The sequence below is a fragment of the Rhizobium sp. USDA 4016 genome (assembly GCF_056279705.1).
This window is the reverse complement of record NZ_JBWCCY010000002.1, coordinates 738,184-793,140: the sequence shown is the minus strand read 5'-3', so window position 1 is coordinate 793,140 and position 54,957 is coordinate 738,184. Positions and strand designations below refer to the sequence as shown.

The 54,957-nt window shown below is 58.5% G+C and carries 54 protein-coding genes, 5 pseudogenes and 1 riboswitch (2 of these 60 cut by a window edge); of the genes and pseudogenes, 30 read left to right on the top strand and 29 right to left on the bottom strand.

Annotation, left to right across the window (positions count from 1 at the left end; all coding sequences use genetic code 11):
* Positions 1 to 1,363 carry the 3' portion of an FAD-dependent oxidoreductase gene (locus ACZ9DP_RS04780; protein ID WP_476200510.1) on the top strand. It extends 155 nt beyond the left edge of the window, so 1,363 of the gene's 1,518 nt are visible here — the last part of the coding sequence; its start codon lies off the left edge, out of view; its stop codon occupies positions 1,361 to 1,363.
* Positions 1,364 to 1,843: 480 nt separating this feature from the next.
* Here the strand turns inward: ACZ9DP_RS04780 and greA are convergent, their stop codons facing one another.
* On the bottom strand, positions 1,844 to 2,326 hold the full coding sequence (greA, locus tag ACZ9DP_RS04775; protein WP_476200508.1) for a transcription elongation factor GreA: 483 nt from the start codon (positions 2,324 to 2,326) through the stop codon (positions 1,844 to 1,846).
* Positions 2,327 to 3,247: 921 nt separating this feature from the next.
* Here greA and ACZ9DP_RS04770 point away from each other — a divergent pair.
* Positions 3,248 to 3,505, top strand: coding sequence for a YMGG-like glycine zipper-containing protein (locus tag ACZ9DP_RS04770; protein ID WP_022718096.1), 258 nt, complete (start codon positions 3,248 to 3,250; stop codon positions 3,503 to 3,505).
* 723 nt (positions 3,506 to 4,228) lie between these two features.
* Here ACZ9DP_RS04770 and ACZ9DP_RS04765 read toward each other — a convergent pair.
* On the bottom strand, positions 4,229 to 4,645 hold the full coding sequence (locus ACZ9DP_RS04765; RefSeq protein WP_194731897.1) for a cupin domain-containing protein: 417 nt from the start codon (positions 4,643 to 4,645) through the stop codon (positions 4,229 to 4,231).
* Between the two features lie 86 nt (positions 4,646 to 4,731).
* Positions 4,732 to 5,484 (bottom strand): SDR family oxidoreductase, encoded by a 753-nt coding sequence (locus ACZ9DP_RS04760; protein ID WP_476200507.1) that lies wholly within the window; start codon positions 5,482 to 5,484, stop codon positions 4,732 to 4,734.
* A gap of 682 nt (positions 5,485 to 6,166) precedes the next feature.
* Between ACZ9DP_RS04760 and dinB the strand changes: the two genes are divergently transcribed.
* Positions 6,167 to 7,270, top strand: coding sequence for a DNA polymerase IV (dinB, locus tag ACZ9DP_RS04755; RefSeq protein WP_476200505.1), 1,104 nt, complete (start codon positions 6,167 to 6,169; stop codon positions 7,268 to 7,270).
* Positions 7,271 to 7,370: 100 nt separating this feature from the next.
* On the opposite strand, the gene ACZ9DP_RS04750 is transcribed toward dinB, so the two are convergent.
* Positions 7,371 to 7,559, bottom strand: coding sequence for a hypothetical protein (locus ACZ9DP_RS04750; protein WP_194730705.1), 189 nt, complete (start codon positions 7,557 to 7,559; stop codon positions 7,371 to 7,373).
* Between the two features lie 178 nt (positions 7,560 to 7,737).
* A complete protein-coding gene (locus tag ACZ9DP_RS04745; protein ID WP_476200503.1) occupies positions 7,738 to 8,286 on the bottom strand; it encodes a YybH family protein in 549 nt (182 codons plus the stop codon).
* 108 nt (positions 8,287 to 8,394) lie between these two features.
* On the opposite strand from ACZ9DP_RS04745, the gene ACZ9DP_RS04740 reads away from it, so the two are divergent.
* Positions 8,395 to 9,354: a LysR family transcriptional regulator gene (locus tag ACZ9DP_RS04740; RefSeq protein WP_476200501.1), complete on the top strand. Its 960-nt coding sequence runs from the start codon at positions 8,395 to 8,397 to the stop codon at positions 9,352 to 9,354.
* Between the two features lie 1,275 nt (positions 9,355 to 10,629).
* Here ACZ9DP_RS04740 and ACZ9DP_RS04735 read toward each other — a convergent pair.
* The gene (locus ACZ9DP_RS04735; protein WP_476200500.1) at positions 10,630 to 11,424 is read right to left on the bottom strand and encodes a hypothetical protein; all 795 of its coding nucleotides are present in this window, start codon (positions 11,422 to 11,424) and stop codon (positions 10,630 to 10,632) included.
* 692 nt (positions 11,425 to 12,116) lie between these two features.
* Between ACZ9DP_RS04735 and ACZ9DP_RS04730 the strand changes: the two genes are divergently transcribed.
* The 6 genes from ACZ9DP_RS04730 to ACZ9DP_RS04705 all read left to right on the top strand — a co-directional run bounded on the left by ACZ9DP_RS04730 (position 12,117) and on the right by ACZ9DP_RS04705 (position 18,385).
* Positions 12,117 to 13,001, top strand: a complete 885-nt coding sequence (locus ACZ9DP_RS04730; protein WP_476200498.1) for a peptidyl-prolyl cis-trans isomerase — start codon at positions 12,117 to 12,119, stop codon at positions 12,999 to 13,001.
* Positions 12,998 to 14,005, top strand: coding sequence for a HupE/UreJ family protein (locus tag ACZ9DP_RS04725; protein WP_476200496.1), 1,008 nt, complete (start codon positions 12,998 to 13,000; stop codon positions 14,003 to 14,005). The genes ACZ9DP_RS04730 and ACZ9DP_RS04725 overlap by 4 nt, the downstream gene beginning before the upstream one ends.
* A gap of 20 nt (positions 14,006 to 14,025) precedes the next feature.
* Entirely contained in the window at positions 14,026 to 14,709 is a 684-nt protein-coding gene (locus ACZ9DP_RS04720) for a hypothetical protein (protein WP_476200495.1), read from the top strand.
* Positions 14,694 to 15,143, top strand: coding sequence for a hypothetical protein (locus ACZ9DP_RS04715; protein ID WP_476200493.1), 450 nt, complete (start codon positions 14,694 to 14,696; stop codon positions 15,141 to 15,143). The genes ACZ9DP_RS04720 and ACZ9DP_RS04715 overlap by 16 nt, the downstream gene beginning before the upstream one ends.
* 58 nt (positions 15,144 to 15,201) lie before the next feature.
* Positions 15,202 to 17,163: a DUF3604 domain-containing protein gene (locus tag ACZ9DP_RS04710; protein WP_476200492.1), complete on the top strand. Its 1,962-nt coding sequence runs from the start codon at positions 15,202 to 15,204 to the stop codon at positions 17,161 to 17,163.
* Between the two features lie 505 nt (positions 17,164 to 17,668).
* Complete coding sequence (locus ACZ9DP_RS04705; RefSeq protein ID WP_476200490.1) at positions 17,669 to 18,385, top strand: eCIS core domain-containing protein; 717 nt, start codon at positions 17,669 to 17,671, stop codon at positions 18,383 to 18,385.
* Between the two features lie 996 nt (positions 18,386 to 19,381).
* Here ACZ9DP_RS04705 and ACZ9DP_RS04700 read toward each other — a convergent pair.
* Positions 19,382 to 19,780, bottom strand: coding sequence for a RidA family protein (locus ACZ9DP_RS04700; RefSeq protein WP_074072470.1), 399 nt, complete (start codon positions 19,778 to 19,780; stop codon positions 19,382 to 19,384).
* A 169-nt stretch (positions 19,781 to 19,949) separates the two neighbouring features.
* Here ACZ9DP_RS04700 and ACZ9DP_RS04695 point away from each other — a divergent pair, with 169 nt between their 5' ends.
* On the top strand, positions 19,950 to 20,537 hold the full coding sequence (locus ACZ9DP_RS04695; protein ID WP_083636005.1) for a TetR/AcrR family transcriptional regulator: 588 nt from the start codon (positions 19,950 to 19,952) through the stop codon (positions 20,535 to 20,537).
* A 734-nt stretch (positions 20,538 to 21,271) separates the two neighbouring features.
* Positions 21,272 to 21,904 (top strand): glutathione S-transferase family protein, encoded by a 633-nt coding sequence (locus tag ACZ9DP_RS04690; RefSeq protein ID WP_083636006.1) that lies wholly within the window; start codon positions 21,272 to 21,274, stop codon positions 21,902 to 21,904.
* Positions 21,905 to 22,156: 252 nt separating this feature from the next.
* Here ACZ9DP_RS04690 and ACZ9DP_RS04685 read toward each other — a convergent pair whose 3' ends face one another.
* From ACZ9DP_RS04685 to ACZ9DP_RS04675, 3 genes are all read right to left on the bottom strand, one after another.
* Positions 22,157 to 22,381 (bottom strand): hypothetical protein, encoded by a 225-nt coding sequence (locus ACZ9DP_RS04685; protein ID WP_476200489.1) that lies wholly within the window; start codon positions 22,379 to 22,381, stop codon positions 22,157 to 22,159.
* Complete coding sequence (locus ACZ9DP_RS04680) at positions 22,378 to 22,650, bottom strand: hypothetical protein (RefSeq protein WP_246763403.1); 273 nt, start codon at positions 22,648 to 22,650, stop codon at positions 22,378 to 22,380. Before ACZ9DP_RS04680 ends, ACZ9DP_RS04685 begins: the two co-directional genes overlap by 4 nt.
* A 339-nt stretch (positions 22,651 to 22,989) precedes the next feature.
* On the bottom strand, positions 22,990 to 23,898 hold the full coding sequence (locus ACZ9DP_RS04675; RefSeq protein ID WP_476200488.1) for a LysR family transcriptional regulator: 909 nt from the start codon (positions 23,896 to 23,898) through the stop codon (positions 22,990 to 22,992).
* A 105-nt stretch (positions 23,899 to 24,003) separates the two neighbouring features.
* Here ACZ9DP_RS04675 and ACZ9DP_RS04670 point away from each other — a divergent pair, with 105 nt between their 5' ends.
* A complete protein-coding gene (locus ACZ9DP_RS04670; protein WP_476200487.1) occupies positions 24,004 to 24,876 on the top strand; it encodes an SDR family NAD(P)-dependent oxidoreductase in 873 nt (290 codons plus the stop codon).
* A 79-nt stretch (positions 24,877 to 24,955) separates the two neighbouring features.
* Positions 24,956 to 25,777 (top strand): alpha/beta fold hydrolase, encoded by an 822-nt coding sequence (locus tag ACZ9DP_RS04665; protein ID WP_476200485.1) that lies wholly within the window; start codon positions 24,956 to 24,958, stop codon positions 25,775 to 25,777.
* A 317-nt stretch (positions 25,778 to 26,094) separates the two neighbouring features.
* Here the strand turns inward: ACZ9DP_RS04665 and ACZ9DP_RS04660 are convergent, their stop codons facing one another.
* Positions 26,095 to 26,862 (bottom strand): alpha/beta fold hydrolase, encoded by a 768-nt coding sequence (locus tag ACZ9DP_RS04660; RefSeq protein ID WP_476200483.1) that lies wholly within the window; start codon positions 26,860 to 26,862, stop codon positions 26,095 to 26,097.
* A 282-nt stretch (positions 26,863 to 27,144) separates the two neighbouring features.
* Between ACZ9DP_RS04660 and ACZ9DP_RS04655 the strand changes: the two are divergent.
* Together ACZ9DP_RS04655 and ACZ9DP_RS04650 are read left to right on the top strand one after the other, a co-directional pair.
* Positions 27,145 to 27,550 (top strand): annotated as a pseudogene (locus ACZ9DP_RS04655) (MarR family winged helix-turn-helix transcriptional regulator).
* A 319-nt stretch (positions 27,551 to 27,869) separates the two neighbouring features.
* Positions 27,870 to 29,519, top strand: coding sequence for a putative bifunctional diguanylate cyclase/phosphodiesterase (locus ACZ9DP_RS04650; protein WP_476200482.1), 1,650 nt, complete (start codon positions 27,870 to 27,872; stop codon positions 29,517 to 29,519).
* A gap of 240 nt (positions 29,520 to 29,759) precedes the next feature.
* Here ACZ9DP_RS04650 and xth read toward each other — a convergent pair whose 3' ends face one another.
* The 5 genes and pseudogenes from xth to ACZ9DP_RS04625 form a co-directional block, all read right to left on the bottom strand.
* The gene (xth, locus tag ACZ9DP_RS04645; RefSeq protein ID WP_476202199.1) at positions 29,760 to 30,533 is read right to left on the bottom strand and encodes an exodeoxyribonuclease III; all 774 of its coding nucleotides are present in this window, start codon (positions 30,531 to 30,533) and stop codon (positions 29,760 to 29,762) included.
* Complete coding sequence (locus ACZ9DP_RS04640) at positions 30,530 to 30,718, bottom strand: hypothetical protein (RefSeq protein ID WP_476200481.1); 189 nt, start codon at positions 30,716 to 30,718, stop codon at positions 30,530 to 30,532. Before ACZ9DP_RS04640 ends, xth begins: the two co-directional genes overlap by 4 nt.
* Positions 30,719 to 32,042: 1,324 nt before the next feature.
* Positions 32,043 to 32,138: pseudogene (locus tag ACZ9DP_RS04635) on the bottom strand (exonuclease); the annotation flags it as partial.
* A gap of 139 nt (positions 32,139 to 32,277) precedes the next feature.
* The gene (locus ACZ9DP_RS04630) at positions 32,278 to 32,544 is read right to left on the bottom strand and encodes a BON domain-containing protein (protein WP_194730686.1); all 267 of its coding nucleotides are present in this window, start codon (positions 32,542 to 32,544) and stop codon (positions 32,278 to 32,280) included.
* Between the two features lie 79 nt (positions 32,545 to 32,623).
* Positions 32,624 to 32,890, bottom strand: a complete 267-nt coding sequence (locus ACZ9DP_RS04625) for a DUF1488 family protein (protein ID WP_074072487.1) — start codon at positions 32,888 to 32,890, stop codon at positions 32,624 to 32,626.
* Positions 32,891 to 33,554: 664 nt separating this feature from the next.
* Here ACZ9DP_RS04625 and ACZ9DP_RS04620 point away from each other — a divergent pair.
* From ACZ9DP_RS04620 to ACZ9DP_RS04610, 3 genes and pseudogenes are all read left to right on the top strand, one after another.
* Positions 33,555 to 33,773, top strand: coding sequence for a DUF3072 domain-containing protein (locus ACZ9DP_RS04620; RefSeq protein ID WP_476200480.1), 219 nt, complete (start codon positions 33,555 to 33,557; stop codon positions 33,771 to 33,773).
* Between the two features lie 50 nt (positions 33,774 to 33,823).
* Positions 33,824 to 34,395: pseudogene (locus tag ACZ9DP_RS04615) on the top strand (substrate-binding domain-containing protein); the annotation flags it as partial.
* Between the two features lie 133 nt (positions 34,396 to 34,528).
* The gene (locus tag ACZ9DP_RS04610) at positions 34,529 to 35,245 is read left to right on the top strand and encodes an SOS response-associated peptidase (RefSeq protein ID WP_074072491.1); all 717 of its coding nucleotides are present in this window, start codon (positions 34,529 to 34,531) and stop codon (positions 35,243 to 35,245) included.
* Here ACZ9DP_RS04610 and ACZ9DP_RS04605 read toward each other — a convergent pair.
* Positions 35,214 to 35,507 (bottom strand): hypothetical protein, encoded by a 294-nt coding sequence (locus tag ACZ9DP_RS04605; RefSeq protein ID WP_476200478.1) that lies wholly within the window; start codon positions 35,505 to 35,507, stop codon positions 35,214 to 35,216. The two genes, ACZ9DP_RS04610 and ACZ9DP_RS04605, sit on opposite strands and share 32 nt — an antisense overlap.
* A gap of 115 nt (positions 35,508 to 35,622) precedes the next feature.
* On the opposite strand from ACZ9DP_RS04605, the gene ACZ9DP_RS04600 reads away from it, so the two are divergent.
* From ACZ9DP_RS04600 to ACZ9DP_RS04585, 4 genes are all read left to right on the top strand, one after another.
* Positions 35,623 to 35,907, top strand: coding sequence for a hypothetical protein (locus ACZ9DP_RS04600; RefSeq protein ID WP_194732003.1), 285 nt, complete (start codon positions 35,623 to 35,625; stop codon positions 35,905 to 35,907).
* A 352-nt stretch (positions 35,908 to 36,259) separates the two neighbouring features.
* Complete coding sequence (locus tag ACZ9DP_RS04595) at positions 36,260 to 36,517, top strand: DUF982 domain-containing protein (protein ID WP_239603154.1); 258 nt, start codon at positions 36,260 to 36,262, stop codon at positions 36,515 to 36,517.
* A 1,453-nt stretch (positions 36,518 to 37,970) separates the two neighbouring features.
* A complete protein-coding gene (locus ACZ9DP_RS04590) occupies positions 37,971 to 38,417 on the top strand; it encodes a hypothetical protein (RefSeq protein WP_283072862.1) in 447 nt (148 codons plus the stop codon).
* A gap of 1,075 nt (positions 38,418 to 39,492) precedes the next feature.
* Positions 39,493 to 41,346, top strand: coding sequence for an ABC transporter ATP-binding protein (locus tag ACZ9DP_RS04585; RefSeq protein WP_476200476.1), 1,854 nt, complete (start codon positions 39,493 to 39,495; stop codon positions 41,344 to 41,346).
* 125 nt (positions 41,347 to 41,471) lie between these two features.
* Here ACZ9DP_RS04585 and ACZ9DP_RS04580 read toward each other — a convergent pair whose 3' ends face one another.
* Entirely contained in the window at positions 41,472 to 42,425 is a 954-nt protein-coding gene (locus ACZ9DP_RS04580) for a sugar-binding transcriptional regulator (protein WP_022712627.1), read from the bottom strand.
* Between the two features lie 9 nt (positions 42,426 to 42,434).
* Between ACZ9DP_RS04580 and ACZ9DP_RS04575 the strand changes: the two are divergent.
* The 5 genes and pseudogenes from ACZ9DP_RS04575 to ribB form a co-directional block, all read left to right on the top strand.
* Positions 42,435 to 43,286, top strand: a pseudogene (locus ACZ9DP_RS04575) (ATP-binding cassette domain-containing protein); the annotation flags it as partial.
* 22 nt (positions 43,287 to 43,308) lie between these two features.
* Complete coding sequence (locus tag ACZ9DP_RS04570) at positions 43,309 to 44,097, top strand: SDR family oxidoreductase (protein ID WP_476200474.1); 789 nt, start codon at positions 43,309 to 43,311, stop codon at positions 44,095 to 44,097.
* A gap of 4 nt (positions 44,098 to 44,101) precedes the next feature.
* Positions 44,102 to 44,470 (top strand): triose-phosphate isomerase, encoded by a 369-nt coding sequence (locus ACZ9DP_RS04565; RefSeq protein WP_476200472.1) that lies wholly within the window; start codon positions 44,102 to 44,104, stop codon positions 44,468 to 44,470.
* 78 nt (positions 44,471 to 44,548) lie between these two features.
* Positions 44,549 to 45,331 (top strand): glucose 1-dehydrogenase, encoded by a 783-nt coding sequence (locus ACZ9DP_RS04560; RefSeq protein WP_476200470.1) that lies wholly within the window; start codon positions 44,549 to 44,551, stop codon positions 45,329 to 45,331.
* A gap of 106 nt (positions 45,332 to 45,437) precedes the next feature.
* Positions 45,438 to 45,582, top strand: a riboswitch (FMN riboswitch).
* Between the two features lie 115 nt (positions 45,583 to 45,697).
* The gene (gene ribB, locus ACZ9DP_RS04555) at positions 45,698 to 46,324 is read left to right on the top strand and encodes a 3,4-dihydroxy-2-butanone-4-phosphate synthase (protein ID WP_476200468.1); all 627 of its coding nucleotides are present in this window, start codon (positions 45,698 to 45,700) and stop codon (positions 46,322 to 46,324) included.
* 157 nt (positions 46,325 to 46,481) lie between these two features.
* On the opposite strand, the gene ACZ9DP_RS04550 is transcribed toward ribB, so the two are convergent.
* From ACZ9DP_RS04550 to ACZ9DP_RS04520, 7 genes are all read right to left on the bottom strand, one after another.
* The gene (locus tag ACZ9DP_RS04550) at positions 46,482 to 46,766 is read right to left on the bottom strand and encodes a hypothetical protein (RefSeq protein ID WP_194730670.1); all 285 of its coding nucleotides are present in this window, start codon (positions 46,764 to 46,766) and stop codon (positions 46,482 to 46,484) included.
* Positions 46,767 to 46,891: 125 nt separating this feature from the next.
* Complete coding sequence (locus ACZ9DP_RS04545; RefSeq protein WP_074072512.1) at positions 46,892 to 47,107, bottom strand: hypothetical protein; 216 nt, start codon at positions 47,105 to 47,107, stop codon at positions 46,892 to 46,894.
* A 75-nt stretch (positions 47,108 to 47,182) separates the two neighbouring features.
* The gene (locus tag ACZ9DP_RS04540) at positions 47,183 to 47,485 is read right to left on the bottom strand and encodes a hypothetical protein (RefSeq protein WP_476200467.1); all 303 of its coding nucleotides are present in this window, start codon (positions 47,483 to 47,485) and stop codon (positions 47,183 to 47,185) included.
* Positions 47,486 to 47,779: 294 nt separating this feature from the next.
* A complete protein-coding gene (locus ACZ9DP_RS04535; RefSeq protein WP_476200466.1) occupies positions 47,780 to 48,022 on the bottom strand; it encodes a hypothetical protein in 243 nt (80 codons plus the stop codon).
* A gap of 175 nt (positions 48,023 to 48,197) precedes the next feature.
* Positions 48,198 to 49,931, bottom strand: a complete 1,734-nt coding sequence (locus ACZ9DP_RS04530; protein WP_476200465.1) for a sensor histidine kinase — start codon at positions 49,929 to 49,931, stop codon at positions 48,198 to 48,200.
* Between the two features lie 336 nt (positions 49,932 to 50,267).
* Positions 50,268 to 50,600: a gamma-glutamylcyclotransferase family protein gene (locus ACZ9DP_RS04525; RefSeq protein ID WP_194731891.1), complete on the bottom strand. Its 333-nt coding sequence runs from the start codon at positions 50,598 to 50,600 to the stop codon at positions 50,268 to 50,270.
* A 135-nt stretch (positions 50,601 to 50,735) separates the two neighbouring features.
* Positions 50,736 to 51,605: a hypothetical protein gene (locus tag ACZ9DP_RS04520; RefSeq protein WP_476200464.1), complete on the bottom strand. Its 870-nt coding sequence runs from the start codon at positions 51,603 to 51,605 to the stop codon at positions 50,736 to 50,738.
* 372 nt (positions 51,606 to 51,977) lie between these two features.
* On the opposite strand from ACZ9DP_RS04520, the gene ACZ9DP_RS04515 reads away from it, so the two are divergent.
* Together ACZ9DP_RS04515 and ACZ9DP_RS04510 are read left to right on the top strand one after the other, a co-directional pair.
* Positions 51,978 to 52,322, top strand: coding sequence for a hypothetical protein (locus ACZ9DP_RS04515; protein WP_476200463.1), 345 nt, complete (start codon positions 51,978 to 51,980; stop codon positions 52,320 to 52,322).
* 286 nt (positions 52,323 to 52,608) lie between these two features.
* Complete coding sequence (locus ACZ9DP_RS04510; RefSeq protein ID WP_022712647.1) at positions 52,609 to 53,058, top strand: DoxX family protein; 450 nt, start codon at positions 52,609 to 52,611, stop codon at positions 53,056 to 53,058.
* 157 nt (positions 53,059 to 53,215) lie between these two features.
* On the opposite strand, the pseudogene ACZ9DP_RS04505 reads toward ACZ9DP_RS04510, so the two are convergent.
* The 4 genes and pseudogenes from ACZ9DP_RS04505 to ACZ9DP_RS04490 all read right to left on the bottom strand — a co-directional run.
* Positions 53,216 to 53,520 (bottom strand): annotated as a pseudogene (locus ACZ9DP_RS04505) (DUF736 domain-containing protein).
* Between the two features lie 106 nt (positions 53,521 to 53,626).
* Positions 53,627 to 54,022: a hypothetical protein gene (locus ACZ9DP_RS04500; protein WP_476200462.1), complete on the bottom strand. Its 396-nt coding sequence runs from the start codon at positions 54,020 to 54,022 to the stop codon at positions 53,627 to 53,629.
* Complete coding sequence (locus ACZ9DP_RS04495; protein ID WP_194730664.1) at positions 54,015 to 54,260, bottom strand: type II toxin-antitoxin system prevent-host-death family antitoxin; 246 nt, start codon at positions 54,258 to 54,260, stop codon at positions 54,015 to 54,017. The genes ACZ9DP_RS04500 and ACZ9DP_RS04495 overlap by 8 nt, the downstream gene beginning before the upstream one ends.
* Positions 54,261 to 54,664: 404 nt before the next feature.
* Positions 54,665 to 54,957, bottom strand: the 3' portion of a protein-coding gene (locus ACZ9DP_RS04490) for a ribonuclease activity regulator RraA (protein ID WP_476200460.1). 433 nt of this gene lie beyond the right edge of the window; only the last 293 of its 726 coding nucleotides appear in the window; the start codon falls outside the window, past its right edge — the gene reads right to left on this strand; it ends in the stop codon at positions 54,665 to 54,667.

Genomic DNA, 54,957 nt, shown 5'->3' with positions numbered 1-54,957 from the left:
GAAGAAAGTGGCCGTCATCGATCGCGGCCAGATCGGAAGCGGCATGACTGCCCGCACGACCGCGCATCTGACATCGGTATGCGACGACTATTTTTCCGAACTCATTGGTCTGCGGGGGCGTGAGCTGGCGCGGCTCTTCCACGAGAGCCAATCTGCCGCGATCGATCGCATCGAAGCGTTTCAGGAGACAGAGGCTATCGCGTGCGATTTCAGACGCGTCGATGGGTTTCTGTTTCCGTCGTCAGCGCAGGAAGCTGATCTCGAGCGCGAACTCGATGCCGCACTGCAAATCGGCGTCGCGGTCGAAAGAACCATCGGCTTGCCGTTTGCGGGGTTCTCCGCGGCACCCGCCCTTCGCTATGCCCGTCAGGCGACATTCCACCCGCTCAAATATCTCCGCGGGCTGGCCGTCGGCGTCCGCGCCCGCGGCAGCGTCCTTTACCGGGACACAGTGGTCGAAAAGGTCGAGGAAACAGACGACGGTGTCCGCGTCGCGACAGCCTCGGGCTTTGTCGTCACTGGAAAATGGGCTGTCGTGGCGACCAATTCGCCGATCAATGACCGTGTCGCCCTCCACACCAAACAAGCGCCCTACCGAACCTATGCGATGTCCTTCGAGATCAGGCGCGGTGTTATCCCGGATGGGCTCTACTGGGATACTGAAGACCCTTACCACTACGTGCGTCTGCAGCCGGGCGACGGCGAAACGGACTTTCTCGTCGTCGGCGGCGAAGACCATAAGACTGGCGCGGCCGACGACGGCCACGAGCGGTTCGCAGCCTTGACGTCGTGGACCAGACGTCTAGTGCCCGATCTTGGCGTCGAGACCCATCGATGGTCCGGGCAGGTGATGGAGACCATCGATTACGCCGGTTTCATTGGTCGCAATCCGGGCAACGAGCGGGTGTTCGTGGTGACTGGTGATTCCGGCGAAGGCATGACCCATGGAGTGGTGGCTGCTCTGCTGATCCGAGATCTCATTCTCAATGGCAACAGCCATTGGCGGGAACTTTACGAGCCATCCCGCAAGACCCCAAAGGCGATCGGTGACTACCTCGTGGAGAACGCGACAGCGATCAAGAATTTCGTCGAGTATATCGCGCCTGGAGAAATTGATTCCCTTGACAAGCTGCGGCCGGGAGAAGGTGCCATCGTCCGCGCGGGCCTCACCAAGATCGCCGCATTCCGGGACGAAGACGGCACGCTCCACAAACGTTCGGCGTCTTGCACGCATATAGGCTGCCACGTGCACTGGAACTCCCTCGAGCGCTGCTGGGATTGCCCCTGCCACGGTTCGCAATTTGCCGTCGATGGTACCGCCCTGAACGGACCGGCTGTGTCTCCCTTGGCTGATCTCCAATAGGTCATTACGGCGCGGACGGATTTCATCCTTGAGATGCGGGACGCCGCGTCGTTGGTCTGCGTAGGCTTGAAATTGATGTGCAATAGGACCTGCATTCCGGTGAATGCCATCCCACCCCATTTGTAGCGATAGTGCAAATGCCAAAACTGGCTCAGGATCGGCCACTCCCCGTGGTCGCCGCAGCCATGCGTGAAGGTATGATCAACAATCTCACCGATCCCAGGCGGCCACCGACTTCATGCACGCTTTCCTGCGCAGCGCCGTTCTGCGACTTGGGCAATTCAGAAATTTTCCGTTCTTTGGTCTATGAGCGAGGGCCTTCGGCGCGTTTTCCCGTCGCCCGGCCTCATTGCTTGGCAGGAAGGTTCGGGGTATCGGAATGGTGCTTCTTGGCCTTAGGCTCGCTTCTTAGAAGAAACTGTCGCTCCAGCCAGTAGCTAGCTGTCCCTTGCGATTGGACATTGGGAGGGCGTAACTTCTCTAGGAGATGGCAAGGATCTCAAGCTCTTGATCACCTACATTGACTATGTCTCCAATAGCTTTGCCCATTAGAGACGTTCCTACAGGGGATGCGAAGGAAATCGACCCGGTCTTCGGATCAGCTTCATCTTCTCCAACGAGGCGATATTTCTGCACGCGCCCGTCGTCGCGACGGAAGGTTACCGTGCTCCCGAACGCAACAATGTCAAATGAAGCAGGGTCAGGGACCACCTGCGCCGTGCGAATTCTTTCGCTAAAGTAACGCATGTCACGCAAGGGGATTGCTGCCTGCCGCCGCCGTTCATTCACGTCTTCGATTGCACTTGCGCCATCGTAGGCTTCACGAGCTTTTTGGCGCTGCAAATCCAGGGCCTTCAATCCCGCTTCAGTAACCAGGTTCGGGTGAGGCGAAATCGGACGGTCGGGCAGCAGAGTTTCCGAAGCCGTTTCGGCACTTTCTTCCTTGGTGAACGCGGTGCTCAATCTCAGCCTCCATTTAGACTGGCCAACGACATCGGCGATCCGTCACATGCGCAGATCGATTTTATTTCGATTTTTCGATGGTCGCGAGCAGATAAGATACCCCTATCCTGGTCCGACGACGAGAAGATTTTTGCCGGATTGTCATATTCCGCATTACGCCGCCCGGAACGGACATCGCGCGGCCCGTGAATAGCAACGCTTTCTGAATAGCAGGAGCCTCATTACCGGGTCGCTGCTCCGGCTCGCGCTGTCACGATCCCGATTGAAGCCAAAAGCTGCGCCCTGGAGGGGTCGCCCAAGGCAGCCAGCGCCTCACGCAACAAAGGCTCGGCCGCCACTTGCAGGACGGGGTTCTCGCGAATGAGCTTTCCGAGCGGCCCAACTTTCAGGAGCACCCAGGTCATTGCGTCGAGATCGCGGCTCGACACCTTTTCATCGTGCGACTGGATGGTAATCTCCCGAAATCCGGCCGCCTCAAGAATGCGGCGTACGTGTTCGGGGTATGTCCGTCGCCGGATCTTTGTCCCGCACCATTCCGTAACGCAGCGATGAGATTAGGAATTTCCCCTCGGCCAACCACTCCCCAACAGGGCGAGAGACAATTATCGGGGCGCCGGAACGCGTACTGCGCTCCATTCTGATGAACTTGAATGATAAACTAAGACCAAAGTCCAGCCACTTTCAGGCTTCGGTCCAATGTTCTTTGCCGCAAGCTTGATCCATGTTGTGGGCGGCCTGACGCGCACGGATTCGGTAAGCCGCGCGAAAGGTTAAGGGCTTTCCCGGTCCGCCGCTGGGAAGGCCCCTTTTTTTGCAGGGACGCCGGCATCTCCTAGCTCGGCCTTGGATTCTGGACTTCCATGGATGCTCGGGCTATCTGCTTTCTGTCGTTCGAAAAATTGAATTTAGGAAGCAACCAAAATGATGAAAAAAATCGTTCTTGCCAGTGCATTGGTAGGTACCTTGGCATCCTGTACAGCGACCGAACAAGGGACCGCGATCGGCGCCGGATCCGGCGCCATCATCGGTGGTGTCGTCACCAACAGTTGGGGCGGTGCTGCTGTTGGTGCTGTGGCAGGCGGGCTGGTCGGCGCTTTGATCGGACGCTCGACGGAGCACCGTGGCTACTGCATCTATCGTGATCGCTATGGTCGCCGCTATGAGGCCCGTTGCCGTTAAAGCGGAACATCCGCCGAGAAACTTCCTGGTCTGATAAGAAAATAGCCGTCTCCTTTCTAATAAGGGGACGGTTTTCCACTCGGCGTGACGCTCCCGGCCCGCGATGTCGGGCAAGGAGGGTGGTCTTCGGTATGATCCGGCCTGGCTCCCCTCAGGGACAGCTTCGGCTATTGAGTTCGGCAGCCGGCACGGCGTCTCGATCAGGCCAAGCAGGGGGAACGCGACGATGAAGAAGGCGAAATAACAAAGCCTCGCGGAGCCGCTACCGGCCATTGATTGGTAAAGCCAATCGGAAAACGTCTGGGTGGCCACGCGTGTACCAGCGCTCTGAAGCAGCGTGTCGTAAGTCAACAGAGCACCGAAATAAGATCCGGTTTCGTCGGTGATCATATGACAACATCCTCTGTGGTTCTGGGTCTCGGGCCGCTCACCTTGGGTTTCCAAGACACCCCGCGCCTAGGCAGTCGTGAGGGATGCCTCGAGTGTTTCGCTGAATGTCAGGCGAGCCCACCTGTGCCTGGTGTGCAAACCATTTGAGCAAACAACTCTTATGGTGTCGGTAAGGCATCACTGGAGTGATCGCGGCGGATGTTACGCTCCCCTCCGGTTTGCTTGCCGTACTGAGAAAAACGACAGCGACCCCCGTCTTACAATTGCCAGCCCCTAAACAGTCGATCCGACCGCCGAAGAAGTGGCGATCGGTGTATCCTCGCCCTCTCACATTTATTGGTGATACGGAAGAACGAGCTCCTTTGCGTCCGTATCCACGACGAACACTGCGAGGAGACGCATAGGTTCAGTTTTGCTGGCGTTTTCACTCACTCCGTGACGGTCTCCCGGAAATTCCGAAAAACTCTCGCCGGCCCGGTAGGTTTTGATCGGGCCGTCGTTAACCTGACTTTTCATGGCCCCTTCGAGGACCGTTGCATAGATAAATGCCGAATTGGGATGCGTATGTGCAGCCGATGACCCACCAGGGCCGTATTCGACCAAGACACCTTTGATGCTTTTACCAGGAACATTCGGTAACTCGTGTTCGTACACCAGAGTGACCTTCGCCTCGTTGTGAGCGTCACCCGCAAAGGAGGCCATCGTTGATGAAAGGGCAAAGGCTGCAGTGAGTAATAATCTTCTGATCATCTTGGTGTTTCCTTCGGTTTTATCTACATCAAGCAGGGTTGTGGCTAGATCGCCTATCCACTGCCGACGGATCATGCGCTGACTTGTCATGCCTGCTGGGATTGACGGAACCAATCTTCGAAGCCGATCTTGCCGAGACGAGCCTCACCCAAAGGCACAAGCGACTGGTCATTCAGCTCGGCGCCGAAGTAACGGGCATGGACATCCGCCTCAATCGTTCGCGGGTCGTTCATTGCTTTTAGGTAGCGGCCGACGAACTCGCTCAAACGAACACGCTCCGGACCTGCGATTTCGAGTGTCCCGTTCACAGGCCGACCGAGCGCGACGTCCGTCATCGCATCGGCCACGTCGTCAGATGCGATCGGCTGAACGTAAGCCGGGGAGAGATGAACGATCATACCGACGGTGCTGGAATCGGCGATACCCTTCAGGAATTCCATGAACTGGGTGGAGTGCACGATCGAGTAAGGGATCGGCGAGGCCTTGATGAGCTTTTCTTGAGCCAGTTTGCCACGGAAGTAGCCGCTCTCCTGGAGACGCTCTGTACCTACGACCGAAAGCGCGATGTGGTGCTTCACACCAGCCTTGGCTTCCGCTGCGAGCAGGTTTTTGCCGGCCGTCTCGAAGAACTCGAGTACGGCCTTGTCTTCAAACGAGGGCGAATTGGCCAGGTCAACGACCACTTCGGCTCCAGCGAGCGCCTCCAGTAGGCCTTCTCCCGTCAGCGTGTTGACGCCTGAATTCGGCGAAGCTGCGCGCACTTCGTGGCCTCTGGCACGCAAGCGTGTGACGGTCTTTGATCCAATGAGGCCGGTACCGCCAATGACGACTATTTTCATAGCATTCCTCCCTTTCTGGGACCCTACGGTCTGTGTTTCACTTGATTTCGAACCAAGGCCGCGATCATTCATAGACTAAGGCTTGGACGGCTATGATCAGGTCGCGGCCGAGCTTGGGGCTGGGATCAATTGGATCGCTGCCGACAATGGGCGGAAAGCTCGGACCTTTCTATCATGCGTGAGGTTTAACCCCCTTAATCATCGGGTATAGTGGAGCAGACCCGAAGTTTAGAATGAACCATTCAGAAGGCTCTGCAATCCTCCGGTTCTTCATTTCGCCGAAAATTCCGACGAGATTGCCAACGCATCGATGTCCGGCGCGGTCGCATGATCGGCTCGCCCGGGCGTGAAGAATGCGCCTTGTCTACAAATATGCCAATGAGCTCGGCCGGTCCGATCGCGCAAACGGGTGATCTCAGGACATGGGGTCAGCGAAACACTCCGGCGCCGGCGTCACTGACAGCGCGCAGTTATTCGTCCTACACTTAGCTGATATCGTCCTTCTCTTAACGAGCAGACTTGAATGTGAACGCCAGATGCTGGAAGTTTCGTCCGAGGAATTCTGAGTCGATGACCAACGCATGTCCAATGCCTGCAACATCGCAATGAGCCGGCGGGCCGGCCCTGCTTTCGCACCGGTCATCTATCACATCATCGTCAATACGGAGCCGGCGATCGACCCATGATGACTGCCGCTGACGATAACCTGCGGCCGGAGCGTCCGCGCAAGATTATCCATATCGACATGGATGCCTTCTACGCCTCCGTGGAGCAACGGGACAATCCGGACCTTCGCGGCATGCCCGTCGCCGTCGGCGGTTCGGCGGCGCGAGGCGTCGTCGCAGCCGCTAGCTACGAAGCCCGCAAATTCGGCGTCCACTCCGCAATGCCCTCGATCACGGCCAAACGGAAATGCCCGGGCCTGATTTTCGTGAAGCCGCGCTTCGACGTTTACAAGGCGGTCTCGCTGCAAATCCGTGAAATCTTCGCCGAATACACCCCTATCATCGAGCCCCTGTCGCTCGACGAGGCCTACCTCGATGTGACTGAGAATTTGAAGGGCATGGAGATCGCGACGGAGATCGCGGAAGCAATTCGCGCGAAGATCAAGGCAGTGACCAGCCTGACGGCCTCGGCCGGCGTCAGCTACAACAAGTTCCTTGCGAAGATGGCATCCGACCAGCGCAAACCCGACGGACTGTTCGTGATCACCCCGAAGAACGGTCCCTCGTTTGTCGAGGGGCTGCCGGTTAAGAAGTTCCATGGGGTTGGACCGGCAACGGCCGAGAAGATGCGCCGTCTCGGCATTGAAACAGGCGCTGACCTCCGCAGCAAAGACGTAGAGTTCCTGCTCGAACATTTCGGAAAGTCAGGACCATACTTTTACGGCATCGCGCGGGGCATCGACCAAAGACAAGTTAAACCGGACCGGGTCCGCAAATCGGTCGGGGCGGAAGATACTTTTCCTGAGGACATTCGTGCCTATGAGCTTGCTCGCAACGGCGTCCAACCGCTGATCGAAAAGATCTGGGGTTACTGTGAGGCAAACGGAATCGCCGCAAAAACGGTGACTTTAAAAGTGAAATACTCCGACTTCACGCAAATTACCCGCGGCAAGACAGGGCCCGCCCCGCTTGCATCAATTGCCGAACTCGAGCGAACAATGGAACTGTTGCTTCCATCGATCTTTCCCGTACGGAAGGGCATTCGGCTTCTCGGCGTTACGCTGGCTTCGCTCGTACTCAAGACACCGGCGGAGCAGCCACAGCTTTCCCTTGCCTTTTAGGCAATGCAATCGCTCGAACACACCGGCTTTCCCGCACCATGAGGGCGCAGGCTAAAGCCTGTTTTTGCAAAGAGCATACTGATCGAAAAAGCCGATCTGCTCAGAGGCGCTGTTTTTTCCCCGCGCTCTTGCCGTCGGAGCTTTTCGAGCGTTCCTCAAAGCGTTCTGCCCCCTTTGCAAGATCAGAACCCTTTTGAGCTTCGACTTTCTTTTCCTCTTTTGCGGTGCTTTTTCTCAGTCCGCGTGCGGCTTGCTTTCCCTTTTCTGTCGGGGCTTGCTCGATACCCATTGTGTTTCCTCCGCGTCTTGCTGCCGCAAGTTCAACGGTTAAATTCTGACTTCGTTCCACCGCGCTCCCTTGGCTAACTCATGCGACTGCACGCTAAGAGCGGCACTGGAGGGATGAGCCGCCTTGCCCGCCAGATCCAGCGCGAAAAAGCCAGCATCGGAGCTATAAGCGTGGATCGTTATGGCGCTTCGCCGCGCGCAAGCGCGGCTGCCTGTTCCAGGCTGACGCCGTTGACAAGAGGATCGGCATGTCGATGTGCCAGCCGCCATTCGACGCCTTCGCGGCGGTAGACCAATGTAACACGCAGCGGCCAATCCTGGGATGGCAGGCCGCCGGCCTCGACTCGGCATCGTTCGATGATCACAAGAACCGCCATGTCGACTGAACCGTAGGTTTCGATCACTTCCTGCTCGAACGTGCCGTTCCTGAAGAAGCGGCCGACCGCCTCCCAGCGCTCATCCGTCATCTGCGAACCGCGCGTGGGTGGGCCGCCGAATGGAGACATCAGCACGTAGTCGTCCGTGTGAGGGTTCAGCGCACGATATCCGTCGATGTCGCCGCACATGAGCGCAGCGTTCGCTTCCGCGGATTGTCGGATAAGCTCTGCGATCGCCTCACCGGGACCGCAGCCTTCACCACCACCCTTAAGGGAAGCGCTCGTGGCGATTTGCGAGAATGCGGGGCCGATGCCTTTTGCGTCGAGAATGGGACGTCGCGTGGCTGACATGCAGTTCACTCCTGTCTGTTTCCACCAGTGCGGGGCAACCGTATGCCGCCTCGCCTGCTCAGGAGAGCACTTCAAGGATACTGAATCTAATGATATTATTTCACCAATATGCTGAAGCTGGTTGACCTATCGCGCACAGACCTCAACCTTCTCGTCCTCTTCGAGGTCGTGCTGGACGAACGGCATGTCGGTCGGGCTGCCGATTGGCTGAATCTCTCGCCTTCGGCGGTCAGCCACGGACTCGGCCGACTGCGCCGGCTTCTGAACGACCCGCTATTTCTTAGGACGCCCAAGGGTGTCGTGCCGACGGCGCGCGCGGTAGAGCTGGCCGCGCCGATCGCAGAGGTCTTGGCCCGGGTAAGGAGCGTCATTTCGACAGCTGAACCGTTCGATCCCGCGAGTTCCGCGCGCCGGTTCACGATCGGCGCTCCCGACGGCGTCTCGGCGGTGTTCCTGCCCCCGCTTCTCGACGAGCTGCGGCGTACCGCGCCCAATATCGACCTCGGCGTGCGTCAATTGCTTCCCGTTCCGGGAGAAACTTCGCCCGAGCGCGCATGGCGCAACGCCTTCGCTGATCTGGAGGTTCGCGCGATGGACATCGCGGTCGTCCCCTCTGAGCACATCCCGACGCGCTTTCATTCACGCGGCCTCTACGAGGAGGATTTTATCGTAGCAATGCGCGCCGGACACCCGTTCGCAGTTGATCCTACTCCGGAGCGATATTGCGAGATGCAGCATCTGGTGGTCTCACTCACCGGCGATCCCCATGGCTTCGTCGATGAAGCTTTGGCGAAGCAAGGCTATTCACGGCGCGTTGCACTGACGGTTCCGAATTTTATGTTCGCGCTCGTTACCATTGCCGGGACCGACCTGATTTCTGCACTGCCAAGGCGGTTTGTCGCGATCCATGCGGCACACTTCGGAGTCGTCACTGTCGAAGCCCCTCTGCCACTCCCGCGCTTCCGGCTCAATGCTGTCGCGCCCAAAGTTGCGATGATGGATGCCGGCCTGGCGTGGCTTTTCGGGATCCTTGGAAAAGCGCAGTCGTCCGGCATCGGAGCTGGATAGGAATCCACCTCGACGAATTCCAATATCGTAGGGTTCGAGACCTCCCGGCCCCAAAAGGCGGCCTTAGATTTCGGCCAGCTGGCGCAGGCTGTGGGACATCCAATAGTTTCGTTGACTGGAAAACTGCCCCACGTTTCTGCAAGACATTGATTTCTAACACTTTCCGAACACCTCTTCTAGGCGCCATGAATCCAGGGTCTTTAGTCTCTGACCGCAGTATTGGAATATAGCTTTCGTTGAGGGTTCGGGGGTCCTTGCTCTTGGCTGGTCAGCAGCACTAAGGGACCGATAGGGCAACCAAAAGGCGTACCAAAGGGAACCAAGAGCGAACCAAAAGGGATAGCTTTTTAGTCCATGCTAAGTGACCTAATGTGTTTCGTGGGCGTCATTCTGGCGTGTTCATTAGGCGCAGCTAACCGTCTAACTTCACGCCATGGAAGGGGTACGGGCAAAGGGGCAGACATGGCAGACATTCAATCTACGGGCGTTGGTGGCGTCACTCTCCGGAAGGACTGGCTATCGGTCATATCCATTCTATTCGTTGCGGGCTCTATCGCTCTTTCCTTGTGGGGGCATGGCAGGAACGAGCCGGGTGAGGGTAACGCGGTCCTATCGATCGCGTCGAAGACGTCGATAAGCGCACCATGACGGGAGCCGAACCGTTCTCGCTTACTGCCGTCTTAATGGCTTCCTCTTTCTGGCGAAGGCATCCTTGATGACAGCAACTATGGGAACGAGCGGCAAACCACTTTGGTTAACCCCTACCCTGTCCAATTGATTTCGTCTCACCTTCGCACGCTCTGAGACGGTGACGAATGCGGTTTTCTTAGATTTGCGTCCGGATTGCAGAGTTTCTGCGTCACCCTACTTTGCGATAGGAACCTTGAAGGACGCACGGCAACCAGTTGCATTGAATATTCGGCGCTTGCGGGTCGCGAAGCAGATATCAAAGGATGATTTGGCGCTCGCGACTGAGATAGAGCGGTCTTACGTCGGACACTTGGAACGTGGCGGCAAGATCCGACGGTGACTACGCTCGAGAAACTCGCGATTGCTTTGCAGTGCAATATCGCGGAGCTACTCGCGCCACTGCCCGAGGGAACGACGGAGATCGAACCCCTGAAGAAGGGCCTAGAAAGCCCACATCACCGAAATCGAATGTGTGACCGCGCGGGAATGTGAAACCGCGGTGGGTACTTATGCAAGTTTCTAGAGTGCATCATTCAGCCTCGTTCGAAGTGTCCAATTCTTCTGGCGGCGACCCGTGGGCGCAGCTTAGAAGCGGAATGCTATGCCCAGAATCGGACCCTGCTCGACGACGTCGAAGACGAATCCATCGTTGTCGTAATTCACGCCGAGCGCACGGTAGCCCGCGACTGCCGAGATCGCATCGTTGAATTTGTAGCCGACCCCCAAGGCCACGTCCCAGTCAACGTCGGCGCCGCCTCCACCGACGAGCCCCCATCCGGTCAGATAGATCTCCGGTGTGAAGAAGTAGTTGCCCCTGATGCCGACGACGGCATCAGCCCAGGTCGCGTTGTCGTTCGCTTCGATCCCGCCGAGGAGGCCGCCGTTGAATGAGATGGTTGTGTCGACCGACCACACCTTGATCCCGCCGACGACGTCTAAGTGCCCTGTTTGATCTTCGAGAACCGAGTAGCCCACACCCACAAGGCCAGAGAACACCTTCGACGTCACGTCGACGCTGTCGGCCAGGATGCCGTTTCGGGTGTTCCCGTCTGCTCCGAGCTTGGTGTAGATCATGTCGCCGAAGATGCTGTACCGGTCGTACCGGGCTTCACCCGCCCCCATGAAGGCGAAGTCCAGGTTCTTCAAGATGTCGCCAAAGTCAGCGTCCACCTGAACTTCCGGCAATCCGAACTGCCCGATGTCCCCGGAAATCCCGGCGCCCCAGAAGTAAGGCGCGACGGTGAACGTCCATCCGCTAGGGCTTTCGATCGCTTTGGCTTCCGGCGCTAACGGCGTGATGTCCGCCGTGCGGCCGGGAGATGCGATTCCTAAGCCCGCGCACAGAATGGCCGTACATACCAAAGTAGCCTTCACGATCATCCCTCACTCATCGGCGATGGACTTGCCCCTGGATGTCCGGCCGAGATTCCCCTACGACACAAGCTGCCCGAATATCAGTAAAATGCTAAGTAACTTACTGTTACATCGGTCGTGGAAAATTGCACTGTGCGACCAATGCAGCTCTTGGTAGCTGATCAAACATCAAGGGCGCCAGCTTTCGGGTGTCGGTCGGCTGCTCTCGCTGTTTTTCAACATGGCGGACTGTGGTCGATTTGTCACTCCATTCATCCCGCCCACCTGGTTGGTGTCGTTGTCTCTGGTGTCCGGATCGACGACGGCGGCCGGGGCGGCCAGTATCAGTCCGGGGCCCGCGTTTCGGCAGCGGCCGTGCTGGGTCTTGCTGCGATAATTTTATCTCCGAGACCGATCTGCTGTCGCTCAGCGTTTGCCCGTCTGAAACGATACGACGATACCACGGACCTACGCTTCGGATACGGAGGCCGTTGCCCTCAACCTGCAGCCGATGAGGCGAAAGCATACACTTACAGCCGGCGACGGTGAATTGCTCCCATCCTTCCCTTATCGAAGCCCGGTGATACGGTTGGTCGTCGTCGGCGACTATCGTCTTGCCAAACACGCCAAACAGTATCAGTATTTCAGCCGTTTCGAATATTCGTGATCCCGCCTTTGACAATGCCTCGTGAGCAATCCTGTATCTGAAGGGATGTCCTGTGAACCTCCTCAGGGAACCACTGCTCCACTTCGTCGTCGGAGGCGCGTTGTTGTTTGCCGGATACGCATGGCTGGACCGCGAACAGACCGATGCCAGTGGCCTCGAACCGGTCCGGATTGGTGAAGGCGAGGTACGGTGGTTGAAGGAGACCTGGGCCAACCAGTGGCTTCGCGCACCGAGTACTCAGGAGCTGCAAGAGCTTGTCGCCGATCTCGTGTCCGAGGAGCTGCTCGCCCGCGAGGCGCGGGAAATGAGTCTTGACAGGAACGACACGGTCGTGCGCCGCCGTCTGGCACAAAAGCTGAAGTTCATAGTCGAGGATACCTCGCGTCTCGTCGAGCCAAAGGAAGCAGAGCTTCGGCAATTCTATGAGGCCAACGCCGCCCGCTTCCAAAAGAGCGCGCGGGTGTCTTTCACGCAAATCTTCTTCAACCCGGCGCTGCGCAACGACGCCTCCTCGGATGCGAAGGCGGCGCTTGTGGAGCTAAAGAGCGCGCGCGATACCGACCTTGCGGCGATGCTTGGCGACAGATTGTTGCTTGACGCCGAAGTCCGCGATGCAGACGAGCAGACAATATCCGGCATGTTCGGGCCGGATTTTGCGCGGGCGGTTTTCGCCATCAAGCCCGGAATGTGGAGCGAGCCGGTCAAATCTGGATACGGCTTTCATCTCGTCTCGATAGCGGACAGCAGCGCCGGGAGGCAGCCCCCCTTTGAGGAGGTTCGCGATGAGGTCCTGCAGGAATGGCGACGTGAGAAAGAGAAAGGCGCAAATCGGGACTACATTGCTCGACTTCGCGAGAAATACGGAGTCGTGCTCGATGATAGCGTGAAGGAACTGCTCGGCGCCGACCGTGTCGCCGACACGGCAGCAGCACCATGAGGCGGATCTGGAACTACAGCGCAGTGTTAGTGCTGTTGACACTCGGCATGGGCCTTCTGTCGCCGGTCGCTGCCTCCGCACATGAAGTACGTCCCGCCTACCTCGAACTCCGCGAGGAGATGCCCAACGAGTACAGCGTTCTACTCAAGACGCCAATGCGTGGCGACGCAAGGCTGGCGCTTTCTGCGGTATTCTCGGGCAAGATTGAGAACATCACGCCAATCGTCTCGCGCCCGACTGGCAACGCCATGGTTCAGACCTGGCGCATGCGGACGATCGAGCCGCTCCAAGGCCAACAGGTCTTGATCGACGGGCTACGCAGCACCATGACAGACGCGCTCGTGCGGGTCGAGTTTGCCGGGGGCGGGGCATGGGTCGCGCGGCTAACGCCCCGCGCGCCGGACGCCACCATTCCTGTGGCACAAACCCGCGGGATGGTGGCCGCAACTTACCTCAAGCTCGGGTTTGAGCACATCCTGCTTGGATTCGATCACCTGTTATTCGTGCTTGCCCTTCTCATCATCACGCAAGGGAGCTGGTTGCTCGTAAAGACCGTCACTTCATTTACCGTTGCCCATAGCATCACGCTGGCGCTGGCAACGCTCGGTTTTGTTCATGTACCCTCGCCGCCTGTGGAGGCCGTGATCGCATTGTCGATCGCCTTTGTCGCGGTCGAGATCGTTCACGTTCGACAGGGGCGCAGATGTCTTTCTGCCCGAGCACCTTGGCTGGTGGCCTTCGCCTTCGGGCTTCTCCATGGCTTCGGCTTTGCCGGTTCCCTGAGTGAGATCGGATTACCAGTGGAACAGATTCCATTGGCGCTGCTGTTCTTCAACGTCGGGGTTGAGATCGGTCAGCTTCTTTTCATCGGAGCAGTGCTTGCACTTGTCGCGCTCATCCGATGGGCCAAGCGGCCTTTGCCTGCCTGGCTCAACCTCGTGCCGCCCTACGCCATCGGCACGATCGCTATGTTCTGGGTCATCGAAAGGGTCGCGGCGTTCTAAGATCATCAGGGGGATGGCACATGGACACCTCATTCGCGCTAGTTGCAGCTCGCGGGCCAATGAGCGCCATCCTGGCCTGGCTGATGCCCATGATTGCTGCTGCGTTCCTCGTCGTTCCGACGCCCGCTCACGCCTGCGTGCTCTGCTTGCCCTATCCCCAAGAGACGAATGCCGATCAGGTCATTGGAAGTGGTACGGCGGTTTTTGCCGGCGAGAATCCGGCAAAGCCTTTCTCCTACGTAGTCCAGGAAACATTCAAGGGACACTACGACGGCAGCGCAATCCCTCTGTTCCTCGATTCGATGACAGGCCGCGCCCTCAGGCTCAGTCCGACGCTTCGGGTCATTCTCGTTCAGAACCGCCCCGACGGAATCTGGAGGGCCTTAGGGCTGGCGGGAAGCGAGTATCAAGGTGTTATGCGCCAACTCGCCGATTGGGATGCGGGCTCGAAGACGCCAGCCGAACGCGCGATATTCTTCGCCCCTTACCTCCGGCACGAAGATCGCAGGCTCGCGGAGCTGGCCTTTCTGGAGGTCGGGCGCGCGCCTTACGCAACGCTGCGCAATCTCAAAACAAATGTGGGGCGAGATGATATTTATCGGCTCGTCAACGACTTCTTTCATGCCGAATGGCATGGGCTTTCATCCTCATGCTCGGCACGTCGGACCGACCGGACGACATCGCCTTCGTGCGCGCAAAACTGAAGACCGCGGCGAAGTATGAGCTGACGACCAATCTCGCTGCTTACGCAACCGCGCTCATCGAGATGACGGGCGCGGACGGGGTATCGCGGCTTGCGGAAGAATATTTCGTTAAATCGGGCCGAAGTAACGGTGAGTTGCTCGAAATTGTGAAGGCGCTGTCGGTACAGGGAACAGGCGGGGCAGTCGAATTGCAGCCATCGATCATCGATGCATATGGACGTTTGCTGGCGGTTCATCCCGAGCTTGCCGGCTATGTCGCAAATGATCTGTTCGCCTGGAAAGTGACGCGTTTCGTGCCCCGGCTGCGTGAAATCTTCAATGCTGGCGTCAGGCTCGACGAAGCATCGCGTTTTGCAGTCGCCGCATACCTTTCAAGCGCCGGTGAAGGCGGGAGCTCCGAGGGTAGGCTTGCTCCGTCCGATGATCTCCGATGAGCAGTTTCCAGGGAACAATTGGCTTGGCATGCACCAACCGAACAATATGGAGGAAACAATGAAAACCTATCACCTATTACTGCTTGCTTCGGCCGCTATCCTTGTCGGAGCCCTGACAGGCATTTCACCCGCCGTGTCGCAGGACAACACGCCTGCCCTCGATTCTGGAACTCTCAACAAGGATACCGCCGACCAGCTCTATCCGACCAAGCGGCCCTACTCGCCCTATGCGGGACGAAAGTTCCCGACGCGGCCGCTTTTCGGCGATACGCATCTGCATACGTCCTTCTCTATGGACGCGGGCGCCTTTGGCGCCCGGCTGGGACCAAGGGACGCCTATCGCTTCGCCAGGGGCGAGGAGCTCATGTCGTCCACTGGCCAGCCCGCAAAGCTGTCGCGACCGCTCGACTTCCTCGTCGTTGCCGATCATTCCGACAATATGGGCTTCTTCCCCGACCTGTTTGCCGGCAAGCCTGCGATGCTCGCCGATCCGACCGGCCGCAAATGGTACGACATGATTCAATCTGGCAAGGGGGCCGATGCAGCGATCGAGATCATCGTCGCTTTTTCCCATGGAACCTTCCCCAAGGATCTGATGTATTTTCCCGGCACGACCGCCTATCGGGGCGCCTGGCAGGAAACTATTGCCGCGGCAGAGGAGTACAACGATCCGGGCCGTTTCACCGCTTTCATCGGCTACGAATGGACATCCAATACTGGCGGCAACAATCTGCATCGCAACGTCATCTTCCGCGACAATGGCGACAAGGCGAGCCAGGTTGAACCGTTTACGGTCTATCCTCCCATGGGCAGCGACAATCCGGTCGACCTCTGGAAGTGGATGGAAGCCTACGAAAGCAAGACCGGCGGAAACGTGCTGGCCATTGCGCACAACGGCAACCTAAGCAACGGCACGATGTTTCCGATCGTCGAGGCTTTGGGAAAGCGACTCGACAGCCAATATGCCGAAACCCGCCTGAAGTGGGAACGGCTCTACGAGGCGACGCAGACCAAGGGCGATAGCGAGGCGCATCCTTTCCTGTCGCCGAACGATGAGTTCGCCGATTTCGAGCGATGGGATAAGGGAAACCTCGACGGAAGCGTCGCAAAGACCAAGGAGATGCTGGAGTTCGAATATGCGCGCTCGGCGCTGAAAAACGGCTTGAAGCTTGACAAGCAACTCGGGGTCAATCCGTACAAGTTCGGACTGATCGGCAGCAGCGACGCCCACAACTCGCTGAGCGCGCTGGAGGAAGACAATTTCTTTGGCAAGACAGTGCCCCAGGAGCCAAGCCGGCAGCGCACCACCGCCGCGTTCATCGATAACAAGCAGACCGGCGTGAAGATCATGGACTGGGAGGTTTCCGCGTCGGGCTACGCAGCCGTTTGGGCCATGGAGAACACGCGCGAATCCCTGTGGGATGCGATGGAGCGGCGCGAAACCTATGCCACGACCGGTCCACGCATGGCGGTGCGCCTGTTCGGCGGATGGGATTTCAACGCCGATGACGCCAACACCAGAAATCCGGCCATCGCCGGCTATCTCAAGGGCGTGCCGATGGGCGGCGACTTGGTGTCGGCGCCCGAAGGCAAGGCACCGACCTTCCTGGTTGCCGCCCTGAAGGACCCGATCGGCGCTAACCTCGACCGCTACCAGATCGTCAAGGGCTGGGTCGACGCCGCCGGCGAGGTCCATGAAAAGATCTATGACGTCGCCTGGTCGGGCGACCGCAAGCCCGGCGTCGACGGCAAGCTGCCAGCGGTGGGTACCACGGTCGACATCAACAATGCGACGTGGAAGAACACGATCGGAGCGCCCGAACTGGTCGCCGTCTGGACCGACCCGGAATTCGACCCAGCGCAAAGCGCCTTCTACTACGGCCGGGTGCTGGAGATCCCGACGCCGCGATGGACCGCCCATGACGCCAAATACTACGGCATTAAAGTGCCGCCGGAAGCCAAGATGGAAATCCAGGAGCGCGCCTACACATCGCCGATTTGGTATTCACCTACGCCTTGACAGGGTATCGGCTTTGCGGGTCGCGCTGCTCGTGTGTGCGATGCCGCAGCTCGCCTCGACGGTTGGATAACGATTTTGAGCGCTTCACACATTCCTCTCCACCGAGGCCGAGGAATGTCGGCCACAGCCTATGGACGGAGCTGCATTTGCGGAATCCTTTTAGTAGCAGATGCTTATATGGCGGGCGTTTCGGCCATGTGGAGCAACTAAAGCCGCTGCCAGATATGTGGCCGGTTCGATTGGCTGCCTACATGCCTGGGTCACCTCACACTGCCCAAGATATACACGCTCGATCCTCCAGCCACCATGGGCGACAACGAGTATCCCAGGGCAGGGCAGCCCCGCAGCCGTGGTACAACCCGAATGCGAGCCTCCAGTAGGACGGGCGCGAGCGTTCGAGCAGAATTGGCGAACCGGCGAGATTTAGTGCGCAAGTGCCAACATTAGCGACTTGTGATATTGTGCCGAGCTGTTGTCGGTGGCCAAATTCACGAGAACGTGCGTCATGATGACAATGACGATTCTATTACTCACTGTGTCGTTTGCTGTCGCGTGGGCTCGGCTTGGCGACATCGGCCATCCCGAACAATATCTGCGCAACGTCCAGCGAGAAGCGGGCAATTCACAAAGCGACGTGCCAAATATCTTTGGCCGCATCGGCTGGGAGATCGCGGATATTGGAAAGGAATTGGATCGCGTTCGCTCGGAAGCCCAAGTCTTGACCGCAGCTACGGCATTGGAGCAGTGGATCACCGCATCACGAAATACTGCCCGCTCCAGCGGTGTGATGCCAATGCCGCCGGCGCTTCGTCAAGCGCTCGGAAACTTTTACGATGAGCAGATCTATGACATGGTGGCTTTCAAAATTGGTGATAGCGCCCCCCTGAACCTCGCAGACCTGGCCATGCGATATGGCGATGCAGACGCGGTTACATTGATCGACACCGTTATTTTCAGAGATGAAGCTGGAGCAAACGACCCTGGGCTATGGGTTCATGAGCTTAAGCATGTTCAGCAGTTTCGGGACTGGGGAACGCGTAGTTTTTCCATACGGTATTTGAGAGACTGGAAATCTGTTGAGGACGAGGCATACGCCGCCACTGACCGATTCAATACGATCCAACAAAGGACAACGCCACAGACCCGTTCACCCAACGTCATTCAGCCGACGCCCACTGTACCTCAAGCCGTACAGCCTCGGGCCGAATGCAGCCGGTTGTAGGATAGGGCGCGCGGTATGCGGGGCAATTTCCGGCGCCTCGGCCGAGGCCCCTGCGCTCACCCATGCGAGCTACTGCGCGGCGGCTGGTCGCCGCCTAGCTGCGCGACACGCGATTTGTCCGCCATCGCTTCGAACGGATGTCGTGGACTTGTTTCGACGCATTCCTCAATCGAGATACACGATCAGCAATGACGATCTGCAATGGTTTGACACGCGTTGAAGCCTATCGGTCAAGACTGTGAGTGGAGTGGTCGTTTTGGTTCATTGTCTCCCGAGGACGAGGTCCGCGCTGCATATTCAACAATGCAGTCCTTGGCTGATCCGTTCCCAGATGTCTGAACCTCGTAAATCCGAAGGGCGCTCGACCCTTTCGGGGAGCGCCCTTCGCCGACCCGGACAGCTTCAAACGCGCGACAAGATCGCTGCAGGATGCCATCACATTTGGGTGGTAGCCTCCATATGTGTCGTCGGAAGGAGAATTCAATAGCTCGCCGGCTCCCAATCAGGTTTCACATAGTGCATGATCTCAATGGCCTCGCCGCTCATGCGGTGATCAACGTCCAGACAGCCACCCAGATGGCATCCTCAGTGAAGAAGCAGGCGGTTCCTTCAAACAAAACCACCGGTCATGACGGCTGACCGACATGTGTCCCAAGCCTTCATTTCGGTGCACGTGATCATTGTGGTTTGCGCGAAATGTCTCCGCCGGGGCCCCGCAAGCGGCGCCGATGATCGCCTCATAAGTGTCGAAGACGCGGTTTGAGAGCCGGTTGGGCCACGTGTATTGCCACATGTTCTCGACCGGTTCAGTTCGCGCGAGACGGCCGAAAGCGCGAGCCCCCCAGGTGGACATGACGGCTGCTCTTGCAATGTGCAGCTGCATGCGACACCGGCGGCATCTGCTCGCTTACACCGTCAAACACCGCCGCGAGCGAAAGCACCCGGCTGCCCTGCTGCGCCCTGGAAACGGGGCCAACCGCTCTGGTAGGAAGAAGCTTATGCCGCTTCAGGAATGCGAGCGATGACCTTGATTTCGAAATCAAAGCCGGCGAGCCAGTTCACACCGATTGCGGTCCAGTTGGGATAAGGCGGACTGCTGAAGATCTGGTTTTTGACGGCCATGATGGTCTCGAACTGGTTTTCGGGATCTGTGTGGAACGTGGTCACATCGATAATATCGTCGAAGGTGCAGCTTGCCGCTTTCAGTGTTGCCCTTAGGTTGTCGAAGGCCAGTTCGACCTGACGCCGGAAATCAGGTTCGGGAGTCCCATCGGAATGACTGCCGACCTGCCCGGAGACGAAGAGGAGGTCGCCGGAGCGGATCGCGGCTGAATAGCCGTGTGCTTGGTAAAGTGCATGCCTATCGGCAGGAAAAATTGCGTCGCGTTGCGTCATGTGTCGATCTCTCTTCATCTTGGTGGGTGGCACTCGATGAGCAAAACGCTGCTTGCGGAGCTTCACAGGCTGTCGCATCATTGATATACGCCACGTATGCCAAATATCAGACATACGCCTCGTATGTCAATACATATACGTCACGTATGTGAAAAACAGGAGTCATCAGATGGCAAAGCGACGCGTCGAGATGATGGAAGAGACCCGCGCAAAGCTGGTTGCGGCCGCGCGAAAGGCATTTGCCGAAAAAGGCTACGCTGCCGCCTCCATGGACGAGCTGACCGCCGAGGTCGGCCTCACTCGGGGAGCGCTTTATCACAACTTCGGGGACAAGCGTGGACTTCTGGCTGCCGTCGTCAACCAGATAGACGCTGAAATGGCCTCGCGAGCGCAGGAGATCGGCGGCCGAGCGGAAAACGCCTGGGAAGGGCTGCTTACTGAGGGTACGGCCTATATCGAAATGGCGCTCGATCCCGAAGTACAGCGGATCGTTCTGCTCGACGGGCCAGCGGTCCTCGGAGATCCATCGCAATGGCCTAGTCAGAGCAACTGCTTGCAGGCCACAAAGCAGACGGTAAAGCGGCTGATCGCCCAAGGAATTTTGAAGCCAGTGGATGCAGAGGCGGCCGCCCGGCTTCTGAATGGCGCCGCGCTCAATGCGGCTCTCTGGATTGCGGCCAGCGAAGATCCGAAAGATGTCTTACCGAAAGCCACCCAGGCCTTCCGTTACCTGGCCACAGGTCTGCTCGCAAACTAATGATCTCCTCCACGCTGCCACGCGCCGCGATCGTGCGCCTGCCCGGATGGCAAAAAAATCCCTCATAGCGGCCCCGCCGCCGGTCGCTCGGACCCTTGGCGTCGCGTGCTCTCTACGGCCCGGAACCGCACGAACCGCGATCACGCAATGGTAGCAGGAAATACGAAATGTCTTCGTTACACTTTTGCTTCAATGCAACCGCAACACCTGCCCTGCCCCGGAGAAGCCAAGGATCGGAAGGACAGGGCAGGTGCGGGATTGTCGAACGGACCGTGAAGTTAGGAGCGCGACCCTCCTTCGTCCCGAGAAATCACAATCAAGCCGCCAAGGAACCTAATCTGCGCTGCTGGCATAATGGGTAAGGAGGTGTCGAATTGCCTCGGTGAAAGAAGTTCCTTGCCGCTTGCACCCCTTGGATATCGTGAAAGCAGCACGGATGACTTTTTTTGTGACCCGCTGTCGGATCGGATTTTCCTCCAACGTCCTTGGAATGCGACGACGAATTCAATGATGGGAGGAGAATGAACATGATGATTGTCGCAGGCCATTACAACGTTCCGACCGCTCGGCCGAGGACTGGCGTGCAGTTCCAACTTGGAAACGTCCAGAAACATCACATCGGTCACTCGGGGGCCCCGGTTCTGACAGCTTAGGTGGCCGAAGCGTTCTACTTCCCACCCCCTACGCACTTGTCAACGCCGTGACGCTGTCTTTTTGAAACTGAGGAAATCAAGATGATGAAACTATATGGATTAGGTCCGACGCGCTCGCTTCGCGCACTTTGGGCCCTTCAAGAGCTTGATGCGGAATTCGAGTTTGTTCCCGTCAATCTCCTGGCTGGCGAAAACCGTCGCCCCGACTTCCTGCGCCTCAATCCCGCCGGAAAACTCCCAGTGCTGGTTGACGGTGACCTTGTACTTACAGAATCCGCCGCGATCGTCATGTATTTAGCAGAGAAGTATGGTGCCAAAGGGCTTATGCCCGCCGACCTAAGGGAGCGGGCGCGGGCGTATCGCTGGTCTATGTTTGCGGTGACCGAACTTGAACAGCCGCTGTGGCGGATCGCCAAGCACACCTTTATATATCCCGAAGACAAACGACTGCCAGAAGACATAGCTCTCGCCAGAGAGGAGTTTATGGCAATGGCGGCAATACTTGAGCGTCACATGGACGGGCGTCAGTTCATCGTCGGCGACAAAATAACCATCGCTGATTGCGTCACCGCCTATGTTGTGGACTGGGGTAATGAAAATGGCCTGGTTGACGGCTGTCCAAATCTCAAAGCTTATCTTGAGCGGATGTACGCGCGTCCTAAGGCGCCGCAGCGGATCGCCGAAGCCCTCGCAAACCTCCAACCTGTTGCCTGATCGAGATCTTCGGAAGTGCGCTCGGTGACAGGCGATGCCTGCATGCTACCCGAAGTGCGTACCGAGAAACTGCTGCCGTGACCTGAAGAATACGACGAGGGCTCGTCCAAAAGGTTCAAAAATGGCGAGCCCTGTCGCACCTCGTGCCGCGGGAGCTCATCTCAATTCCCGCTGCACTGGGAATCACGGTCCTTTGAGTCCCTGTAAAAATGATGCCAAAAGTCAGCACGCCAGCAAACTAGCTAAAAAGGATTAGTACGGTCGCGCACCTTCAGCGGAGGTGCCGCCGGGTTCTTCAGAAGTCAGATGCCTCTTTCTCAGGGCATCGACAATCTCCATGGCCGTAGCTTCATCAAGGCGTTCGAGCGGCAGCGTTTCAGCAATGACAGCGACCTTGCGCGTCTCCGTGTCGACAATCGACCAGCTGCCATCTTCGTCGCGTCTGGCGTAATATTGCGGGCTTATTCGAACTATCACCTTGGTCTTTGTTTTTCGGTGAGCTGAACCGAGGTTTCGGTCACGTCAATGTTTTCATCGCCGGCGATGCTAGCAATTAGCCTCTCCAGGCTTTGTTCGTTGGTGACACCGTGCTGATAGAAATAGATGATCTGGCTTGCGAGTTGGTCGCGCTCAGCATCGCTCGTTATGTGATGGGTAGTACAAATGCGATCGAAGATTCTCTTGCAGATTTCAACATCGTCGTTCTGCAAAGGCATTTCACGGGCAGAGAAATGGTCTCTGGTCATGGTTGGTTTCCTCAACACTCCCTAAGAAGCCAACAGAAACCCCGCCAAAAGCGGGGTAAGGTACCTCACGAAGTTATTGCGACAAGTGCTCGTCTAGAGAGGGGTCGAAGGCGAGCCCAAGCCATCAGTCTAGTGCCCAAGGGATGATCCCACTGCACTAGCGTGCACGTCGACTTCAGCGACTGGAGGGCGCTAAAAAAGCGAGCAACCAACAACGCGCATGAGAAGGAAAAGTTCCCCGGTATACAGCGCATGCTATACGGGCAGCTTATCTCAACATCGAGCGTGGTTAGCATCGACGCCAATATGACGTCTCTGGGCTGACCGCGGCAAGCGCGCTCAGCGTCCTGGCCGCAAGACCTGTCTTGCCAGATCGATGAAGGCGCGCAGCTTCGGTTGGGCTTGAGCGCGCCGCGGAAAGTAAAGGAAAAGACCAGGCGTCGTCGGCAGGAACTGCTCAAGCACACGAATAAGTTGGCCGGCGCGCAATTCCGCTTCTACGGCGATATCGGCGACATAGGCGAGGCCAAGGCCGGCCTGCGCCCAGGAGACGAGCAGCGCACCGTCGTTGACGATCAGGCTACCCGGCGGGTCGACGGAGAAGCTCCGGCCGTCGCGTTCGAATTCCCACCTGTAGAGCGCGCCCGAATTCGGAAAGCGATACCGAATTGCCTCATGGCCCGCCAGGTCCTGTGGTGCCTCGGGTCGGCCGCGAGCGGCGAGATATGCGGGGCTCGCCACGACCGCCCAGGTAATGTCCCGGGAAAGACGCACCGCGACCATATCGCGCTCGACATACTCGCCGATGCGGATGCCGGCATCGAAACTGCGTGCGGACAGGTCGATTGTCGCATCCTCGACCGCCACTTCGACTGCGACCCTCGGATACACGCGCCTCAGCGCGGGAACGACAGGCTCCATAACCAACGGCACCGCCATGCGCGGCACTGTGAGGCGCAACAATCCCGACGGTTCGTGCACTGAGGCGACGTCCTCGACAGCGGCGATGATTTCGGCGGCCGCAGGAGCGGTGCGCGCCAGCAGAGCCGCGCCGGCTTCCGTCAGGCCGACGCGCCGTGTCGTGCGGATGAACAAAGGCGTCCCAAGCTTTTCTTCGAGGGACTTCACCGCCTGGCTTACGGCAGCTGGCGACACACCCAGTCGCGCAGCCGCTGCGGTGAAGCTGCCCGCCGCCGCCGCCGCAAGGAAAGCTGGGAGGCCAAAGAATGGATCCTGTCGCAAGCTCATGCGTCGATTATTAACCCATGCTTTAAAATGCTGAAAGGAGATTGGGATTTTTCCCGGGAATTTCCTCAGTTAGGCTCTGTCCATCGACGGTAGAGGAGATAGGACATGACCGACGCAATTATATCCGACACAATGGTTCTGCCACGCCGCGACATTCTCACTGGCATGCTTGTTGCTGGCGCAACGGTCGGCGCGGGGTTCGCCGCTAAACCGGCAGCGGCGCAGGCTCCCGGTGTCCTTCAGGGTAAGGTCGCAATCGTTACCGGGGGAACGTCTGGCATCGGCGCGGCGACCGCCGGCGTCCTAGCTCAGGCCGGAGCCAAGGTTGCGTTCAACGGCCGGCGAGAAGCACTCGGGCGCGAAGGGGAAGGGCGGATTCGGGCCACTGGCGGCGAGGTCGTCTATATCAAATCGGACGTGCGCGACGCCCATCAGGTCGAGCGTTTCGTAGCTGAAACAGTCGAGCGTTACGGCCGCCTCGACATTGCCTTCAACAATGCTGGCATCGAGCTGCCGCCAGCGCCAATCGCCGACACCGATATTGCCGGCTTCGATGATCAGATTGCGACGAACCTGCGCGGTGTCTTCGTCGCAATGAAATACGAGCTGCCGTATCTCGTCCGCTCCGAAGGGGTGATGATCAACATGTCTTCGATCGGCGGCCGGCATGCCTTTCCAAACATCGTCGCCTACGGAGCTTCAAAGGCTGCCGTCATCCACATGACTCGCGCCGCCGCACAGGAGTACGGACGGCACGTACGCATCAACGCCATCGCGCCCGGAGCGATCGAGACTCCGATGCTCGAGCGGGTGCGGCGCGACTGGAAGGTGACGACCGAACAACTCGTTGGCCCCTACCCTATGCGGCGCGCCGGCACGCCGGAGGAGGTTGCGTCCCTGGTCGTTTTCCTCGCCAGCGATGCCAGTTCCTATATAAGCGGACACGTCATCGGGATCGACGGCGGCGATCTTGCTTAGTTTTCTGGCTCCGAAAGCGGACCTCACCAATCCCCGCGGGTCATGTTAACATTATGAAGTTGGCATTGAGGGTGAACGTTTGGTCGAACCGATTTCGCAAGGGCAATTTTCGGCGCTGAAGCGGAACGCCGTTCTTTCGAATGGTCTTCGGCTTGCCTATGTCGAGATGGGCGACCCTGACGGCGTGCCGATCCTCCTGCTCCACGGATTTGCCGACAGCGCCAGAAGTTGGAGCCTCGCCGCGCCATATCTCGCGACAGGCTTCCGCGTGGTTGCGCCGGACCTGCGCGGCCACGGGCATTCTGACAAGCCTGAGGGCTGCTACACGATACCCGAGATGGCAACTGATGTCCGGTTCCTCATAGAGACGCTGGGTCTTGTGCCGACCCACGTGGTCGGCCATTCGCTTGGTGGGCGGCTTGCGCGAGCGGTCGCTGAGCGCTGGCCTCGTCTCGTTCGCAAAATCGTTCTCTTATCGACCTCGGCCGCGCTGCGCGAACGTCGGGGGTGGTTGTGGGAAACCATCCAGATGCTCCGCGATCCGATCGATCCAGAATGCGCATTCATACGGGAATGGTGTGCTGGAAAACCTCCGGTCGACGAGAATTTTCTTGCCCATGCTCGACGCGAAAGCGCCGCCTTGCCGTCACGCATCTGGCATTCGATTTATTACGAGCAGCTTGCCTATGACCCGTCGCCACTTCTCCAGGATATTTCCGCGCCGACCCTCATCCTGCGAGGTGAGGAGGATATCATCGCGACTAAGGAACATCAGGCCCAGATGCTTGAAGCGATCGCCGGCGCGGAGCTCATTTCTCTTCCCGGCCATGGCCATAACCTCCACTGGGAAGACCCTGAAAGGGTGGCCGGCTTAGTTCGGACTTTTCTGGAACGCCCATGATAAGCCGAAACTGAGTTGCATTGAGCCCCTTGGTGACGGATTCCCTCGGGAACCTCAATCCGCGCAAGCTGTGTCAGAGGCAAGCTGTGTCAGAGGAACGCACGATCTCCCGACCTACGCTTCATTTCTAGGTGCTGTTCTTGCCTATCAACTATCCGGAGTCGGCCGGGACATGATGCTCGTCATCAGCCGCGGCTCCGGCCAGATCCTCCGAATATGGCAGCAGCGTATTGCGGGCAGCACCCGATTCGCATCGGCACGAAGGTGGCCGGTGCGAGGACGCACCGACCTTTTCGATTGCGAAATGGCAGTTGCCTCTATTGCGCGGCTTCTTCGATCAAGTCGGCGACGACTTGCGGCTTCGAGGTCATCACGACATGGGAAGCGCCTTCGACCACGACAGTGTTCTTGGAGCCTGCCCGCTCCGCCATGAAGCCTAGCGCCTTTGCCGGGATATTCTTGTCACCATCGCCATAGATGAACCATGAAGGCAAGGTTTTCCAGGCGGGCTCGCCGGATTTCTCGGTCAGCGCCGCCTCGGCGATCGGGCGCTGTCCCGCCGCCATAAGAGCGGCTTGTTCCGACGCTACGTCGTGTGCAAACTGCTGGTGGAACTTTGCCTTGTCGATGTAAAGGTCTACGCCGCCATCGGGCAACTTGACGGGGGCCGCGAGCGCTTCGCCAAGTGTGCCACCCGGAAATTTTCCGGCCAGGTCCGCTGCCGCTTCTCCAGCTTCCGGTGCGAAGGCTGCGACATAGACGAGCGACTTGACGTTGTCATGACCCCTTGCCGCGTTCGATATCACTTGCCCGCCATAGGAGTGGCCGACGAGGACGACGGGACCCTCGATACTGCTCACGACGTTTGAGACATATGCGGCATCACTCGAAACACTGCGCAGTGGGTTGGCCGCGGCGACGACCGGATAGCCGTCCTTTTCGAGAATTTGGATGACGCCGTTCCAGCTCGAAGAGTCGGCAAATGCGCCATGCACGAGGACGACGGTGGGCTTGCCCGACTGTGCGGCAGCGGCACCTGCAAAAAGAGCACCAGCAAGGGCGACGGCGGTAACAAACTTGGACATGTCATTTCCTTTCTATCGTTGGTGGTTTCAGGTCTCGGAGTGGCTCAGCCGTTTTTAAGTGATGTTCAATTTTTGAGGAGAACACGTTGGCACTGAAATTAGCGAAACAGCATCCGGCATGTAAGTTGCGTGCGATTTGTTTGTGTGCAATCTAAATAGACGAGCGGGATATTGCAGTCAATAGCTTGCAAACAGATCGCGCACAAAATATTTTCAGAAGGATGGAGAGTGCCATGAACGCCAACGCAGCCGATAGAACTCGACCCCCCTGATATCGGAAAAATGCTATGTTTTTCCATCTATTCGACGGGTCACGCCTTCAACCAGCTCTATCGGCCTGCTTGCCGATCTCGGTCTTTCCTACCCTCAATATCTGGTTTTGGTTTCGCTCTGGAGCCGCGACGGACGCACCGTCAAGGAACTCGGAGAGGCTTTGTTCCTGGACTCCAGTACCTTGACGCCCTTGCTGAAGCGACTGGAGTCGGCGGGTCTTGTCACTCGCACACGCAATCGGCAGGACGAGCGCCAGGTGCTTCTTCACCTCACGGCTGAGGGTCGGGCGCTTAAGGATCGTACCGCGCCAGTTTTAAAGTGCATCAGCGAAGTTGTGGGGATCGATGCCGAAACAGCGCGAAAGATCAAGGTCGCAATCGAAGCTATCCGCGACGCTATCCACGAGAGGGCGTAGAAAGACGCTCCGAGCCGGCCGCAATCTCGCTGATCGGCGCGAAAAAAAGCACGAGGCTTCTCTCGCGTGGTTACCATATGAACTTTGTTTGCGTCTCCCGACGGCGTTTGATTGCGAAGCTGGCTTTGGTGACAGATGCTGCGTCATACCGCACTTTTCGATATGCCGCCAGGATCGCGAGGGATCTGAATGAAGGCCGATTCCGGACACTTTCTTTTCATTTGACGCTCCCTAGTTGTTATCTTGCTGACCAAAGCGAAACCTGATTGAAAAAATGACCTTCAGCATGTCAGCAATGTCTCAACAGCCTGAGGTGGGAATGAAAGATTCTAATGTGGCTGCGTCTATGAACGGTCAAGCTGATGAATTTGTTTCTTATTATGGGAATAGCCTAAGACTGGTAAAATGCTCTGCAAAGGTTGCGCAGGCCTACAGAATCGTAGCCGCGCTCGATGCGACTCTTTGGCAGGTATATCCAGAACTGCTGGACCCCGACCGCAAATCGCTTGTCGAGGCCGTGCTTGCCGGCGCCATCCCGTGCAATATTGCGATTGAACCTGGCGCGTCCAATGACGGGCGCAATCTTCTCCTTTTCAGCACAGAACGGGGACTGGGCGTCATCGAGACGCGAAACGAGGCGGCTCGTTCGAAGGCGCCGAATGGAGATGCAGATCGAGCTTTGCTTCTTCATCAGGCTAGGCATGACGCATTGACGGGACTGGCCAACCGTCGCCAGTTCAGCAGCGATCTTCAGGCGAATCTCCCGATGCTTGCCGGGCACAAGCTTGCATTGATGCAGATCGATCTCGATGACTTCAAGCCGGTCAACGACACCCTTGGTCATGGCGCCGGCGATATCGTGCTCAAGATGACGGCGGAACGGATCGAGGCCGTGCTTCGCGACGGTGAGACCGCCTACAGGCTCGCAGGCGATGAATTTGCCGTCATTCAATCTTGTGACGACCAACCCGCTGAAGCAGAGCGTCTGGCCGAATCCCTGGTCCGGGCGTTCAAAGATCCGTTTACCATCGACGGGATCAGTGTGTTTGTGGGCGCGAGCGTCGGAATTGCCATTGCCCCGATTGATGGCAACGACGGCGAACAATTGATGAAGGCCGCCGACATTGCGCTCTACGCGGCCAAGAATGACGGACGCGGCCGGGCGAGAACGTTCAACCGCTCGATGATGATTATGCTGGAACAGCGTGAGATGCTGAGGCGCAGCTTACGTGTTGCCCTCCAGGAACAACAGTTCTTCATTGAGTATCAGCCGCTCGTCGAGATTGCGGACGGGATCATAGGCTTCGAGGCCCTGCTGCGCTGGCGTCACCCTTATGCTGGTGTTGTTCCGCCGGGTCTTTTCATTCCCATGGCCGAAGCCGACGGCCTGATGGGCGATATTGGAGCGTGGGTGCTTGAACAGGCTTGCCGTGAGGCGTCGACCTGGCCCTCGCATTTTATTGTATCGGTCAATCTTTCTCCGGCGGAATTCCTGCGCGCCGGCTTCACCGACCGAATTACTCGCATCCTCGACGAGGTCGGGTTCCCGGCCGATAGGCTGGAGCTCGAAATAACCGAAACCGTCTTGCTTGAGCGCACGACCAACAACCTTGATACGCTCCACACCCTTGAGGTCTTGGGTACCCGGATCGCACTCGACGACTTTGGCACTCGCTATTCGTCCCTGAGCCACCTACAGAACTTCCCGTTCGACACGATCAAGATCGACAAGCACTTCATCAACGATGTCGAGACGAACCCGAAGAGCCAGACGATCGTGCGCTTCATCATCGGCCTTGCGCATGGATTGGGGATGCGGGTTACGGCAGAAGGCGTCGAGACAGCCGGTCAAGCGGGTTGGCTTGGCAGAAAAAAATGCGACCGACTGCAAGGAAACCTCTTGGGCGCCCCGATGTCTGCCGAAGCGATTGGCGATTTTCTGCGTCAATCGTCGTTCGAGATGCTTTAAGCTCTACCAAACTCGCTCCCGCCGGCAGGGCGTCCCTCGACCTCAAATCACACACAGGCGATGCGCGCACCTTCCGTTCATCAAGCGGGGAAAGCCGCGAGACAGCGGAAGATGCGGCCCGACAACAACAACTCCCCATCAGGAGACCTCCTTTGACGGAGCCCTGAATCACATATGAATCAAAATTCATAGACGGCGCTCGACCAGCGCCGCCCACTGACGTGACGCCCGCGGTTTTTGTCAATCGCGGATTTCTATCCAAGCTGGCGCATGATCACTCGCGTGCGGTAGCGATCGGACAGACTTGTCGACGCCCGCAGCTACCAGATCGTCGGCCAACGATGCGTTTAGCAGAAAGTGATCGATCCGAAGGCCGGCGTCGCGAGCGAACGCGTTCCGAAAATATTTCCAGAATGTGTAGATGCGTTGATCAGGATAGAGATGCCGGATCGCATCGATCCAGCCTTGCGAAACAAGATCAGCGTAGGCCGCCCTCACCTCGGGCCGGAACAAAGCGTCGTCTCGCCATCGCTCAGGGGCGTAAACGTCGATATCGGTCGGCATGACGTTGAAATCACCTATCAGCGCGCTTGGAACATCCAGTTCCAGAAGCTCGGCAGCGTAGCTTTTAAGGCGCTCGAACCAGCGAAGCTTATAGTCGAATTTCGGGCCTGGCGCCGGATTGCCGTTGGGAAGATAGATGCACCCGATGATGATGCCGTCGATAACCGCTTCAATATACCGGCTGTGCGTGTCGTCAGGATCGCCGGGCAGTCCACGCCTGGTTTTCACAGGCTCTTTTCCTTTCGCCAGGATGGCGACACCGTTCCAGCTTTTTTGGCCATGCCAGATGGCCCCATATCCCGCCTTCTCAAGCGCGCGTCGCGGGAACTTCTCGTCAGGCGTTTTCAGCTCCTGCAGACATGCGATATCCGGCGAGGCTTCCTTCAGCCAGCGCAGGAGAACATCGAGCCGGCCATTTATGCCGTTGACGTTGAAGGTGGCGATCTTCACGACCGACCAGAGCTCGGCGTGGCGGTTGCGACGCATTCGCCGGCCTTTGGCTCGTCCTTCGCGTTGTGATAGCAATCGGCGAAAAGCAAGCCGCCGACGTCGGCGCTCCCCTCAAACCATCCCTTCTCATTTAGCCGAGCGTAGCGTTCCTCGGCGCTGGCATCGGTGAGCTTGCGCTTGATCATGTCCCTTCATCCTCCTGGCTGCCGTCCCATTCACAACGCATGTCGCGACAATAAGATGCATTGAATCAAAGGCATGTTCTTGGCTTGGAAAGCGCGAGACTGAGCGCCGCCGAGCCATTGCGGGGCTTTTTGTGTTAACATATCCAGCTCTCTGGCCGGAATCGGTGCTGCCCTCCCTGCGTTTCGGACGGGAACAGTTGAATGCCCGAACGTTGCGTAATGGCATTCCGGCCGGGTAAATGGTTCACCCTTGATACGTGGCTATGCGCCGTCCTCCATGCCCCACAATCGGCTAGCGCAGGAACTATCTTTTTTGTCATGCGTTCATTTGCCGGACGTGGTCGCTAACGTCCCTCTTCGTCACACTAGCCCGCTTTGGCGGGCATTTTTTTGGACATAGGAAGACGGCTTCGGGCCCTAAAGATTGAGGGGGTGATGGTTGGGCGTGCTTCCACAAATATTGCGCTCGGCCGCCTGGATGGGGCCGAACCGTCGCTTGCGGTCGGACTTCGGGCGAATTCCAAGCGTCGCGGGATCTCCTTGCACCGTTCGCGATCAGGTTGCATCCGCGAAGGGGACGCCCCTGACATTTGGGCCAATGCAGATGACGGCAAGCGTGCCATCATCCGCCGTGTCGTGCCCTGGTGTAGCAACGCTTTCGCCAGAGAGCCTGCGAAATCGTAGAGCGCCAAGACGGGTATCTGTGAAGCTGCAAAAAATGTGGGGACAATTACCCAAAAGAGGTAATTCGATTTGGCGGGTTCTCACGCTAGGAAAAACTAACGCAGCAGTTGTATTAGTCGTCGCGAATTGGGCGGGTCGCATCGGCGGATGCGGCCTGTCTCGTTTTCAAGCCCTGCGGGGCCGGCTGATGTCCACAAGCGTCGCATGAACCCCTCGAGCCACGGAACTGCTCAGCCGTGTTCCGCGGCCCCCGCCGCATCAAGCCATGAAAGCTTGAGCCTCAGCCACGATTGCGGGTGGCTCTCGCCCGGGGGCCGATCGTGATGTGGGAATCGGACTGGCCGAGGTTCATCGGGGCACGCGCTCACAGTGTTAACGACGTTGAGGAATCGTGACTCGACTCATCCCTGACCTCGATGGTTCTATTTGAGGACAGGTTGGGGAGTTGGTCGATGGGATATGAGTGGGATGACGCCCGCGAGCGTCGGGCTTACGCTATAAAGGTCGTCTCGATAGTGCTGGCGTCAGCGGTGACGGCAGGAGTTCCAACTTGGATCGTTGCAAAAGCCATGGGGCTTTGAAAGCGTAGCGATCAATCCTCAGAGGCTGGCTCGGCGATACCCGCCGTGACATTTGCGTCTATGATTTTATCGGGATCGTGAGCCGCGCACCAAAATCGGTATTGCGAACCTTCAAGGCAAAGAAATTCGCAGTCAAATATGATTGCAGTCTTCATGATCTCGGTCGCTCTTTGGCGAGTCCCTCGGTAGCGGGAATATATGTTACCGTGAAACCGACGACGATCCTTCGGCGACTAACTTCGGCGCCGTAACTGATTTTTCGAAAAGGTCACGCCCTCATGGTGAAGACGGCGGTCACAAAGTTTGCGACAATTCATTGCGGACTTTTTGCACGCCCTTGGTTTGCTGAGTAACCTCCACGGCCCTGGAAATCTCGGCGCGGCCGGAGACCCAGCCGGAAAGAGTGATCTCGGCTCCGTGAGCCGATACGAAAATATAGGTCGGATCGATATCGGCGGCACATGCCAACGCGTCGTAAACGGCCGACTCGATATCAGCCGCTTCCGGAAGTGCCGTTGCGGCGCGAGCTACCACACCCAGATCTTTTCTATCGACTGACATACCTTGTCTCCAGGGCTTATCTAAGGTTCTCGATCACACCCGTCCTTGCGGGACATTGACCGCCTATAGATCTAACGGGCTATCGACGGATGTCCTCTGCCGTCAGTGTGTAATTGTTTCTGCGACTACGGTTATAGGCTTTGGATGCGGCCTCCAGAATCGATGGTCGCTCTGCGTCGAACGCATCGAGGCACTCAATCTCGGACCGACTAGGTTGATCCGTGGACCGCAGAGCGGTCGCTTCGATCAGAAATCGGACTTCGAACATTCCATCGTAGCCCAAGAAGCGGACCCCCTTCCGATTTTCGTCGAAACTGCGACTTCTATTTGGGAAGCTGAGGGGCATTACCACTTCTCTCCATCAGGGTTTGATTGTGTTGATACTTGATCGGAACGAGCAGCCGGGGATGCCGGGGCAGGCATTGCGCTTGAGCTCCCGCGGCCCCCATTCATCGAAGGCTTCAGACCACGTATGACCGGCACGGAGGCTTGCTCGCTGCGGTTGAGAAGCGCAAACAGCAACCCGGCCTCACCGACGCGCGTGTTCAGCACATGCCCGATGAGAAACTTCGTCGCGCTCAGAATGACCGGGAGATCCTCGATCGGGCGAAGTTCATAAACGCCGGCTTTCGCGAGGACACGATCCATCGTGCTCATAGTGGCGGTCGTAAGATGACTGGAAAGTTTAGGGGACGACATTACCGTCCTCCTGTCGGGGCTTCGAAAGACCGATCCGAAAAGGCGGCGCCCGTTCCAACATGCCACCATCGCCCTTATATGGGGACGCCGATCGGCATTGCAACGACTGCTTGGATCAAATAAAAATTGCACGAGCCGGATAGAGTTCAATTGCCGGTCGCCGGGAAGCTTGCATTCGCAGCTTTGTGGGACGCATGCCTGTCAACTTGCCTGCGCGCTCGACCTCCAACGGGTTGCCGGATACCGATCTCCTAACTCGGAACCTACGGAACCTTGGGCCGTTTCATCAACGCAACTGAGGAGCTCAAGCGATGACTAAGACGGCAAATACGACCAATTCGAACCTGGAAAAGGATCCTGAAGACTGGGTCAGTGGCGACGAGCCTATGACAGGAGCCCAGCAATCCTATCTGAAGACGTTGTCCGAGCAGGCGAACGCCCCGGAGCTTTTCTCGGTGAAACTGACGAAAGCGGAAGCCTCGAAACGGATCGACGAACTCCGCTCGAGACTTGGCCTTTCGGACCGATGAGACCTTAAGGCACCGCACTGTTGCACCCTTAATTTCGGTCTCGGTGCTCAGTAGCACTCCGCACAGATGGCCGAAGTCTGTCCTCTGTCGGCGACGACAAGCTCGGCGGCTATCTGGCGACCCGGCATCTCCTTAATCTTGGGCATCTCCGTATCGGTGTTATTGCGGGGACCGTCGTATGCCTCCAGTTTCCGCGGTAGCGCCGAGGACTACAGGCAGGCCCTCAATGAAGCTGGGGTAACAATCGATCCGGCCTACATCGTTCCATCGACATTCGGCATTGATCCGGATCGGAGGCCGCCGAAACTCTCATGCAGGTCGAGCCGCGGCCACCGCAATCTGCGCGGTCAATAATAACACAGCGCCCGGTGGACTCTCCGGCCTGGCGAGGCCTGGCCCTTCGGTCCCCGATGACCTCTCGCTGGTGGGCTGCAACGACATCCCGATCGTCAGTCACCTGACACCGCCACTGACCACATTGCGCGTGTCTTTTGATCAGATCGCATCGAATGCCCTTGATCTTCTGGGCAGGGCCATTCCTAACGAGGACCGTATTCGGGTGTCAGCACCTACTGTCGCACCTGTCCGATCGCACAACCCTGTCACCACGGTCATGCCATGAGCCGGAGCCGCCTTGCAATAATCGCATTGGGCTCGTGCACCGGCATACGAGCGAGATGAATAGCGTCAGACGTTGCTCAAAGGCAAAATGGCGCGTTAAATAGAGCTCTTGAGAATTTCGAGTGAGCCCTGACATGTGCGGACGCGTATTCATCAAAACCAACCTCGAAAGCATGATGAATGCCTTTGCTTTCGCCGATCGCAAAGGCGTGCTCGGCCTGGCCAACCAGTTCCCGAGGTACAACGGCGCCCCGTCGCTCGACTATCCGATCATCATCAGGGAAATGGTGCGCGAACCGGATGTCATGGGACCGGTGTTCGTCAGCGCGGGGTGGGGCTTGATACCTGGATGGATGAAACCGGGAGGGCGGCCGCAGGTCAATGTCCGCTCAGAAGGCATCGCCAGGAACAGCAAATTCAAGGTTGCCTATCGCGCTCGCCGCTGCCTTGTTCCAATCGACGGCTTCTTCGAATGGAAGGACATCTTGGGCACGGGCAAGAACAAACAACCGTATGCCGTCGCCATGAAGTCAGGCGCGCCCTTCGCACTTGCCGGCATCTGGGAAGCTTGGCGCAATGCGGCCGACGTCGATGTTCGCACCTTCGCCATCATCACCTGCCCGGCGAATGCAACGATGGCTGCGATCCACGACCGTATGCCGGTCATTCTGCATCCAGAGGACTACGAGCGCTGGCTGTCGCCGGAGCCGGAGCCCGATGATCTGATGAAACCGTTCCCCTCCGAACTGATGACCATGTGGCCGATCGGCAAAGCCGTAGGCTCACCGAAAAACGACACGCCGGACATTATCGAGCAGATCAATCCTGATCCAGAACCGCCGATGTTGTGAGAATTCCCACGGCGTGGCGGCTGCTTTCAACGATGCAGGGCGTTTGGCCTCGACAAAAAGAGGATGGACGCATGACAGGGCATTTGGTGCTCAACACAGTTGGAAAACTTGCGAAGAGAACTGACAGGTTCGCCACGCCCCGCGGCTCGCCGAGCTTGGTCGCACCCACCCAATGGATGTTTAGTCGCAACAGGAAATTGCGGCCGCTGCGCTTCTGCTGTTCGATGAGTTCGCGGCTGCTACGCCCTTCGTCCTGGCCCATTGAACCAGCGCCCCAAGACTATTAATTAAGAGCTTGCTAATTTTATGATGTTGAAGCAACCTCTAAGGTTCGCCCCGTTTCGTGGGCTTCGCTGCCTTCAGCGAAAGGAGGTTCTATGTCTTCCGACATCCATTACATGCCATACGGCTGCCGCGCGGAACAAGACGGCAAATGGACGGTATTTGACACCGTCACCGGCTATCCCGCCATGATAGGGTGCAAGCAACTGACTGATCTGACTGAAAAAAATGCCACTGAACTGATGGACATCCTCAACCGGAACACTGTTGGGTCCAAATGGCAGCGCCTTCCCAGATATGCAATCCAGGGACTTCCATCACAGATAAGCGGCAGCGATCTCGACCAGAAGACGCATTCGCCGTCACCCAGGCATCAGTGATCGCTTTTCGTAAACGTTCGGTGTCGTCTCGCTACCGCGGCCCATTGGCCATCAGTTCAAACGCCCACCACCAGGTCAGACGCCTTTTATTCTTTTCAAGATGTCGAACCCGTGGCAATGGGGTGCGGCAGGCCGAGACACCTGCGAGCGCCGGCTGGGGCCAAACGATATCGTCCGCCGCGCGAAAGCCGCTTCTCTTCCTGTGCATGTCCGATGGTGAGGGGCGCAGCTGGAATTCGTTGCGATCAGGCAGGACCTCTTCTAGTCCGCGCCTTGCCAGGGATGCTAGACGTTCTCCACTTGCATCGCGCGGCCGTCCATCGTTAACCTGCTTTTCTGGCGAGGGCGGAATATGAGTAACAGACGTTGGGATCACCCCGTAATGATCATCTGCAGAAGGACCGGGCAGCTCTCGACCATCGCATCCACAGCCGAGGCGCTCGAGGTTCTCACGAATTCTTGGCCGGTGGCGGAGGGGAAAGCATTCATGGCCGCGTTGCTGATCTGCTCCGACGTCGAAGCCGGCCTCCGAGAGCCTGACGAAGCCCGCGCAAGCTTCATCGCAGCAGCGAAAGAAGCAGGTGTTCCGTTCGACACCATGGGCGGTTAGGGAAAACGATGCCTCCCGAAGTGGGCTTGAGGCGTTAAACAATCTTATCGGACGGCGGCGTTTTGCCGCAAAACCAGCGACTTCCGGTGGCGGGGCCGAGCGACTTTGTTTCCCTTGGCGAGCTTGGCGCTGCAGCTGCGTTTCACCGCTTTCCTTGCTCCTCGCGGGCATTTCTTCAATGCTGGTCTGGTGCCTGTGGCATAGCAAGGTCGCGCCGTCTTGGTTCGGCAATTGCTTCGTCCAGCGCTTGGATCAAGAAATGCAACATACCCGCGGCAGACTCTTTGTCTGCCATGGCGCCCCGGGCGTAAAGCGTCGATAAAGTTTGGAATTTCGCTGATGGCAGCCCTCCCCAAAAGGTTGTGCCTCCCTTACCATAATCTCAATATGTGAGCCGCAGTCACGTTTCGTGGAAAACCAACGCCCGGCTAGGACCAAAGTCCCGCCAATATTCAGACTTCGGTCCAATATCATCCGCCTCAAGCATAATGCATGTTCTGAGTGACCCAAGTGCGCATTGCGCGCGCGAAAGGTTAGGGCTCTCCTCGTGCAGCCAGGGAGGGCCCTCAATTTGTACTGCGTACTCCAAGTGTCGCAAAGCTCCGAAGGCAGCAGCGGCACAAGGTACGGCCAGGGCTCGCCTTAGCCCACCCATCCGAAGGCGAGCCCTCGTCGTAACTTGTCCGTCGGTGCAGTATGCCGTCCGCGCAAACACTGCTTGAAACAACCGCAAGATCTGTCTTCCCAAAGCCGCCCCCGGTTAAGGAGAGACTGGTGTGCATGCTACTTAAGGCAAGAAAGGGCCGAGCACCCTTGATTTCCGAGCCGGGGAGCGTCGGCGGCGACGAGTGCAATTGAACCGACCGTGGCCCGGCAGAACGATCCTCAAATGGAACCGAGCACGAGAAAGAGAGCGGCCCAGAACATAGCTGACAGTTCGGCCGCCACCAAGAACCCAATCGTCCGCTCGTACATCCCGTCCTCCTCCAGATGGAACGAGGGCCTGCCGCACATCAGATGACGAGCCCTCCCTACCCGCGAAATCGTCTGCCAAGACGTATCAGGATCGCGTGTTTACCGGTCTTGGCGAAGACGCGATATCGTAAGATCTCAGGATGCTGGACTCCCTCTCTTTGTCTGTTTCCCGATGTCGTGCGACGGCAACGGAAAACGGCAGGGATTTGTTCCGTTCGCCTTTGATTGCCCGGTAGAAGGCTTGGAACATCAACATTCTGCCGCTTACTTGTGGAGTGCTGCGGGAGACAGGAGTATCCTAGCTGCGATCGTGCCGCCTTACAGAGCGGCGCTTGAAAAACACCCCGCCGTTAGAAGCTGTTTGCACGGCATTCTTGTTTAACGCCGAGCGAGGTTCAGGATGATCTCGCCATCGCCCGATGTCTGCGGCGCGCCAGAGATCTTCAATCGGAGGTAACCTAGCAGGGAGGTTGATTTCATGTTTATCGACAGCAAAGAAATGTCCGTGGAGCGTCGGCACTTCGTCTACGGTGGCGCCGCCGCCTTTAGCGCCATAGCGGCCGCACTGGCGGGCGGCGGTAGCTCGGCGCAGGCCCAAACCTACCGAGCCGACGAGGGAAAGGAGTTGGCGCCGGGTGTCCGCGCTGTGGAGCTCGGCAAGGGGGCTGCGATGATCCCCGGCTACAAGACAGTCTCGCTCATCGATCTCGTGTTTCAGCCGCAGTCGAACCTGCCTGTCAGCGCCATGCCCAATGCTATGATCTGCCACATCACCGAAGGGGAACTAATGGTTCTGCAAGACGGCAAGGAGTTCCAGGCCAAAAAGAATCACGTGTGGACCTGTGCCGAGGGCACGAAGGAGGGCGCTCGCAACGACGCAAGCGCACTTGCGGTTATGCGGATTGCCAACCTGCTGACCGTATGACGCAACGGCGGCAAAGGAGGCCTCGGTGCCGACGAACAGGTGCAACGCGTTCGCCCGCCTTGTCGGCACCCAAGCTTTGCTTGGATGGTAATTGATCGGCACCGCTCCGTTTCGACAGCATTTGTTAACAAACTGAGCTCTCGATCTTCCCGTCAGGCCAGCCCTGATCTTCCTTGATGTCGCTATGGTTTTGCAGGTGCGGCTCTTGGATCATGCCGGTGTAGCAACACAGGCACGATGCCGAGTCGAACGAGGAACAGGACCCCATTTCCTTGGATGGAATCGGACGCACCTACGAACTACTCTGTGGAGGTGCCTTCGCCGCGGCGTTCGCGAATGGCGTCAAGTCTTTTCAAGTAGGGGCTGAAAGCCGCGTCAGTGTCTGAAGGCACGGCAAATGTCGGCAGCGATTGCAACTGCCGAACAAGAGCTTTGTCAGTTTCGTACGGCAGATACTGCAGCACGGCCGGTTCGTCTGGTTCCGATGTCATGCGGCCAAAACGGAAAACAGCCGAGATTGTTCCGCCAACGGGGCGAATTATATTACTAATACTCACGAAGGGCGTACACCAGGCCGCTGTTTTGCGGGAACTCCTGCTTCTCATTTCACTTGTGCCCTTTCGCGGGCCATAAAGGTCGGGATCCGGCGTCCACGGCGATGCTGATCTGGCGCGCTGATGCTGCACCCATCCCGCAAGGCCTCTTCGTGCTGTTGACAAACCGCTAACAACTTCCAGATCGACGGCTCCGATAGATCATCCGGCGGTAGCCCGGCAGTGTTACGCTCCCCAATCTCGTTGAACGGGCGAACCAGCTTCGAGCCTTAGTTGATGTCGGCGACGAGGCGTCGCAGGCCGCTCTTGAGAGCAACTCCTGCCACGCCGAGACCGATGTCGGGACTGTGTGCGATCGCGTGCCCGCTTGCTGTCCCACGATATCAGATCCGTTTTTCACGACCTCAATTTCGAACATCTGCTGAGATTTTCTAGTTGAGATTGCAGCCGGAAGATGGTCCTATGCGAACCCGCGTAGCTGTGTCCCCAAGCCCTCCCCCGATTTTTGACCCGAGCGGCCCATGTCGATTTCAGATGCGATCTACCGTCCCTTCGAGACGCTGGTCCGGCCGCTCGAGATCCCCTACCGCCCGCTGCCCTCCGAGGGCCCGGTCGCGGTCCTTCTGCACTTCATCTCGATGTTCCGCGGCGTTCTGATCGTCCTGGCGCTTTCCTCGATGGTGGTCGAGGCCATCAGCCTGACGATCGTCTGGGGGCTTTCGGTCATCGTCGACGGCGTGACGGCTCAAGGCGCCCTCGCCTTCCTGCACAGCGAATGGCCGCTTCTTGCCTTTCTCGGCCTCCTGATCTTTCCGGGCACGCCGGTCGCCTCGTTCCTTGTAAACACCCTCACCTCGCATACGCTGGGCGTCGGCATGCCGGCCGCCATCCAGTGGCAGGGTCACAAGGCGGTGGAACGGCAGGATCTCGCCTTCTTTCACGAACTCTTTGCCGGACAGGTTGCCTCGCGTCTGTCGCAGGTGGCGTCCGCGGTACAGCAGCAGATCATTGCCGCATTCCAGTCCATCCCGCGCTTTCTGCTGCAGATGGTCGGCTCGATGATCCTGCTCAGCACGTTGTCCTGGCAGCTCGCCCTGCCGGTCCTCGTCTGGATCATCCTCAACGTCGCGCTTGCCGTCAGGCTTGCGCCGATCTTTGCCGAACGCTCGCGCCGCACCGCCAAGCAGCGCAGCCTGGTCGCCGGCGCCATCACTGATCTCTACAGCAACATGCAGATGATCAAACAGTTCGCTGCTGAAGACAGCGAGGCGGGCGCCATCCGCCGCATCCTACAGAAGGCCGTGCAAACGCAGCACAAGGAACAACGCATCTACCGGACGTCGGAACTGATCGTCGTAGCGCTCAACATGGCGCTCTGGCTGTCGATTCTTTCGATCGGTTTCTCGGGCCTCGTCAACGGCTTTCTCACGGTAGGCGAGTTCGTCGCGGCGGTCTACATCCTCCACCGGTTGTCCGGGCACACCTTCACCTTCCTGCAGATGGGCCAGCAGATCTTCCAGGCGATAGGCACCATCAAGGACGCCATGCCGGTGATGACGACGCCGCCCACCATCACCGACGGGCCGGACGCGGCCGAACTGACTGTCAACCGTGGGGAGATCCGTTTCGACAATGTCCGCTTCGCCTATAATACCGGCAAGCGGGTGATCGATGGGCTGTCGCTGACGGTGCGGCCTGGCGAAAAAGTAGGTCTCGTCGGCTTGTCCGGGGCGGGCAAGACAACGCTGGTTAGCCTGCTGCTGCGCTTCTACGACATAGGCGACGGCGCGATCTTGATCGACGGACAGGACATCCGCATGGTCGCGCAGGCAAGCCTTCGCCGCGCGATCGGGGTCATCGCCCAGGACGTCTCGCTGTTGCACCGTTCGATCGGTGACAACATTCGCTACGGCCGGCCAGAGGCGACGCAGGACGAGATCGAACAGGCGGCAAAGACGGCAAGGGCCGATGCGTTCATTGCCGATCTTGCGGACGGCGAAGGCCGCAAGGGTTTTGACGCCTTCGTCGGCGACCGCGGCATCAAGCTCTCCGGCGGCCAGCGCCAGCGTATCGCCATTGCGCGCGTCCTGTTGAAGAACGCGCCCATTCTGGTGCTCGACGAGGCGACCTCCGCACTCGACAGCGAATCTGAGGCAGCCATCCAGGAAAAACTCAATCTGGTGATGGAGGGAAAGACGGTCATTGCCATCGCACACCGCCTTTCAACCATCGCCAGGATGGATCGAATCGTCGTGCTCGATCAGGGGCGCATCGTGGAAGAAGGCAGCCCGGACGAACTGGTCGAACAGGATGGCCTGTTTGCCCGCCTTTGGAAACGTCAGACAGGCGGCTTCATTCCTGAAGACATCAATTGACTTTGCGGGCATCGCCTACGAGATGGCGGACCACTGCTGCAGCCTCGCAGGGCCTGTGCAATTCGCCTCCCGGCCCGTTGGCAGACAATACAGGCGCCGACGCGTTGGGTCGTCCAATGCTGGCTTTACAGATCAATGAGTCGTTGAGCGGTGAACTTGTCCGTGACAAGCATGTCGATGACCCCAATTCGAAGGGCGCCGGCGATGGCGGCGGTCTTCTTAAACCCGCCGGCTAAGGCAATCACGCGATCCACACGTTCGAGGTCTTCGAGCGGGATACCAATAACGCGCTCGTCGAGCGGCGTCTTAACCGCCTTACCGTTCCTGTCGAAGAACCGGAGCGAGATATCGCCAACGGCTCCCGCTTCAGCCAGGTCGGAAAGCTCCCGTGACGAAAAGATGTTGCCCGATCGCGCAAGGAGCTCGGAGGGCTCGACCGCTCCAATTCCGACAATTGCCAGTGTGATGCTGCCGAACAGGTCCATCGTCTCACGGACGAACGGATCGGCTTGCATGAGCAGCTTGGCCTCGCGCGAGGTCGTCACGCCTTGCACCGGAAGCAGCTTCGGCTCGGCGCCGGTCAGGCGCGCCAGTCGAGTCGTCAGCTGAGTGGCATGTGTCTGCACCGAGGGATCGCCCATGCCCCCGAGCGTCTGGACGACATACTTCGCCTGGGCGCTTTTCTGCGGGTGAATGTTTTCGACCATCTTGAAGATGGTCTGACTCCAACTCGAAACTCCAATGATCTCGCCAGGGGCAAGCGTGACCTCAAGGAGATGGGCGGCCGCTTCCCCAATCCGTGCCATGACCGCGCCGTCTCGATCCTCGCTGCATTCGACGACGACGGCTTCGGGTAGTCCGTACTTCTGCCTGAGAGCGCCCTCAAGCTCACTGTACGTGCCGACTGGAGGAATGACGCTCGTCCGAACGATGTCCTCGGCCTCGGCACGTTTCAGCATTCGGGAGACCGTGGCCTGCGACAGGCGAAGATGCTGCGCTATCTCAGCCTGCCGTCGCCCCTCGATGTGGTACATCTGGGCCACTCTTGACATGAGGCGGAGTTCGTTGAGGCGAGCCATGGCTGATCCCGGATCGTCGTGCTTCGCGACGGTGAGCGCGTGCAGGAATTCGCCGACAGCGCGACGCCCGTGCGCACGATTGTCGAGAGCATGGTTGGACGTTCGCTCGACCGTCTGTTCCCGACCCTGCCCGTTCCGACGGATCATCCGGTACTTGAGGTGTCGGGGCTGAGTTCTCCGGACAATTCGTTCCGCGACGTTACCTTCGACGTGAAGGCAGGCGAAATCCTTGGAATTGCCGGACTGGTCGGCGCCGGCCGCACGGAACTTGTGCGCGCCATCTCGGGTGCGGATCCGATCAGTGGAGGCTCGATCAAGCTGGAAGGCGATGAACTCAGGCTCCGCGATCCTGCCGACGCGATCGCCAAAGGCATCGTAATGGTTCCGGAAGATCGCAAGGACCAGGGTCTGGTGGTCGGGCACCGGATCGGCGAGAACATTATCTACGCCAATCTCGACATGCTGGGTGGACGTTGGATCACACCCCGCGTCAAGCGCTCGTTCGCGCAGAAGGCGGTTGCCAAGTTCGGCGTAAAGGGTCGCGCAGAGCAATATGCTTCGGACCTGTCCGGCGGCAACCAGCAGAAGGTCGTCATCGCGAAATGGCTCATGCGCAATCCCAAGGTCGTGGTCCTCGACGAACCCACGAGAGGCATCGACGTCGGCGCCCGAGCGGGCATCTACGACATCATCGTCAATCTTGCGAAACAGGGCGTGGCGGTCATCGTCGTGAGCTCGGACCTCGAGGAAGTTCTCGGCGTCTCAAATCGCATTCTCGTGCTTGCCCAGGGCAAGCAGGCAGGCATTCTCAATCGTGACGAGGCAAATGACGTCTCGGTCATGGAGCTCGCTACAACCTAAATAGACAGAGAAAGGAAGAGCGGTGTCCGACATCACTCTGAACGCCCCGAAGCTTTTCGATCTCAGCGGCCAGATTGCCATCGTGACCGGAGCCGGCAGCGGAATTGGGCAGCGCATTGCCGTGGGTCTTGCACAGTGCGGCGCCGACGTCGCGCTGCTCGACCGCCGAACCGATGACGGACTGGCCAACACGGCTAGACACATTCAAGGCGCAGGCCGCCGCTCCATCCAGATCGAAGCGGACGTCACGCGCAAGTCATCCCTCAGCGCGGCGGTAGCACGCACCGAGGCAGAGCTCGGCGCACTGACACTTGCCGTCAATGCCGCGGGTATCGCCAACGCCAACCCGGCGGAAGAGATGGAAGAGGATCAGTACCAGACGTTGATGGACATCAACCTGAAAGGGGTCTTCCTTTCTTGCCAGGCCGAGGCCCGCGCCATGTTGAAGAACGGACGCGGGTCCATCGTCAATATTGCGTCCATGTCCGGCGTGATCGTCAACCGGGGACTGAGCCAGGCGCACTATAACGCTTCCAAGGCCGGCGTGATCCATATGTCGAAATCCATGGCGATGGAATGGGTCGGCCGTGGAATCCGCGTCAACACGATCTCGCCCGGATACACGGCGACGCCGATGAACACGCGTCCCGAGATGGTTCATCAGACCAAGCTCTTCGAAGAGCAGACGCCGATGCAGCGCATGGCAACGGTCGACGAGATGGTCGGTCCAGCCGTGTTCCTGCTGTCGAATGCGGCAAGTTTCGTGACAGGCGTCGATCTGCTTGTCGACGGCGGTTTCTGCTGCTGGTGATGCGATGCGAAAGCTGATTGCCGGCAGCTGGAAAATACACGGTCTCGCTTCCTCCCTGGCCGAGATCGAGGCGCTGAAGGGACTTACGAGCGAGGCGGCGTGCGACATCGTCGTCCGCTCGCCCTTCACGCCGATCGAGAACCCCGCGAAGCGCTCGCAGGGTTCGACCGCGATTACCGTCGCGCGACACCGCCAGCGAAAGGCGCCGGGCGCCTGCACCGCACACGTCTGGGAGGACACGCTCGTCGATGGGGGTGCATGCTTGGTAATTCTAGGCCATTCCGAACGTCGCGCGTTCCACGACGACATTGACGCCATAGCCAGAGGGGCCACTGTCGCTCACAAGGCCGAGATCATTTCTGCAGCCGCTTGAAGGCAGCATGACGCAACAGGAACTGCCGGCTCTGCGGCCGACGCCCGATATCGCCTGGCAACGGGAAAGGAAGAGAGAATGAAGCGCTTCGAAAACAAGACCGTTGTCATCACGGGAGCCAGCCGCGGGATCGGCGCGGCGATCGCCATGCGGTTTGCGAGAGAAGGCGCCAATCTCGTGGTCTCAGCAAACGAAGAGTCGGTCCATGCAGTCGCCGAGCAAATCAAAACCGATGCCGGCAATGCTATCTCCTTCGTCGGAGACGTCACCGACAAAGCCAGCGTGAAGGCTCTCTATGACGCGGCGGAGAAAGCTTACGGCACTGTCGACGTGTCGATCCAGAATGCCGGCGTCATCACCATCGCCCGCATCGAAGACATGACGGAAGGCGAGTGGGACAGGGTCATGGCCGTCAACACCAAGGGCGTCTTCTTGTGCGCGCAGGAAGCAATTCTGCGCATGCGCAGGCTGGGACGCGGCGGCCGCATCATCAACACCGCCTCTGGCCAAGCCCGCGACGGCTTCATCTACACACCACACTACGCCGCTTCAAAAATGGGCGTCGTCGGGATCACCCAGAGCCTTGCCAAGGAAGTCGCGACCGAAAACATCACCGTCAATGCCTTCTGCCCCGGTATCATCGAAACGGACATGTGGGCCTATAACGATCAGGCCTGGGGCAAACTCCTCGGCAACTACGGCCCCGGAGAACTCATGAAAGAGTGGGTCGAAGGGATTCCCATGAAGCGGGCAGGATCTGGCGAGGATGTCGCCGGTCTCGTCACCTTCCTTGCCAGCGACGATGCTGCCTACATCACCGGCCAGACGATCAACGTCGATGGCGGCCTGATCATGTCGTAGCTTTATTCGACATTGAGGAACGGTGCGTTCACCGCGAAAAACAGATTCTCGATGGGCCGGCAGCCGGCAGCCACTTGCAAAATACGGCATCGATCCTCTATGTTACATGCGTTCTCAGGGCGGGGTGCAATTCCCCACCGGCGGTATCGAGGCAACTCGGAGCCCGCGAGCGCCTTCGTGGATGCGGAGGGTCAGCAGATCCGGTGAGATGCCGGAGCCGACGGTTACAGTCCGGATGGAAGAGAGCAATGCAGCGGACGCCGCCTCAAGCGCGGCGTTTCCTATGCTTGTTCGCCCAAGGGAAAATGGTGGCTTTGACAGGCCATGCACGCCGCTCACAACGGCTAACCCTTGAAAGGCAAGAAAATGGCAATTTCCAAAATCGACGATGCGGTCGCCGCTATAGCGCGGGGCGAGATCGTCGTCGTTGTCGATGACCGTGACCGGGAAAACGAAGGCGATCTCGTGATCGCGTCGGAGGCTGTCACTCCGCAAGCGATCGCGTTCATGATGAACCACGCCCGTGGCCTTATCTGCGTTGCGATGGAAGGCAACAGGCTCGACGAGCTCGATATTCCTTTGATGGTTCCACGCAACACCGAGGTGCTGAAGACTGCCTTCACCGTCTCCGTGGACTACATTCCCGAAACGACGACTGGGATATCGGCCGCCGACAGGGCTGCCACCGTTCAAGCACTCGTCAGAACAGGCTCTCGCCCAGAGGATTTTGCCCGGCCAGGTCATATCTTTCCGCTCCGAGCCCACCCGAACGGCGTTCTTTCCCGCCCTGGCCACACCGAAGCAGCGGTGGATCTCGCCAAGCTTGCCGGTCTGTCCCCGTCCGGGGTGATTTGCGAGGTGGCCAACGACGATGGCACGATGGCACGCCTTCCCGAACTCGAACGGTTTTCTGAACGGCATGGCCTCCATCTGATCACCATCGAAGACTTGATCGCCTATAGGGCAGCGAGTGTTCCCGTTAAGGCAGCCTGAAATCCGTTGCCCGTCTTCTTTTAGGTTTGAGCGGTCTTCCTCCCGTAGCCGCTCGAATCTGGTCCGGCGCTCGCGACCTTCCGATGAACGATACGAGCGTATCGGCGCATCGAAAGGCGGGCGACCCCGTGGCTGCGGCCCGCATAGTCGAAGGAACTTACATAGATTGTGTGCCTCGCCATTCGACAACATCCGCGCTTTGAACCCAGATGGTTTCCTCTTCGCCCGCGCGGCCATGCTCCAATTTATATGTGGCAACCTCGCCGAAGGTGTCGGCATATGCCAGCAGGCGCTCCAGCGACGCGTCGGGCGGCGACGCTACTCTCTCCAAAGCTTCGCGCGTCACGATCACGAGCCAGTTCGCCGCGATGTCGGTCATTGGGATGTGGCCGTTCTCATTGGTGACGAACGGCGGCATGTTCGGGCGCATTTTAAGCGACATTGCTCCTCCTCAGTCGAACAACATTATGTCTCCGGCGGCTCGACGGTCCTTCTGAGCTTCCTTGTGCCAGTGATCAGCGGAAAGATCGCGATGGCGATCCGCGCCGGCATCATCAAAGTTGGATTTCAGGAGCGCAGGCTTCGGAGCAATGCGGGGTCCTGCTTAAAGCCGTCGATCTCATTCTGGGCCTTAAAATACGCCTCTCTCCAGAGCCTGTAGCGAACCGGATCCGTTTGGGGATCATACGGATTGTCACCCAGTAACTTTCCAGTTTTTGGCGCTAGCGCGCCCATGTTTTCGGCTTGCCAGTCGTCCAGTTCCCTTCTGCTGCCTTCAAACATCGTCCACTTCCTCGTCTATCAAAGCGTTCGCTAGTTCTGCCGCCGCATGATCGAGCCTCGCCTTTGAGCAGGGCGTTAATGAACAATAGAACGGAGCTCCGTCGGAAGACCTTGGATCGCGAAGCGATGAAGCGGTGAACCTGCAAAAGCCCTCTCCATTTTCCGAGACTTCCCGAATTGCCGATCAAGTTCATTGGCGAGGTCGGTGGGATCCGTCATTCCCTGTTGAAAGAGGCGGACCATCAGCTTGGCTGCTGCATTGAAAGGTCGAGGCGGTTCGATAAGAATATCGTCTGTATAGCCGGCATCACTCAGCACCTGCTGCAGCATGCCGAGGTCTTGGCTCGTCAGATATTTCGTAGAAAATTCGGAAGACATAAGGCCCTCCTTTCGGTCGGGGCAAGGGCAAGGCAGCCCTCAAACAGCAGCGCCCGTGATGATGACTGCTGGAGGCGGGAACCATGCGCTGCCCCCGGAAGCAAAGCAAATGAAATCTTTCGAAGATGCTAAAATACACTCCGACTGGCAAGCGGGCCGCATTCGCCGGATCAGCCGCAATGAACACGCGGCGTAGATATCAGGCAGAGCAACTTGATCGAGATCCGCGACCGACAGAACCTCGACAGTTCCCACTCACATCATTTCGGTGCCGCGGCAGCAGCCGGCGAGGCGCTAGTGAATCGCCGACGAAGACCGCGCGTTCACGCGTGTTGCCAGCTCTCCGATGTGGGTGCCGATGAGCAGTGTCGCGATGTCGTCTGAGGTGCGATAACCGTCATTAAAGAATGCAAGGGCAGCAGCACATAAGAAATCCGTTGTCTTCTCATCAGGAGCGACCTGATAATAGTGATACCATTCACCGACAGCCCGCGAGAGCACGGCAAAATCGGGTTCCTGCACCAGTCTTTGCAGCATGATTGATCTCCCATTTCTGAGACTAAATGCTAGGTCGGGCGGAATTTTCTTCAACGGAAGAAGGTGCTCCTTATTTATTCAGAGCGAATGACCTCAACGTCAGGCAGGCCTGCAAACAACCTGCATGCGGACGGGGTTCAGTGCCTTTGACGGTTCGTCGGAGCAGCAGCCATTCTCAACTGCGGCCCGCTTTGCGCGGATTCTCGATTGCGCCATCCTCGCTTTGTGCGCGGGCAATCTGGGAAGACGTCGCCGGATGATTATCCGTCGGATCTCCCGGCAGAAAAAATGCAAGTTCAAATATCAGGCCGCTGGTCCCGTAGGTGGAAAGGCTTTTTGCCTGATATTTTGCCGGGAAGGCCTTTTCGATCAGGACCGAGCCGAACCCTCTAGCGTTGGGCCGAGTGACCTCAGGCCCCCCGGTTTCCTGCCAGGTCAGCAGAACCCCCCGGTCCTTCAGGGTCCAGTTAACGACAATCCGGCCCTCGTCGGTGCTGAGTGCGCCGTATTTCATCGCGTTCGTGCCGAGCTCGTGCACGACCAGCGACAGGGCCAGCGTGAGTTCCGCCGGTAGAGAAACCTGTGGACCGGTTACTTCCATTCGGCTGGCATCGACCTCATGGTGGGGGCGCAGCGACTTTCGGATCGTCTCGGACATATCCGCCGAATGGGCCTCTCTTGTGAGAATGAGGTCGTAGGCTCCTGCCAGCGCCGTTAGCCTTTTGGAGAACACGGCATAACGCGAAGGATCGCTCTTCGCAAAACTCTGTCGGGCGATCGCCTGCACCAGAGCGTAGCCGTTCTTGACTCTGTGGGCCATCTCCCGCGACAGCAGGTCTCTTTCGTCCTCCGCCTCCTTCGCTTGCCGGTGCCGGGCGTCCAGTTCGTCAAGGAGACTGTCCAGTGTCGCACCCACAGCACCGAGTTCATCTTTCGCCGGATTCATTCCCGTGCGCACGTCGGTCCTGCCGGCGCGCCAGTCTCCCATCACGCGAGCGATGTGGTGGATGGGTCTGACGATGAACCGGTTGCCTATGAGAACGGCGGCCAGAAAGGCGAGCAGCGCGCCTCCGAGGATAGACAGCGCATTGACTTCCGTCGCTCGGTTGATCGGTGCGAATGCCTCTTCCTTCGAGATGCTGGCGCCGATGTAGAGCGGGTTGTTTGGAAGCTTGATCGGGCGATATCCAAGGATCCGTTCGATACCGTCCTGTCCTGTAACCTCGATGATACCTGGGAAATCCGCATAGATCAGGTGTTGAAAGGCATGAGGTATTGCGGTTCCGACAAAGCGCTCGGGATATGGCACGCGTGCCAGTATCGTCCCCTTGCCGTCTGCGATCGTTATGGCGTTGCCACCCTCTACGCCGCGTTCTGCGATCCTGTCCTGCAGCCATTCCAAGCGCAGGCCCGTAACCAGCACGCGTTGGGCGACCCCCTCCTTCATCAGCGGCATCGCTACCGGAAGGACTGCACCCTTCGACATCCGGCTGTCGGTGTAGGTGCCGACCACAAACCGGCCTGACGCCAGGGCTCGCCTGAAGTAGTCCCGATCCGCGAACCGGACGCCACTCGGCGGCTCGACGCTGCCGCAGACAGGATGCCCCGCCAAGTCGGTCACAAAAATCGTGCGAATATTGGACACGCTCGAGGCGACCGACCGAAGGGCCCGATCGCAAGCCGCCGCGTCGAGATCCTGGATCGCGGGCATTGAGGCAACGGCGACAAGAAGGCCATGCAGCCCTTCGATGATCCGTTCGACTTCGGAAGCCGCCAGCCGCGCGGCCTGCGCAGCATTGCCCCTGATTTCCTCGTTGCGCTGAAGGCGTGTCTCTACTTCGTTATAAACGAGCATCGCGACAACGGGCGCTAGCGCCGCAACCGCGACTGCAACGAGCTTCAGTCTCATTCTTCCGCCCTTTGGATCGTATGGATCCGTTCCCCAACCGGGTTTCGATAGCATGACTATTCAGGCCTGACTATCCATGTGTGTCATTCGTACGCTGGATCGCCGTCCATGCCAGAACGTGGCCAGAGGCCCTGAATGAGACGCCCTGAGTTTAGGAAACGAGGATGGGAAGCCGCTGATGAAAGAATCGTTCATCAGCGTCGCGCGCGGCCAATGCGAACCGACTGCTGGAGAAAGAGGGCTGAGGACGGCACTCGAAGCTGCAGTGCATTAGAGGCGCACCCTCTCGCACCGCATGCTTGCAATGCTCATATCTTATGTCGGCAGCCAATGCGCCTAGGGCGCGAGCACGTAAATAAAGGCCTCTAGTTGCCCATCCGGCGTACTGATCTTTGCCCGTTCACGGCGATACCCCGCCCCTTCAAATGCGTCGAGCCGTTCCCAGTGGTCCGGGAGATCCAGCGACTCGAACAAAAGCACGTCCACTGCCGCGCCGCCTTCATCGAGCAGCAAGCCTGGAAAACCAAGGGCAGCTCCCCATCCGGATTCCACGAGAGTCCCTCGAACCGTCCCCTTGCGCCAGGTTCCTTCAAGGCCGTCGAGCTGGTGATGGTTCACCCGGCCGGGGGCCAGCGATCCGTAGGTTGCAAGCCGGTGTTCGACGGTCATCGTGTCATCCTGTCCAATAGGTCTGTGAGCAGCCATTTGGTTCTCTCGCGATGCGTGACGCAGGCAGACCTTCGCAGTCGCGCATCAAACTCGAATTTAGGCGCCGCTTATGCAGATGTATATGAATGCAATCAATTACTTTCGTCTGCGCCGTTCCCGGGAGCGCGCCAGCCGGCGGGCGGGCCTCAGCTCATCGATGCTCGGAAGCCACCATTCTCGCCTCCGGTTTTCTAGAACCGGCTTCGCGGGCCATGTGCAGATCAGTTCGTCCAGCGTCGGCGTCCGCCACAGTCCCCAGACGTGGTCGTCCGTCACACCCGGATAGAAATCCGCAACGGTATCTGGCTCGACGAGTTCGCCGGTGATCTCAGTGAAGACGATGACACCGTACTGTTCGGTCGCCACGGGCCGCTGCAACGGCGGCAGGTCGTTGCACGCCAGCGGATAGCGACGACGCTTCCTCTCGGCAGAGCGAAGTCGGGCGCGCCTGTCGTCCTCGGTTCCCTTGCGCTCTTCAGCCCTGCGCTTTCGTTCTTCGGGCTCGTTCCGCCGGGCCGCCGCCTCGATCGTCGCCCATCGCCGCCTTAGGTCGTCGAACGACCGGAAGGGCACATGCCAGACCCTAAGATCGCAGTCCCAATAGGCCCAGGGAACTTCGCGCAGCTCATCGACGACAGTCCGGGAAAACGGCGTCCGGACCCGTAAGCCCGCCTCCCCGACCTCCAGATAGGGACTTTCGATCGGATCGAACTGGAAGGCGTCGCGTCCCTTCTCGTCCGCATAGGCTTCGACCTGCGTTGCCTCATACGCCCGCCAGCGGGCGATCCGGCGACCGGCAGTTTTCCCGGGAACGAACCACGCCTTGAGGTCATCGCTCCACCGCGCTTGGGGAAAAGCCGCGCGAAAACGCTCGACCGTCAGTCGGTCGTAGGGGAATGAGGTGGTTTCCCCGATCTTCTCTTTGAAGGCGCCTTCGGGCGTCTGCTGTTCTCGGCGGTTCGACATGGTGAGTTTATCTTTCCCTCGAGAAACGCTCTGACGTGCCGCGCGGTTTCGGCCAGCGGCGATCAGATTTGCCTCCGACGCTCGCGCGCATGCGGTGAAGCAAGAGGTCAATTCCATCGGCGTTAGTGGATTTCCTCATGTCAGAAGGATCGGTTGGGTGCGGGCAGCGTTGCTACCTGTCACCAAGGCTTTTGGTCCTCTCTTGACGATGACAAGGAGAGGGCCTAGACGGCGGCACCGCGCTGAGATGCAGGCGGACTGGGAGAGGCCTGGCTTGACGAGGAGCGGGTCTTTTGCCGCAGGGCGGAGCAAAAATTCCCTTAGTCTGTTTCTCACCGGATTTGCACGTTGAAGAACTGGAGAGAGGCACTTATGCGCTATATTTTTAAATCGGCTTTGATCGGTCTTGCCGCACTCAGTTGCGTTACGATCAGCCATTCCTTTGCGGGCGCGCAGGAACTGGAACTGCGGGTAGGTCCAGGTGGAGTTGGCATCTACGATCGCGACCGCGATCGGGACCGGTATTTCGATCGCCGCTATAGGCCGGCTCGCCGGGCATGCGACCCGGACGATGCGCTTGACAGTGCGCGCGACGCAGGTCTCCGTCGAGCTCGTATCGTTCGTGTCTCGCCACGCAGCGTCGTGGTCCAAGGCTTTACGCGCCGTGGTCCCGCACGGATGGTATTTGCCAATGTGCGCGGATGCCCCGAGATCTAAAATCTGTTTCCTGGAAGCTTTAGTAAGAGCATTCAGAGGCCCGCCACTTTCATGAGTGGCGGGCTATTTGATTCCGACAACTCTTCGGGCCGGACCCTGTGGTCAAGGACAGAGCTCGCAACAGGGCATATGCAGCGTCTGCCCGCTCCGCAGCCCCGCATTCGCTATTGTGACGTCGAAATCACGTCATTGTTAACTCAAACCATCATATTTTACCTCGTCGGACTTGGCTCTTGAACCGGTTCACGGCAGATGTGTTGCATCGCAATGAACGGAAAGGTCACCCATGACAGATTTTGCCGATAGCCGACCCCGCCCGATGGTGCCGGCACTTCAGAGAATTTACATGCCATTTAACACCATCGCTGAAACGGCTCTGCGTGTCATCGCCGGCGGACTGCTGGTGACCCATGGCTACGGCAAGATCCTGAATCCCTTCGGAGCTGTCGGCATGGTGGAAGGTCTCGGCTTCTATCCCGGTTTATTCTGGTCGCCGTTGCTTGCGGCAACCGAATTCTTCGGCGGCATTTTGATCGCAATCGGGCTGTTCACGCGGCCAGCCGCATTCGCTGCAATGATCGTGCTCCTGGTCACTGTCTATTTCCATGGCGTGGTGCGAGGTGAAGGCTTTGGTGGCGCCGAGAAATCGATCCTCTGGACTGCCATTTTCTTGTTCTTCGCGGTTCGGGGATCGAATTCGCAGTCTGTAGATGCCAAACTTGGCAAGCAGATCTGAATCCGAAGTCTAGCCACCTGGGGAAGCGGGCACGGCCTCGCCGTTGCCCCTTTTTGACTGCTACAATCGCAACCCAGAGCGCACGCAGATGAAACGAGGGCCGCGAACGGACCGGGCTTAGCGCCTGCCCGCTTCCAACCGCGGCTCCTCCTTTCCGTCAGCGGCGCGTGTTGCGTGACCAGATGAGCTGCGGGCCTTCCTGGCCTTGAATCTCGGTCAGAGTGGCGTAGATCGGAGCTGGGCGCTCGGATCGTCGAGCTTGACTGAATGTAGTCGCGTTCGATTTCGCGGGCCTGTTTCTGCCAGCCGGCACCGAACCCGACATTGCCGGCCAGCATCCGGAAGTCGGGAGCGTCTTCAAAAGGTGCATTCGACACGGACGATATTCGCTTTGACGTTGAGGGTGAGGGTCTTGATGGTGCCGACGAAGCCGTCGGTCGATGTTGCCGGGGTCGCGCCCATCGCGGCCTCACGATGGCTGTCGATAAGACCGGGGACGATCGGCGCGCCCGCAGGGCTGCAACGAAGTGGAGGACGGCCATGGGCCCTCTGAGGCGGGCGTCAGGCATCAGGTACGCGTGATACCAATGAGCCTTCGGGCTGCGGCCGCATTTTTGACGGTCAGCGCGGTTTTCTTGAGGAAGGCAGGACTGAAACTGCCCAGAGGCGTCGTTGACTCGGAGTCAAATGCCTTGTCGAGTTCAACCCTATTGTACTCGTCGAGAATGATCCAGCACGGAAAATCCAGCCCTGCGCGACGGCATTCCATTTGGCTGATCGCAAGAGAAAGCCGCTCCGTGTCGGGCAGTTGCGATATGACGGGAAACAGAAACACAGCTCCCGGCACTGCCGCGGTGCGAACGACGACGCAAACGGGCCTTGCCTTGCGGCCGGACTCTTCACCTGCGGTCGCCTGGCGTTTCCACAGGTAGAAAAAGCGGACGATCTGCCCAGGTTCAAGCATTATCGCCCTCGATAATATCCTCAAGACCGGTCATAAGTTCACGGTGGATGTCTTCGGGAGCATCCATCAGGTCGTATGCAACGGTATGGGAACGACCGATGAGCTTGCGGTATTGTTCCGCGGTCAGAATGACGAGCTTGTCCTTGCCGCGCTTTGTCAAGGTGACGGGTTCGATCAAAGCCGCTTCGAGGATTTCACCCGAAGCGCGGTTCATGTCTGAGAAGGTGAATTGCTTCATTGCCAAGTCTCCGTACCGAATTACCTATAATACGTATTCTATGCGATTTACGTAATTCGGATGGCGATCAGCGCCAGTCCCGGCGGTCAAAAGCAGCGAGGCCGCCGACCTCCTCGCTGCCGACGACGATTAATTTCGGCCGATGCGCGACACGACGGGCGTGAACCGGATCCCTGCTCCCTCCGCGTCGGGGAACGATCGAAGCGGTCGGCCTTCTTGGAACGGCGGAGCGTCCAGCTTCGTCCCGTCACGTTCTGGCTCGAAAGCGGCCAGGGCGTTTGGCAACAGCTCACGGCTATTCCTCAACGGCCGGAGCCTGCGTCGGAATGATGGCCGCGAGCTGGTTTCCGGATCTCCTGACCTCAACTGAGCCTTCGGGTTCGGGGGATGCGGCTTACTCAGGGTCAGCGCCCGGTTCTCTTACGCCATTGAGCATAGTCGTTTTGCGCTTTGTCCGTCGTTGGCGGATAAAGGCCGATCACGGCAGCGCCGTCTTGGACCTGTTCAAGAACAAAATCCTCGAAGCTTTCCATGCCGGCGCATTCTTCGGCGATCTCATCGGCCAAATGCGCTGGAATGACCATGACGCCGTCACCATCGCCGACGAGCACGTCCCCGGGGAAAACGGGGGCGTCACCGCAGCAAATCGGCACGTTGATGTCGAGCGCTTCGTGGAGAGTTAGATTGGTCGGCGCCG

Bases quoted from the DNA above. Each gene is read 5' to 3' on its own strand.
- ACZ9DP_RS04545 (WP_074072512.1), bottom strand. From the start codon at position 47,107: ATGTTTGAAGGCAGCAGAAGGGAACTGGACGACTGGCAAGCCGAAAAC.
- ACZ9DP_RS04560 (WP_476200470.1), top strand. From the start codon at position 44,549: ATGAAGCGCTTCGAAAACAAGACCGTTGTCATCACGGGAGCCAGCCGC.
- dinB (WP_476200505.1), top strand. From the start codon at position 6,167: ATGATGACTGCCGCTGACGATAACCTGCGGCCGGAGCGTCCGCGCAAG.
- ACZ9DP_RS04725 (WP_476200496.1), top strand. From the start codon at position 12,998: ATGAGGCGGATCTGGAACTACAGCGCAGTGTTAGTGCTGTTGACACTC.
- ACZ9DP_RS04540 (WP_476200467.1), bottom strand. From the start codon at position 47,485: ATGTCTTCCGAATTTTCTACGAAATATCTGACGAGCCAAGACCTCGGC.
- ACZ9DP_RS04690 (WP_083636006.1), top strand. From the start codon at position 21,272: ATGATGAAACTATATGGATTAGGTCCGACGCGCTCGCTTCGCGCACTT.
- ACZ9DP_RS04630 (WP_194730686.1), bottom strand. From the start codon at position 32,544: ATGTCAGTCGATAGAAAAGATCTGGGTGTGGTAGCTCGCGCCGCAACG.
- ACZ9DP_RS04535 (WP_476200466.1), bottom strand. From the start codon at position 48,022: ATGCTGCAAAGACTGGTGCAGGAACCCGATTTTGCCGTGCTCTCGCGG.
- ACZ9DP_RS04495 (WP_194730664.1), bottom strand. From the start codon at position 54,260: ATGAAGCAATTCACCTTCTCAGACATGAACCGCGCTTCGGGTGAAATC.
- ACZ9DP_RS04650 (WP_476200482.1), top strand. From the start codon at position 27,870: ATGAAAGATTCTAATGTGGCTGCGTCTATGAACGGTCAAGCTGATGAA.
- ACZ9DP_RS04500 (WP_476200462.1), bottom strand. From the start codon at position 54,022: ATGCTTGAACCTGGGCAGATCGTCCGCTTTTTCTACCTGTGGAAACGC.
- ACZ9DP_RS04745 (WP_476200503.1), bottom strand. From the start codon at position 8,286: ATGTCAGCCACGCGACGTCCCATTCTCGACGCAAAAGGCATCGGCCCC.
- ACZ9DP_RS04770 (WP_022718096.1), top strand. From the start codon at position 3,248: ATGATGAAAAAAATCGTTCTTGCCAGTGCATTGGTAGGTACCTTGGCA.
- ACZ9DP_RS04675 (WP_476200488.1), bottom strand. From the start codon at position 23,898: ATGAGCTTGCGACAGGATCCATTCTTTGGCCTCCCAGCTTTCCTTGCG.
- ACZ9DP_RS04735 (WP_476200500.1), bottom strand. From the start codon at position 11,424: ATGATCGTGAAGGCTACTTTGGTATGTACGGCCATTCTGTGCGCGGGC.
- ribB (WP_476200468.1), top strand. From the start codon at position 45,698: ATGGCAATTTCCAAAATCGACGATGCGGTCGCCGCTATAGCGCGGGGC.
- ACZ9DP_RS04565 (WP_476200472.1), top strand. From the start codon at position 44,102: ATGCGAAAGCTGATTGCCGGCAGCTGGAAAATACACGGTCTCGCTTCC.
- ACZ9DP_RS04520 (WP_476200464.1), bottom strand. From the start codon at position 51,605: ATGTCGAACCGCCGAGAACAGCAGACGCCCGAAGGCGCCTTCAAAGAG.
- ACZ9DP_RS04640 (WP_476200481.1), bottom strand. From the start codon at position 30,718: ATGATCAAGCGCAAGCTCACCGATGCCAGCGCCGAGGAACGCTACGCT.
- ACZ9DP_RS04510 (WP_022712647.1), top strand. From the start codon at position 52,609: ATGACAGATTTTGCCGATAGCCGACCCCGCCCGATGGTGCCGGCACTT.
- ACZ9DP_RS04515 (WP_476200463.1), top strand. From the start codon at position 51,978: ATGCGCTATATTTTTAAATCGGCTTTGATCGGTCTTGCCGCACTCAGT.
- ACZ9DP_RS04660 (WP_476200483.1), bottom strand. From the start codon at position 26,862: ATGTCCAAGTTTGTTACCGCCGTCGCCCTTGCTGGTGCTCTTTTTGCA.
- ACZ9DP_RS04525 (WP_194731891.1), bottom strand. From the start codon at position 50,600: ATGACCGTCGAACACCGGCTTGCAACCTACGGATCGCTGGCCCCCGGC.
- ACZ9DP_RS04700 (WP_074072470.1), bottom strand. From the start codon at position 19,780: ATGACGCAACGCGACGCAATTTTTCCTGCCGATAGGCATGCACTTTAC.
- ACZ9DP_RS04740 (WP_476200501.1), top strand. From the start codon at position 8,395: ATGCTGAAGCTGGTTGACCTATCGCGCACAGACCTCAACCTTCTCGTC.
- ACZ9DP_RS04765 (WP_194731897.1), bottom strand. From the start codon at position 4,645: ATGATCAGAAGATTATTACTCACTGCAGCCTTTGCCCTTTCATCAACG.
- ACZ9DP_RS04670 (WP_476200487.1), top strand. From the start codon at position 24,004: ATGACCGACGCAATTATATCCGACACAATGGTTCTGCCACGCCGCGAC.
- ACZ9DP_RS04605 (WP_476200478.1), bottom strand. From the start codon at position 35,507: ATGGGCCAGGACGAAGGGCGTAGCAGCCGCGAACTCATCGAACAGCAG.
- ACZ9DP_RS04600 (WP_194732003.1), top strand. From the start codon at position 35,623: ATGTCTTCCGACATCCATTACATGCCATACGGCTGCCGCGCGGAACAA.
- ACZ9DP_RS04610 (WP_074072491.1), top strand. From the start codon at position 34,529: ATGTGCGGACGCGTATTCATCAAAACCAACCTCGAAAGCATGATGAAT.
- ACZ9DP_RS04705 (WP_476200490.1), top strand. From the start codon at position 17,669: ATGATGACAATGACGATTCTATTACTCACTGTGTCGTTTGCTGTCGCG.
- ACZ9DP_RS04595 (WP_239603154.1), top strand. From the start codon at position 36,260: ATGAGTAACAGACGTTGGGATCACCCCGTAATGATCATCTGCAGAAGG.
- ACZ9DP_RS04590 (WP_283072862.1), top strand. From the start codon at position 37,971: ATGTTTATCGACAGCAAAGAAATGTCCGTGGAGCGTCGGCACTTCGTC.
- ACZ9DP_RS04750 (WP_194730705.1), bottom strand. From the start codon at position 7,559: ATGGGTATCGAGCAAGCCCCGACAGAAAAGGGAAAGCAAGCCGCACGC.
- ACZ9DP_RS04680 (WP_246763403.1), bottom strand. From the start codon at position 22,650: ATGACCAGAGACCATTTCTCTGCCCGTGAAATGCCTTTGCAGAACGAC.
- ACZ9DP_RS04720 (WP_476200495.1), top strand. From the start codon at position 14,026: ATGGACACCTCATTCGCGCTAGTTGCAGCTCGCGGGCCAATGAGCGCC.
- ACZ9DP_RS04585 (WP_476200476.1), top strand. From the start codon at position 39,493: ATGTCGATTTCAGATGCGATCTACCGTCCCTTCGAGACGCTGGTCCGG.
- ACZ9DP_RS04530 (WP_476200465.1), bottom strand. From the start codon at position 49,931: ATGAGACTGAAGCTCGTTGCAGTCGCGGTTGCGGCGCTAGCGCCCGTT.
- ACZ9DP_RS04580 (WP_022712627.1), bottom strand. From the start codon at position 42,425: ATGGCTCGCCTCAACGAACTCCGCCTCATGTCAAGAGTGGCCCAGATG.
- ACZ9DP_RS04620 (WP_476200480.1), top strand. From the start codon at position 33,555: ATGACTAAGACGGCAAATACGACCAATTCGAACCTGGAAAAGGATCCT.
- ACZ9DP_RS04710 (WP_476200492.1), top strand. From the start codon at position 15,202: ATGAAAACCTATCACCTATTACTGCTTGCTTCGGCCGCTATCCTTGTC.
- ACZ9DP_RS04760 (WP_476200507.1), bottom strand. From the start codon at position 5,484: ATGAAAATAGTCGTCATTGGCGGTACCGGCCTCATTGGATCAAAGACC.
- ACZ9DP_RS04625 (WP_074072487.1), bottom strand. From the start codon at position 32,890: ATGCCCCTCAGCTTCCCAAATAGAAGTCGCAGTTTCGACGAAAATCGG.
- ACZ9DP_RS04695 (WP_083636005.1), top strand. From the start codon at position 19,950: ATGGCAAAGCGACGCGTCGAGATGATGGAAGAGACCCGCGCAAAGCTG.
- ACZ9DP_RS04550 (WP_194730670.1), bottom strand. From the start codon at position 46,766: ATGTCGCTTAAAATGCGCCCGAACATGCCGCCGTTCGTCACCAATGAG.